Here is a 57,671-nt window from a genome sequence, read left to right as displayed (position 1 = left end):
ATACCCCGCAGTCGCTGAGCGCGCTGACGGTCGGTGGCGGTGCCAACTGGCAGAACGGCATCTACTATCCGGTGCCGGCCTATGGCCGTATCGAGCAGGGTGGCTATGCGCTGGTCAGCGCGTTCGTGCGCTACCGCATCTCGCCGGAGTTCAGCGTGCAAGCCAACCTCAACAACCTGCTGGACAAGACGTACTTCTCGCAGATCAACGGCTACGGCGCGTACGGTGACGGCCGCAATGGCTCGATCACCTTCAACTGGTCGTTCTGACCGGTCTTTGATCGTATCGCTTCAACAAGGGAGAGCCGGGCATTGCCCGGCTCTCTGCGTTCTGCACGATGGGCAACGGCCGCGCGGCGCCGCATGGCCGGGCCCCGGTAGTGCCGGCCGCTGGCCGGCAGCCTCATGAACGATGACGGTCCTGCCTGGTTGCCGGCCAGCGGCCGGCACTACCTCAACGCCGCGCGCGCAGCGCCAGATCATCACGGCCTGGCGCGCAGCAGCGCCAGTCCAAATCCGATGAAGATCGTGCCGACCACGCGGTCGAACACCTTGCGCAGCCCCGGCTTGGCCAGATGACCAGCCAGCCCGCGGCCACCGGCGGCATACACCGTGTACCAGAACATCTCCATCACCGCGAAGGTCGCCACCAGGATCACGAACTGCGGCAGCTGCGGCTGACTCAGATCGACGAACTGCGGCAGGAACGCCGAGGCGAACAGCAGCAGCTTGGGGTTGCTGATCCCGATGATGAAGCCGTCGCGGAACAATACGGTACGCGAGCTCGGGACCAGCGCCATGGAACTGCCGACGTCGATCGGCGCATCGCCACCGCGCCATGCCTTGATCCCCAGGTACACCAGATACGCCACACCGGCGTAGCGCAGCACATCGAACACCATCGGCGACGCCTTGAGCACCGCACCCAGCCCGGCGGCGGAGATCGCCAGGGCCAGCACCAGCGCGGTGAGGCAGCCGGCCATCGCCGCGATGCTGCGGCGGAAGCCGACGCGCACGCTGCGGGTCATCACGTGCAGCATGTTCGGGCCGGGCGTGCCGCACAGGACGAACACGGTGACGGCGAAAATCCACCAGGTATGCAGGTTCATGGCAACGCAGTTCAAGAGAGGTAGTGCCGGCCGCTGGCCGGCTCCCCATGATGCCTGACGCAGACAGCACCGGCATGCCAGGCACGCGCGATGGCCGGTGTGCGCAACGCATCTGTCCGTCCCCGCACGCAGCGGGGCCTGACCGGCGCGGCTGCACGCCGCCACCGGGGCGCCTCACAGCGCCCCGGTGTGTCACCTCCTCATCAGCCTGCGATCAGAACCGCAGGTCCGCGCGCAGGTACCAGTAGCGCCCGCGCGGGATGTCGTAGGTCGAGGCGTCATACCCGTTGAGCGAGCACGACAGGCAGATCGGCGGATCCTTGTCGAACACGTTGTTCAGGCCGGCGCTGAGCTGCAGCCCCTTCATCCAGTCGAACCGGTAGCCCACCTGCATGTCGTGGAAGGTGGTCGCGGCCAGCTCGTTGGTGCCCTCGGCCTGGTTGCCGCAGATCGGGAAGGCGGCCACGTCGCCGCACTCTTCGGTGAGCTTGGAGATGTGGCGCACTGTCCAGGAGGCATTCCAGTTGGACAGGTTCCAGCTGAGCGTGTCATTGCTGGTCCACTCCGGAATCGAGCTGTCGGCCACCTCCACGCCGGGCCCCTGCGGCTGCTTCTGGCCCGCTGCACCAAGGGCCTCATAGCGGCCGACGAAGGTGTTCTGCCAACCCAGCTTGAACTGGCCGATCTCCGTCTGCGGCAGGGTCCAGAACAGGTCCACGTCCCAGCCATCGGTCTTGATCGACCCCAGGTTGGTCAGCCGGTTGTTGAAGCCGCTGACCGCACCGGTGCCGGCACGGGTGATGCCGTCGCAATACAGCGGGTCCAGCGTATCCACGCACAGGTCGAGCTGGGTCTGCGCGTTGATGGCCTGGATCGCACCTTCGATGTGGTGGCGGTAGAACGTCACCTCCACGTCGAATCGCTCCGACCAGGACGCATTGCTGCCGAACCACGGGCTCCACACGAAGCCGGCGCTGAAGCTGCGCGAGCGCTCCGGATCCAGCTCCGCGTTGCCGCCGGTGGTGACCGAGATCTGCGAGTTGGCCTGCTGGAAACCGTCCGGCACGCCCAGCGCGGCGCAGTTGGCGGCGCTGCCGCGCGGCGGGGTACCGCCGAGCCCGACCGAGCAGGGATCGAACAGCTGCAGGTCGGCGCGCGCGGCCGAGCCGTACAGCTCGCCGATGGAGGGTGCGCGGAAGCCTTCGGCGTAGCTGGTGCGCAGCACGAAGTCATTGGTCACCTGCCAGCGCAGGCCGTACTTGGGGGTGAACTCGCCGCCAAAGGTGGAGTAGTCCGAGTAGCGACCGGCCAGGCTCAGGTCGAGCTTCTCGCCGAGCGCGCTCTTGGCGAAGATCGGCACGCTCAGCTCCAGGTAGGCCTCGTTGACATCGTAGGAACCGGAGGTGGGCAACGACGGCACGCCGTTGTAGTGGCCGATAACGGTCAGCGGATCCGGATCGTAGCGGCCCTCGTACTTGCGGTATTCATAGCCGGTGGCGAAGGAGACCGGGCCGGCCGGCAGGGTGAACAGTTCGCTGCTCAGGTTGGCGGTGAACAGGCTCAACTCGTTCTGGCTGCGGTCGCGCACCACCGGCTGGATCCAGCGCAGCATCTCCGGGGTGATCGAGCCGACGCCACCGAAGATGTTCAACGGTACGCAGCCGGGCGTGGCCGCACACAACGCGGGATCACCCAGCGCCATGTTGACCTTGTAGATGTCGTAGCTGCCGTAGTTGGTCTGCTCGGCCTTGTTCTTGCTGTACATGCCGTTGAGGTCCCAGAACCAGCTGCGGTCGGCGGCCTGGAACTGGCCGACCAGGCCGGTGGCGAAGTACTGGGTATTGACCTCCTGCTCGAACACGCGCGCGCCGCCTTCGACCGGGCGACGGCCGATCAGGCTCATGTTGCCCGAGGCGACCAGATCGAAGCCGAACGGGTTGTAGGGATTGAGCCCGGAGACGACGATGTTGTCCGCCAGCGGATTACCGGTGGCGCCATCGGGCCCGAAGAACAGCGGCTCCGGTGCGGCCTGGTTGGTGGACTCGCGACGGTTGCCCAGTGCCTTGATGTACCACTGGATGTCATCGGTGAGGTCGAAGCGGAACTGGCCGAAGATGCCCTTCCGCTCGGACGGCGTGAGCACCATGTTGTACTCGGCGAAGTTGAACCGGTCGGCCGAGGTGAAGCAGTGGTAGTCATCGCTGCGGGTGCAGCCGGCGCTGCCGTCGTAACGCGGGCTGCTTACGCCGGTATTGGGCACGATGTCCTGCTTCGCACCGGTGTTGGGGTCGACGAAAGAGAAGCGTCCCTGCGGAATGCCACCGCTGCCGAAGGCCAGCCCGGTGCCGGGAATCGGGAAGCGCGACTGCTCGCGATCGCGCGCATACACCGGGTCCTGCTTGGTCCAGCTCGCCCCCAGGAACAGGGTGTAGCGGTCACCGCTGGTGCCCCAGGCCAGGTCCACGCCCTTCTGGGTGCCATCGCCCTTGGTGTACTCGCCGTAATTCATCGTCACCTGCGCGCCGTCGAATTCTCGGCGGGTGATGATGTTGACCACACCGGCGATGGCGTCGGAGCCGTACAGCGACGACGCGCCGTCTTCGAGTACTTCGATGCGCTCGACGATGGCCAGCGGGATGGTGTTCAAGTCTGTCGCCGCGCCCACGCCGGAGGCGGACGATTCGTTGACCCAGCGGATGCCATCGACCAGCACCAGCACCCGCTTGGCACCCAGGTGACGCAGATCGACCTGGGCCGAGCCCGCACCCACACCGCTGCCATCGGGGGGGAAGCCGAAGTTGCCTGACGAGTTGAATTTCGCATTGAGCGCCGAACCGGAGCCGGTCAGCTGCTGCAGCACCTCGCCGATGGAGGTCAGGCCGGTGCGTTCGATCTCGGTACGGGTCAGGGTCTGGATCGGCACCTGCCCTTCCACTTCGGCCCGCTTGATGCGGCTGCCGGTCACTTCCACCCGGTCCAGATCGGTCGTACTGCGTGGCGCGTCCTGCGCGCTGGCCAGGGCGGGTGCAGCCAGCAGCAGGCACAGCGATACGGCAACCGCCAATGGGCGGTGATGCAGGTTGTTCATTCGCTCTCTCTCCAAAGGAATGGTGGGCGGGGCTGCCGCGTCCCCCTGCATGGCGGCAGTGTCTCCTTTGTAAACAACCTGTAAATGTGAAGGAGTGACGCGCGCCTCGCTTTCACACCGAATCGACAAAGCCGACTACGAAGCGGATGCCTTCCCATGAGGCCCACGCTGCGCTCCACATCGAGGAACGCGCTTGTTTTTCCAAGGCGTTGGGCGCCGGCAAGGCGTCATCACACTGCGGGTGGAGGTAGGCGATCTGCGCCACGCCGGCGTCGGTCGCGGCCGCTGGAATTCTGGCCATGACGACACGATGCGCGTCGGGATCGGCCGCCATGCGCAGCATCGGCATGGATTCGTTCATCCTCGAGTCGGATTGCCATCACCGTGTTTCACCCGCCCCCGTTATGCTTTCCGGCATGACTCGACTTCCCCTGTATTTCTTCAGCGCGACCGTCCTGCTGGCCTGCTCCGGGGTCAGCCCGGTGGCCGATGCCCAGAACCTGGACGCACAGCGCGCGCAGCTCAAAGCCGTCATCGACAACGCCGAGCGCGGCCAGTTCGACCCGGCCCAGGCGGCCGCATTGAGTCGGCACCCGCTGTATGGCTGGGTCGAATTCGCCAACCTGCGGCGCAACATCGACACCGTCAGCAATACGCAGGCCCAGGACTTCCTGAAGCGCTACAACGGCCAGGCCGTGGCCACCAGCTTCCGCAATGTGTGGCTGCCCGCGGTGGCGCGACGCCAGGATTGGCCGACGCTGCTGGCCAACTGGACCGACACCTCCAACGTCGGGCTGCGCTGCGCGCAGCTCAACGCACGGCAGGCCACCGGCAAGGCCGACGCGCAGTGGGTCACCGAAGCACAGGCGATCTGGCGCAGCACCGGCAAGTCGTTGCCTGATGCCTGCGACCCGGTGTTCGCGGTCCTGGATGCCAAGGGCGGCATGAACGCCGAACTGCGCTGGGCACGCATCGACGCCGCTGCCGACGAGCAGCAGCCGGCGGTGATGCGCAGCGCCGCGCGCGGGTTGCCGGCCGCCGACCTCGCGCTGGCCAACACCTATGCCGCCTTCGTCGACAAACCCAACGCCAGCGCCTTGAACTGGCCGCGCAACGAGCGCAGCCGCCGCATCGCCACTGACGGCCTGGCCAAGCTGGCCAAGGCCGACCCGGGTGCGACCGAGCAGCAGCTGCCGCAGTACGCCGACGCCCTGCAGTTGAGCGCCGCCCAGCGCGCGCAGGTGCTGTATCAGATCGCCCTGTGGACGGTGGCTTCCTACGGTCCCGAATCCGCCCGCCGCCTCAATGCAGTGCCCGAGTCCGCCTACGACGAACGCCTGCACGAGTGGCGCGCGCGTGAGGCGCTGTCGCGCGGCGACTGGCCGGCGGCGCTGACCGCCATCCGCAAGATGGGCCCCACCCAGCGGGCCGACTCGCGCTGGCGCTATTTCGAAGCGCGCATGCTGGACAAGACCGGCAAGCGCAGCGAGGCGCAGGCCGCCTTCCGTGAGGCAGCCCGCGCGGCCACCTTCCATGGCTTCCTGGCGGCCGACCAGCTCGGCCAGAACTACACGCTGTGCCCGTGGGTACCCAATGACAGTGCCCAGGCGCAGGCGGCAGTCGCCCGTGACCCGGCGATCGTGCGGGCCATGGAACTGTTCAAGATCGAGCGTGCCGGCTGGGCCGTGGCCGAGTGGAACGACGCGCTGAGCCGCTACGACAACACGCAGCGTCGCCTGGCCGTGGAAGTGGCGCGCGACAACGGCTGGTTCGACCGTGCGGTGTTCTCGCTCGGCAAGACCCCGGACGAGCAGCGCCTGTATTCGCTGCGCTTCCCGCTGCACCACGATGACAGCATCCGCCGCGAATCGGCGCGCAACGCGATCGACCCGGCCTGGGTGGCCGCGGAGATCCGCGCCGAAAGCATCTTCAACCCGAAGGCGCGCTCGCCCGCCAACGCGATGGGCCTGATGCAGGTGCTGCCGGCGACCGGCGCTGCCGTGGCCAAGTCGATCGGCCTGACCAACTACGTTGGTGCCGCCAGCCTCTACGATCCGGACACCAACATCGCCATCGGCACCGCCTACCTGCGCCAGCTGATGAACAAGTACGAGGGCCTGCCCTACGTCACCATCGCCGCCTACAACGCCGGCCCGACCCCGACCGCCCGCTGGCAGTCGCAGCGCCCGGGGTTCGATCCGGACATCTGGATCGAGACCATCAGCTACAAGGAAACCCGCGAGTATGTCGCGCGCATCCTGGCCTTCAGCGTGATCTACGACTGGCGCTTGAACGGCGATGCGCTGCCGGTGACCGACCGCATGAACGGCCGCCTGCAGGTCAAGCGCAAGACCTTCGCCTGCGCGGCAAATGCCGACAAGGGTGGCGACTGACCGGCACCGGTATGCCAACCGGTTGGCGTGGCCTTGGTCCACTGCGGCATCATGGGCACATGAAAATCTATCTGGTTGGCGGCGCCGTGCGCGACCGCCTCTTGCAGCGTTCCCCCGGCGACCGCGACTGGGTTGTCGTCGGGGCCACCCAGGCGCAGATGGAAGCGCAGGGCTACAAGGCCGTGGGCCGTGATTTCCCGGTGTTCCTGCATCCGGACAGCGGTGAGGAATACGCACTGGCCCGGACCGAGCGCAAATCCGGACGCGGCTACCGCGGTTTCGTGGTCGATGCGGACCCGTCGGTGACGCTGGAAGAAGACCTGCAGCGCCGCGATTTCACCATCAACGCCATCGCCTGCGATGAGGCCACCGGCACGTTGGTGGATCCCTATGGCGGCGTGCGCGATATCGAGCAACGCGTGCTGCGCCACGTCGGCCCGGCCTTCATCGAAGATCCGCTGCGCGTGCTGCGTGCGGCCCGCTTCATGGCGCGCTTCGCCCCGCTCGGCTTCACCGTGGCCGAGGAGACGATGGCCCTGATGCAGCAGATCGCCGCCAGCGGTGAGCTTGAGGCACTGGTGCCCGAACGTGTCTGGCAGGAGCTGCGACGCGCCCTCGCCTCCGCGCGGCCGTCCGCCTTCCTGCGCACGCTGCATGATGCCCATGCACTGGGCCCGATCCTGCCCGAGCTGGAAGCACTGTATGGGGTGCCGCAGCGCGCGGAGTTCCACCCCGAAGTGGATACCGGCGTGCACCAGGAAATGGTCAGCGACATGGCCGCGCAGCTGGCACCGGGCGATGACCTGATCGGCTTCGCCGCGCTGACCCACGACCTCGGCAAGGGCCTGACCCCGCCAGAGGAATGGCCGCGCCACATCATGCATGAGCAGCGCGGGGTGGCCCCGCTGCGTGCCCTGGCCGATCGACTGAAGGTGCCGGTCGATCACCGCCAGTTGGCCGAAGCGGTCTGCCGCGATCATCTCAACGTGCACCGCATCGACGAACTGCGCGATGCCACCGTGCTGGAACTGCTGGCCCGCTGCGACGGCTTCCGCCGCCCGGAGCGGATCGCGCAGATCGCGCTGTGCTGCGAGGCCGACAAGCGGGGCCGGCTGGGCTTCGAGGACAGCGACTACCCGCAGGGTGAAACGCTCCAGCGGCTGCATCGCGCTGCGCTGGCGGTGCAGGCACGCGATCTGGACCTGACTCACCTCAAGGGCCCCGCGGTGGGGGAGCAGCTGGCCAAGGCACGCACGCAGGCGATTGCCGCGCTGCGCTGAACGTGTGTGCCCGTGCCGGCCCGCACAGTGTCGGGCCGGTCCGGCACACCCGCTGTCAGCGGGTATCGGCGATCGCAGCAGCCTGGTTGCAGGCCGGCTGCGCAAGCAGCCATTCGCGCGCCATCGCTGCCGCGTCCTGCCCTGCGCCCACCATGACGTCCGGCTGCAGGCGGTGGCCGTCGCCTACGCCGTTGCGGTCGGCGATCACGCTGGTGGTCAACAACAGCAGACTGCCATCGGGCAGACGCTGGGGGATATTGGCGGTGGAATAGCCGGAAGTGGGCTGGCCGAAGCTGCGCGAGGCGGGCCGGCCGCGGAACGCCAGTACCGATGCCTCACCGGAACTGGCAGTACGCGGCCCCATCAGGACGGCCACCGGCGCGCCCGGGTTGCGCAGCGTGTACTGGGTGTGGCGCGATCCGACCACCGACTTGCTGTCCAGCCAGACCGCACCCTCGCGATACGCCCACGGCTGGCGTTTATCGGCCAGTAGGAACATGCCCACCGGATCCGCCGTCTTCGCATCGCCCAGCAATGGGCCCATCCCCAGCAGCATGGGCCACATGTTGCCGCCAGTGTTGCTGCGCAGGTCGACCACCCAGCCACAACGGTCGCCATCATCCTGCTCCCGGATGCGCGTCTGCAGCGCAAGGGCCGCCTGCTTGCGGGCTTGGTACTGCACGTCCTTGGGCTGGGAGGAATCGTCCATGTAGGCGCCCACCTTGATCCACCCCAGCCGTGCTGTCGGTCCGCCGCTGGCGTCATCTGTCTGAGTGGGCGCAGCCCCCATCGCCGCCTGCGTGGCCTGTGCGCGCCTGGACTGCGCGCTCAATTCGTTGGCGGACGTCCACCGCCCGTGCCCACCGCTGCTGCGTTGGATCACATCGTCCAGCACCCGTCGCGTCTGCGCCGGGTCGCGCGCGGCCGCCAGCTCCGCGCGGGCCTTGGGCCACTCCACGCGGTCGCGATACAGCGACTGTTGCTGCAGCAGGTCCAGGATCCGCGCCTGCGCCTCGGCGCTGGGGACGTCCTGTGCGTTTGCAGCGCCACTTGCCGCTGCCAAGCCCACCATCAACCACCCGCAACGTCCTGCGATCATCGCGCTACATCCCTGTAGTGAAGAGGCTGCAGCTTACCGCTGCACCCGCCAGCCGGAACAGTGCGCCGTTCGCATAACCAGCGATGCCTCACGCTACAACGCGGTCGGCAGCGCCGGTTGCGCCCGGCGTGCCGCCGCGGATCCCTGCTGGCTGTCGCCCTACCAGTCCAACCGCAACCCGATATTGCCTTCGATCACCTTGCGCTCCTTCTGCGCACTGCTTTCCAGGTCGCGCGTGTAATCGGCCACCGCAAACGCGCTGACGGTGCTGTTGAAGCGTGCTACGACGCCCACGCCCATTTCCAGCGCGCGTGAATCCTGCTGGTTGAGGATGCGGTTGGTATCGAAATCGATGCGGTCTTCCCCGTCCAGGGTCTGCCAGTAGTTGAGCTTGACGTAAGGCTGCCAGCCGTTGCCGGCGATGTCGTAGTCGGCAGCCAGGCGCAGGCCGACGCGTCCGGTCCAGGCGTTGTCGTTGTTGAAGCGCAGCGAGGACACCGCGTCGCCGGCGTCGTCGACCGAGGTGCGCTGCCAGATCACCTGCAGCTGTGGCTCCAGCCACCACGCACTCTGCCCGAACCGCAGCAGCGGCTTGCCTACTTCCAGCGAAGCGGTGGTGCCATCGCCGCGCACGTCGATGCCCAGCCCGCGTGAGGAGGTGGCGTCGCCGTCGTAGCGGCTCTGCATCACCACCGCGTCCAGGTAGCCGCCGGCACTGCCGGCGCGGGTCCAGTACACACCCACGTGCTTGTCATCCAGCCGGGTGCGGCCTACCGCCACGTTTTCCCAGCCAATCGCGAATCCGCTCACGTTGCCCTGTGCGCGGGTACGGCCGACGAACACGCCGAACTGGTCGCGGTGCTCCTCTGCCGCGTTGGCGTACAGGTCCAGGCCGGCCTGGATGCCCTGGATGTCGCCGTCGAAGCCCGGTTGCGCGTCGCCTTCCCAGTGCTGTTCGTGGCTCTGCCCGACCATCCGCGCCCATGCCGCGCGCACGCCGCCCTGCCCGGCCAACAGCCGCTGCTCGCCCTGGCGTTCGTGGAAGGTGCCCAGGCTGGCCAGGCTGGTTTCGCGCAGCAGCGGCGGCACCACGGAATACAGGCCGGTCTCGAAGCGGTACAGCGGAATGATGTCGCCCTGCGCCGGGCGCGCACCGGGCGTGGGCGGCACCGCCAGCGGCCCGGGCACCGCCGCCACGTCGGTGGGCACCGGCGGCGGGGTATCGATGGTGGGCGGCGCCACGTCGGCCGGATCAACCGGCTCCGGCGGTGGTGCCGGCTCCGGCGCGGCCGGGTTGGGATCATCCGGCGGATTGACGTCCGGCGGCGGTGGCGGCGCCGGTGGCAGCTCCGCCGGCGGGGTCCCGGCGCCCTCCGGCGGCGGGGGCGGCGGCGTGGTGACTCCACCCGGCGGCGGTGTGGGCGCCGGGGTCACGCTGGCCACCAGGGTCGAGCGCAGATACCAGTTTTCGCTGGTGCCGCCGCTGACGCCGCCCTTGAACAGGAAATACTCGTAGGCACCAACAGCGACCGGGTTGTACAACGCGAACGCGGTGGGCGCGGTGGTCGCACCGTTGATCGCCTGCACCACCAGGATGCCGTCAGCCACCGTGGACGCGCCGGTGCCGCCGGCGTTGAGGATGCCCACGCCGGTGGTGCCAGTGGCGCTGCCGGTGGAGATCACCAGTTTGTCCGACAGCGAACTGTCGTCGCCCAGCACCGTGTTGAGGTACAGCGCGCCACCGTTGCCGACATAGTTGCCCACCACGGTGAAGGTATCGCCGACGCCGCCCCCATTGCTGAGGTCGATGCGGCCGGCATTGGTGAGCGTGGCCAGCTGCCCGGCCACGAACGGGGCGAGGACGCCGTTGCTGCCGCCCCCGAACACCGCGCTGGTGGCATCGATGTCCAGGCTGCCCGTGCCGCTGCCGCTGTCGCCCAGCACCCACGTGCCATCGAACGTCAGCTGGGTATCGTCGCGCAGGGCCACCTGTTCCCAGTTGGTGAAGCGCGCCACGCCACTGGTCTTGACGTTGTCCAGGCCGAGCACGTCGTTGCCCAGCCCGCCATCGAAAGACGGCAGCGCGCCCAGGTGGGCGTTGTTGAGGTTGCTCAGCTGCGCGACATCATCGCCTTCGCCGAAGTCGATCGCCCCGTGCACCACGCCGCCGCCGTTCCACGTGAGGCTGTCGTTGCCGAAGCTCAGGCGGATCTCGCCGCGCACGGTGCCGCCGGTGATGGTGACCGCATCGTCGCCACCGCTGACGCTGATGTTGCCGCCGATGTACCCGTCCGACAGCACGATGGTGTCGCGGCCGAAACCGGTGACGAGGTTGCCGTCGATGGTGCCGCCGGACATCAGGAAGGTGTTGTCGTCGAGCTTCATGTTGACCCGGCCGATGCGACCGCCGGTCATCTCGGCGTAGTCGCCATCGTCGAATGCACCGACGATGCGCCCGCCGGTCATGCGGAAGCGGTCCAGGGCATCGCCCTGCAGCAGCGCGCCGATGCTGCCGCCGGTCATCAGGAAGGTATCGATGCCCGAGCCCTGCTGCACGGTGCCGGTGACGCTGCCGCCGCTGATCTCCAGGCTGTCCTGCCCATCGCCCTGGTCGACGCTGTCGATCACGCCGTCGCGGATCACCAGCGCGTCGTTGCCTGCGCCCTGCAGCACGCCGCCCTGGATGCTGCCGCCGAGCATGTCGATGCGGTCGTTGCCCGCACCGGACACGACGCCGCCGGTACTGCCGCTGATCGTGCCGCGGTTGACCAGGTAAGTGGCGCCGTTGAGCTGCAGGGCGCGGCCGGCGTTGGCGATGATGCTGCCGGTGTTGTTGATGACGTGGCCGCTGCCGGTCTGCACGGTGATCGCGTTGCCGCTGGCGACCGCGAGCTGCGCGTTGGCCAGCACGTTGATGGTGGTGTTGGACGCACCGGCAGCGGTGACGATCGCGACCGGGTCCGGATTGGGCGCTGCCGCCGAGCAGGTCACCGTCTGGTCCTGGCCGGGAGCGGGGTTGTCGCACCCCGCCCAGGCTGGCGCGGCACCGGCGAGCAGGACCGTGCCCAGTGCCCCTCCACAGCCTCGGCGCAACCACTGCGAAATACGGACGGCCAGCACAGTGCGTGACGGCGAAGCGGGCATGGAGCGCATACACCTTCCCTGTTCAACAAGAGGGGAGTAAGGCAACGGCCCCAGTGCTTCAACGCAGACCGGCGACCGTACTCTTACTGCTGCAACGTGATGGCCGGGTAAAAGGTGAGCGTCGGCGCTAGATTTTCAGGTAGATGCGGCGGCTGTCCAATGCCCACACCACGAACCACCACACCGTCACGAACAACAGCGCGCACAGCAGCGAGGCCAGCGCGGGTGTGGCCGGCAGCAGCGCCGAAATGCCCTGGTACAACCACGCCCATGCCCCGCTGGCGATCAGCAGCAGGGCCATCACCGAGGACCCGACGTAGGCGGCGATGGCGTTGACACCGAAGCGCCGGCCCAGTGCCGGCAGGCCGGCACGATCGACCAGTTGATGCGCCAGCAGCAGTGCCGCCACCGACAGCCCACCGCTCCACAGCACGAAGCTGGGGGTCCACAACTGCTTGTTCAACGGCAGCAACGGGGTGCAGAGCAGGCCCAGCACCAGGCAGGCCAGCGCCAGGCCGCCCAACGCGCGCAGCCTGCCGGCGCGCAGCCAGCCCCCCGCGATCAACCCCAGCAAGGTGGTGGCGATCGCCCCTGCGCTGCTGAGCAGGCCTTCGGGATCATGGCCCAGGCCGGTCAGCGCGTCGTACCGGTACAGGAACGGTGCGAACAGCACGGTATCCAGGCGACTGGCCGGGTTCTGCCACGGGGCCAGCGACTCGGCTCCCAGCAGGACCAGTGCATAGCCCGCCAACACGCCCAGCAGCACCATCCACTGCGTGCGTGCGCGGGTGCCGATGGCCAGCACACCGACCACGGCCACGCACAGGGCGATCCGCTGCAGCACACCCCACAGGCGATACGCCGGCAGTTCGAACAGCCACCACGCCAGCAGGTGCAGCAACGCCCCGGCGATCAGGATGCGCAGCGCGCGCTGCAGCACGCCACGCACCAGCGCCGGGCGCGCGGCCGGGTTGGTCGCGCGTGGCGCCAGGCTGAAGGCCATCGAGACGCCGGCGATGAACAGGAACAACGGGAAGATCAGGTCGGTCGGGGTGAAGCCATGCCACTGCGCATGCAGCAGCGGCGCGTAGACATGACTCCAGTCGCCCGGGTTGTTGACCAGCAGCATCGCTGCGACGGTCAGGCCGCGCAGCGCGTCGATCGAGCCCATCCGTCCCGGCGGCGCGGCACTCATGTGTCTTCGCGCTGCCCGGCGATCCAGGTGCTGCGCACCTGCAGGGCATCATCGAGCAGGACCAGATCGGCGTGATGACCTTCGGCGATGTGTCCGTAACGGTCATCCAGATTCAGGAACTGCGCCGGATAGGTCGAGGCCATGCGCGCGGCTTCCGCCAGCGACACGCCCAGCAGCTGCACGCTGTTGCGCACCGCCGTGGCCATGTCCAGCGCCGAGCCGGCCAGCGAGCCGGCCGCATTGCGCACCACGCCGTCGATGGCGGTGATGACCTCGCCATACAGTTCGTAGCTGGGGTCTTCCGCACCCACCGGCGGCATCGCATCGGTGACCAGCATGACCTTGCCGCGGGGCTTGGTCGCCAGCGCCACGCGCAGGCTGGCCGGGTGCACGTGCACGCCGTCGGCGATGATGCCGACCCAGCTGTCGCGATCTTCCAGTGCAGCACCCACCGCGCCCGGCTCGCGACCGGTCAGCGGTGACATCGCGTTGTACAGATGGGTGAACCCACGGATGCCGGCCTCCAGGCCCGCACGCGCTTCTTCGTAACTGGCCGCGGTGTGGCCGGCCGCCACGACCACGCCACGCTCGACCAGCGCGCGAATGCTCTCCAGCGGCACGCGCTCGGGTGCCAGCGTCACCAGGGTGACGCCATTGTCCAGCGAGGCGGCCAGCGCGATCTCCGCAGCATCGGGCACGCGGAACTTGTTCGCATCGTGCGTGCCCTTGCGGGCCGGCGCGATGTACGGGCCTTCCAGATGGATACCGAGCACGCCCGGTACGCCTTCGCTGATGGCCTGGCGGGTCGCAGCGATCGCCGCACGCATCACCTGCACATCGTCGCTGATCAGGGTCGGCAGCAGGCCGGTGGTGCCGAAACGGCGGTGCGCCTGGGCCAGCGTGCGCAGCGTGGCGACATCGGGGCTGTTGTTGAACAGCACGCCGCCGCCACCGTTGACCTGGGCATCGATGAAGCCTGGCAGCAGCCAGCCACCGCCCAGGTCCACCTGCTCGTCGGCCTGGCCGAGCATCGGTGCGGCATCGGATACCAGCGCGGTGATCCGGCCACTCTCGATCACCAGCGCCAGGTCGTCGCGGAAGTCGTCGCCAGCCAGGATGCGCGCGTTGCGCAGGACAGTTTTCATCAGACGGTTTCCGTCACCTTGTTCAGATGCGGCGGCAGGTCGGGGTTGTGGCCGCGGCGCAGCGCCAGCGCGTTGATCGCGCGGTAGAAGCTCTGGATGGTCAGCAGTGGCGCGCACGCCGGGTGCGGGGCGACCGGCAGCGGCAGATCGCCGCCGACATCGGCCAGCCACACCTGTGCATCGCGCGCAGCGAACTCGCTCAGCACCGCGCGGGTACCGGCGCCGGTTTCATCCGGCTGGGCAAAGGCCAGCACCGGGAAGCCCGGGCCGACCAGTGCCATCGGCCCGTGCTTGACCTCGGCCGAGCTGTAGGCCTCGGCGTGCAGGCCGCAGGTTTCCTTGAACTTCAGCGCTGCTTCCTGCGCGGCGGCCAGGCCCAGGCCACGCCCCAGCACGAACAGGTTGTGGGCCGGCACCAGGCCCTCGGTCAGCGACGACCAATCGTTGTTCCAGGCCTCGCGCAGGGCATCGGGCAGCGCACGCAGCGAAGCGATAAGGCCCACGTCCTGGGTCCAGTACGCGACCAGTTGCAGAATGGCCGACAGCGAGGCCAGGTAGCTCTTGGTCGCTGCCACGCTGCGCTCGGCACCGGCGCCCAGCGGGATCACCGTCTCGGCCAGCTGCGCCAGCGGCGAATCTTCGACATTGACCAGTGCCACCACGCGCGCGCCGGCCGCACGTGCGGCTTCGGCATTGCGCAGCAGGTCCGGGCTCTTGCCCGACTGCGAAATCACGATGTACAGCGCGCCGCGCAGCTTCAATGGCGCTTCGTAGACCGAGCCGACCGACGGCGAGGCCGAGGCGGTCACCAGCCCGAGGCGCGTTTCCAGCAGGTACTTGGCGTAGGTGGCGGCGTGGTCGGAGCTGCCACGTGCGCAGGTCACCACGAACGGCGGCGGCGCCGCGCGCAGGCTGGCGGCCAGCGTCTCCACGGCCACCTGGTTGCGTGCGAACTGCGCGGCGATCACATCGGCAGCCTCGGCGGCTTCGCGGTACATCAGGGTGTCGTGGGGAGCAGGCAGGGACATGGGGACTCAGGTCGTTTCAGGAGAGGGAAGCCGTGCACCCTGCGGGCGCATCGGCGCGGTGGAGCCGCGCACCACCAGCTGCGGCACGAAGCCCTGGTTCTGCAGCTGCAGTGGCGCGTCGTCGTAGGCATCGCTGCGCAACTGCGCGATCAGCAGGCGCGCGGCATGCCGGGCGATGTCTTCGGTGGCCTGCTTGGCGGTGGTCAGCGGCGGCCAGGACTGGCGCGAGAACGGACTGTCCTCGAAGCCGGCGATGGACAGGTCGTAGGGCACGTTCATGCCGGTGGACTTGGCGGCGGCCAGCACGCCGGCGGCGATTTCATCGTTGGAGCCGAAGATGGCGGTGGGCGGTTCGCGCAGCGCCAGCAGGCGGCGCGCCCCACGGAAGCCGTCATCGAAGGTGTAATCGCCCTGCACCACCAGGTGCTTGTCGATGGTCATGCCGTAATCGCGCAGCGCCGCTTCATAGCCGGCATAGCGCTCGCCACTGGAGCGGTGCGAAGTGCCGCCCCAGAGGAAACCGATGCGCTGGTGACCGAGCTGGATCAGGTGCTCGGTGATTTCATAGGCGGCCTCGCGGTCGTCAACGAACACGCAGGCACCATCTTCGGGATCGGCGGTGGCGGCGATGATGCGCACCAGCTTGATTCCGCGCGCGGTGAGCGCAGCCACCAGATCCTTGCGCTCGGACATCGGCGCGGTCAGCACCAGCCCGGCAAGGCGCGAGCGCTGCACCCAGTCGGCCAGCTCTTCGGCCAGCATCGGCGAGCTGGAGTCGCAGGGGTGGATCTGCAGCCCGAACCCGGTTTCACGGCACGCGGCGAGCACGCCGTTCTGCACGCCGATGATGTGGTACGGGTTGGGGTTGTCGTAGACCAGCCCGACCACCAGCGTGGTGCCGGTGCGCAGGTTGCGCGCGGCCGGATCGGGCTCGTAATCCAGCTCGGCGATCGCGCGCAGCACCCGGGCGCGGGTGGCCTGCATCACCGAGGGCTCGTTGTTGATCACCCGTGAGACCGTCTTCAGCGATACCTTGGCCCGTTCGGCGACATCCTTGATGGTCGCTCTGCGCATCGTTTTTTCCTGGCTGACCGGTTGAGCGTCCATGATCGCCGATCACTGCCCGTCGCGGGACAGCCCGACGCGGTGGCCGCGCATCGAATAGAACAGGATGTACAGGTAGCAGGGCACCATCAGGCCGGCGAATACCCACTGGAAGTCGAAGTGCTGTTTGAGCACCGCAAACAGCTGGGGAATGATCGCGCCACCGGCGATGGCCATCACCAGCAGGGCCGAGCCGGTCTCGGTGAAACGGCCCAGCCCGCGGATGGCCAGCGGGAAGATGGCCGGCCACATCATCGCGTTGGCAAAGCCCAGGGCCGCCACGAAGCCCACCGACACGTAGCCGTGGGTGAACAGCGCGCCGATGCAGAACACCACGCCGAGTACGGCGGAAATGCTCAGGTAGCGCGACTGCGAAACCAGGTGCGGGATCAAGGCCAGGCCGGCCAGATAACCGATGAGCATCGCGCCCAGGGTGATCGAGGTGAACATCTTGGTCTGGTCCAGCGGCAGGTCGAAGCCATGGCCGTAAGTGCCGATCGCATCGCCGGCCATCACTTCCACGCCGACATAGACGAACAGGCACAGCACGCCCAGCCAGAGGTGCGGGAACTGGAAGATGCTGGTGCGCTCGGCCACCCCCGGCGCGCGGGCCGGCGTGGCGTTGGCTTCGGAGGTCTTCAACTCGGGCAGCGGCGAGAACAGCACGCCCACCGCCAGCACCACCAGCAGCCCGGCCATGGCCATGTACGGCAGCTGGATCTTGGCGGCGAAGTCGTTGAGCAGGACGGTCTTGGCCGCTGCGTCGGCGACCTTCACCTGGGCATCCAGATCGCCGATGCCGTGCAGCACCAGCGTACCGATCAGCACCGGCGCGAGCATGCCGGCGATCTTGTTGCAGATACCCATCAGCGCGATGCGCCGGGCCGCGGTCTCGATCGGGCCAAGGATGCTGATGTACGGATTGACCGCCGTCTGCAGCAGGGCCAGGCCACTGCCGATGACGAACAGGCCGCTGAGTGCGCCTGGATACCAGCGCTGCTGCGCGAAGTGGGCGAACACCACCGCGCCGGCCGCCATCACCAGCAGGCTCAGGCTCAGGCCCTTCTTCATGCCGGTGCGCTTGAGGATCCACGAGGCCGGCAGCGCCAGGAAGAAGTACGACAGGTAGAAGACCATCAGCACCAGGAAGGCGCCGACCTCGTCCAGCTCGAAGGCCAGCTTGACGAAGGTGATCAAGGGCCCGTTGAGCCAGGTGAAGAAGCCGATCAGGAAGAACAGCACGCCGATGATCAGGATCGAGGTAAGCACGCTCGAACGCGCGGAGGCAGCAGGCACGGCAGACATCAAGGAGGCTCCTGCATCGACGGCACCGGAGCGGCGTCGGAAGAGTGGCTGGGAACAACGTTGTCACATTTATTCGTTGCCGCCGCCGGGTTTGTCAACAACTGGTTCACGCCGGGACCGCGCATTTTCTTTTGCTGCACCTGCGCAATCTGGCGGCAGCGCTGGCCGTGACCGGAGCCAAGGCCCTATTCACGGCAGTTTGCGAAAACATGACGGCAGCGTGATGAAAACGTTTTCCCGCGCAAACCCGCGTTGCGGCGCAGCATCGAAAGTGTGAGGTTATCGTTGACATCGTTGTCAGAACGATTACAGACTCCGCCTCAATCGCCGGGTCAGCCCTGGCCACGCCCAACCGATGGAGTCCGTGTGACCATAGCCGCCCACGCTGTTCCGGCCCATGCCCCGCCCGCCGCGATGCCACCGTTCCTGGCCGCCGACGTGGGTGGCACGCATGTGCGGGTTGGCCGGGTCCAGGCCAGTGCCGATCCGGCCCATCCGGTCCAGCTGCTGGACTACCGCAAATTCCGCAATGCCGATTACGCCGGCCTCAGCGCGATCCTGTCCGACTTCCTGGCCGATGGCCCGCGTCCGTCCCATTGCGTGGTCGCCACCGCCGGCTATGCCCGCGAAGACGGCACGGTGATCACCGCCAACCTGCCCTGGCCACTGTCGGCACGTCAGATCGAACGTGATGTCGGCCTGGACCAGGTCTATATCGTCAACGACTTCGAGGCCGTGGCCTACGCCGCCGCGCAGGTCGATGCCAGCGGCGTGCTGCAGCTGACCGGCCCGGCCACCGCACCGCGCGGCCCGACCCTGGTGGTCGGCCCCGGTACCGGCCTCGGCGCGGCCGTGTGGATCCCGACCGCCCACGGCGCCGTGGTCCTGGCGACCGAAGCCGGCCAGCCGACCCTGGCCACCACCACCGAACTGGAGATGGCGATCGTGCGGCAGATGCTGCGCGATCGCTCGCACGTTTCGGTCGAGCAGGCGCTGTCCGGTCCCGGCCTGATGAACCTGTACCGCGCGCTGTGCGCATTGAACGGCCAGACCCCCGCGCTGACCACCCCGGATGCGATCACCGCTGCTGCGATGGCCGACCAGGATCCGCTCGCACGGCAGAGCCTGGATGTGTTCTGCGGCCTGCTCGGCAGCACGATCGGCGACATGGCGCTGCAGTACGGCGTCACCGGCGGTGTCTACCTGGCCGGCGGCATCCTGCCGCAGATCCGCGACTTCCTGTTGAACAGCACCTTCGTCGAGCGGTACCTCAACAAGGGGCCGATGCGCGAGGCGCTGGAACGTATTCCCGTGAAGGTGGTCGAGCACGGGCAGCTGGGCGTCATCGGCGCCGCCAGCTGGTACCTCGGCCGCTCGGAAACCTGACCTGCCACGGCGCCGGAATCGGCGCTGCGGACACCGCACCACGCAGTACGTAGCACCCAAGGCGCACCCGGACAACAGGCGCGCGGCACAGTCGTACCAGACGCAAGCAAACCGACGCCGTCGCCGGCGACCATCGAGTGATGAGGAGAGACATCATGAACACCCGCAAGACCCTGCTTTCCGCAGCCATCGTCAGCTGCCTGGCCTTCAGCGCCCACGCGCAGCAAGCCGCCCCCACCGCCACCGATCTGGACACCGTGCAGGTCACCGGCATCCGTGGCTCGATGGAAAAGTCGCTGGATACCAAGCGCGATGCCAATGCGCGCCTGGAAGTGGTCACCGCCGAAGACGTGGGCAAGCTGCCCGCACACAACGTCGCCGACACCCTGCAGCGCCTGCCCGGTGTGAACATCAGCTCGTCCAGCGCCGACGAAGGCGGCTTCGATGAAGCCGACCGTGTCAGCCTGCGTGGCACCAGCCCGAGCCTGACCCAGACCCTCATCAACGGTCACAGCGTTGGCTCGGCGGACTGGTTCGTGCTCAGCCAAGGCAACAACGTCGGCCGCAGCGTGAGCTATTCGCTGCTGCCGTCCGAGCTGGTCAGCTCGGTGGAAGTGAACAAGTCCTCGCAGGCCAAGCTGCAGGACGGCGGCACCACCGGCACCGTCAACATCATCACCCGTACCCCGCTGCAGTTCGCCAAGCAGTTCACGGCCGAGGCATCGGTGGGCGCCGTGCGTTCGGACCAGGCCGACTCGACCGATCCGCAGTACTCGGCGCTGTTCAACTACAAGAATGACGCCAACACGTTCGGTGTGCTGGTGCAGGGCTTCTACCAGGAGCGCGAACTGCGCCGTGAAGCGCAGGAAATCCCCGGCGGCTTCTTCGCACTCAAGGCCACCGATCCGGTCGTGGCCGGCATCCCCGACCCGGCCAATCCGGGCCAGTTCCTGCAGGCGCCGCGCCCGGACCTGGAAGGCCTGTCCATTCCCGGCCTGCTGGGTTCGACCCTGTTCGAGCAGACCCGCAAGCGCAAGGGTGGCATGGTCACCCTGCAGTGGAAGCCGATCGACACGCTGACCCTGGGCCTGAGCGGCTTCACCTCCGAACTGGAAGCGAACAACTACAACCGCAACTTCATGATGTTCGGCAGCGGCTTCGGCCGGAGCCAGGCCCCCGATCCGGGTTACACCGTGGTCGATGGCGTGATCACCAACGCGACGTACACCGGCGTTCCCGGTACGAACTACGGCGTGTACGACATGATCTACCGCGAGGCCACCGCCAAGAGCAGCTACGTCACCTTCGACGCGGACTGGCAGATCAACGACAACCTGAACGCAAAGTTCCAGGCCGGCACCACCAAGGGCACCGGCGAAACCCCGCGCCAGTTCATCGCCGAAGTCACCGTCGGCCAGGGTGGCGGCGCGTCCTACGCCAGCCACGGCGCCGGCTCCCCGGTCGACTGGAACATCGGCGGCGACCTGAGCGAAGCAGGCGTTACCAGCTTCGGCACCTGGGGCAACCAGCTGGTCAAGGCCGAAGACAAGGAAGACTGGGCGTCGGTGGATTTCAATCAGTACTTCAGCGACGGTGGCGCGCTGAGCTCGATCGACTTCGGCCTGCGTTTCGCCGACCACGAACGTGAGGCCCTGTCGCCGGAAGGCGCCTCCCCGGGCGACATCTGGTCGGCGCTGCGCGGCAGCGCCACCGGGCAGTACCCGGGCAACTTCGCCAGCGGCGTGGGCGGCACCTTCCCGCGCAACATCTGGTACTACACCCCGGATGCGCTGAAGAACGCCATCATCAACAACTCGACCTGGCTGGCCGGCAATGACGGTCCCGACGGCCGCCACAACTACGGCGCCGAGTGGAAGGTGAAGGAAAAGAACTTCGCCGGTTACGTGCAGGCCAACTTCGCCGGTGACTGGTGGAGCGGCAACCTCGGCCTGCGCTACGTCAACATCAAGCAGGACATCGATACCTACCTGGCCGTCAGCGACCCGGCCCGCGCCGACGTGCGCAGCCTGTTCGGCATGTGGCAGCGCCAGGCCTTCGAGAACAAGCACGACCGCGTGCTGCCGAGCGCCAACATCAAGTTCGACCTGGACGACGACCTCGTGCTGCGCGTGGCCGCATCGCAGACCCAGACGCTGCCGGACTACTCGGCACTGGGTGCGTCCTCGTGGGGTTCGGATCTGAACAAGACCGGCGGTGGCGGCAACCCCGACCTGAAGCCGACCCTGTCCAGCAACCTGGACGCCAACCTGGAGTGGTACTTCATGCCGCGCGGCCTGGTGTCGGTGGGCGCGTACCATATGCGCCTGAAGGACTACATCGCCTTCGACGTGGTCCAGCGCCAGCTGTTCAGCGAACTGACCAACCAGCTTGAAACCTACGACATCTCCACCCCGATCAATGCCGACGGGCAGGTCACCGGCGTGGAAGTAGCTTACGAGCAGCCGATCGGCGAGTACTTCGGCGTCAATGCCAACTACACCTACGCCAACGGCAAGACCGACCACACCTGGGCCGATGGCACCAACAACCTGCTGGGCACGTCGAAGAACACCTACAACGTGGGTGCCTACTTCGAGAACGAGCGCTTCGGCGCCCGCGTCAGCTACACCCGCCGCTCTTCGTTCCTGATCAGCCTGTCCGGTACCAACCCGTACTACCAGGATGACTTCGGCACGCTGTCGGCGTCGCTCAGCTACAAGGCGACGGACTGGCTGAGCATCAGCCTGGATGGCCTGAACCTCAACAACCCGACCTACAAGTACTACCAGAGCGCGTTGATTCCGACCTCGTTCTACTCCAACGGCCGCCAGTACTATCTGAACTTCCGCTTCAAGTACTGATCGCCGCGGTAACACGCTGCACACCTGAACGGGCCCGGATTTCCGGGCCCGTTTCGCAGGTGGAACCCGATTCGCTACAAAGGAATGACCCGATGCACACCCGCACCCGTCGTACCTCGCTGTCGCTGCTGTCCTTCGCACTGGCACTTTCCCTCGCCCCGCTGGCCCAGGCCACCGACGCACAGGCACCGAACGGCCCGCAGGCCCTGCCCGGCTCGCTGATGCTGATTCCCGCACCGGCCAGGGTCGACCGCCTCGACGGCGCCGGCTACACGGTGAGCGCGGCCACCCCGGTGCATGCGCAGGGCCAGGCCGCCGGCCGCGTTGCCGCCCAGTTCGCCACCCTGCTGCGCAACAGCGGTGGCCCGGCGGTGACGGTCAGCGAAGGACGCGGCAAGGACGGCATCCGCTTCGTACTCGACGCCACGCTCAAGACCGGCGCCGAAGGCTATCAGCTGCGTTCGGACGCGCGCGGCGCAACGGTGCAGGCCGCAACCGAAGCCGGGCTGTTCTACGGTGCGGCCACGCTCTCGCAGCTGCTCACCGGTGGCAGCCAGGGGCAACTCCCGGCGCTGCGCATCGACGATGCCCCCCGTTTCAGCTGGCGCGGCCTGATGCTCGATTCGGCCCGCCACTTCCAGAGCCTGGATGAGATCAAGCAGGTCCTCGATGCGATGGCCGAGCAGAAGCTCAACACCTTCCATTGGCATCTCACCGATGACCAGGGCTGGCGCATGGAGATCAAGCGCTACCCGAAACTGACCGGCGTCGGCAGCTGCCGCATTCCGGCCGGCGATGGCGGCCGCGATCCGGTCACCGGCGCCGAGCGCCCGTACTGCGGCTTCTATACGCAGGAACAGATCCGCGAGGTGATCGCGTATGCGGCTGAGCGCCACATCCAGGTCATTCCGGAGATCGACGTCCCGGGCCACGCGACCGCGGCGATCGCGGCCTATCCCGAGCTTGGCACCCTCGACACGCCGCTCAAGCCGTTGAGCGAATGGGGCGTGTTCCCGAACCTGTTCAACACCGAAGACAGCACCTTCGCGTTTCTCGAGAACGTGCTGGAAGAGGTCATCGCGCTGTTCCCGGCCAAGTACGTACACGTGGGCGGCGACGAAGCGGTCAAGGACCAGTGGGAAGCCTCCGCGCGGGTGCAGGCGCGCATGCGCGAGCTGGGCGCCGGTGATGAGATGGAAATGCAGAGCCACATCATCAAACGCCTGGAGACCTTCCTGGAAAAGCACGACAGGCGGCTGATCGGCTGGGACGAGATCCTCGAGGGCGGCCTGCCGCCGGAGGCCACGGTGATGTCCTGGCGCGGCACCGAAGGCGGCCTCAAGGCGGCCAGCGAGGGCCATGACGTGGTGATGTCGCCGGTGACGGACATGTACATGGATTACCTGCAGACCAATTCGCCGAACGAGCCGCCGGGCCGCCCGGCGACGATTCCGCTGGCGCGCGTGTACGGCTTCGAGCCGGTGCCCGATGCACTGGCCAAGGACAAGCAGCACCACATCCTCGGCCTGCAGGCCAACATGTTCACCGAGCACACCCGCAGCTACGCCCGCCTGCAGCACAACCTGTTCCCGCGCCTGGCCGCCGTGGCCGAGACCGGCTGGTCGCCGCGCGAACGACGCGACTACGCCGATTTCCTGGCGCGCCTGCCGGCGCAGCTGCAGCGATACCAGGCCATGGGCATTGCGTACGCACAGACCCCGTTCCAGGTGGAGCTGGACAGCCGCGATGACCGTAGCGCCGGCACCGCGACGCTGGCCCTGCGCAGCCCCCTCGGCTACGACATCCACTACAGCGTGGACGGCAGCGCGGTCACCGCCCGCTCACCGCGCTACACCGCCCCGCTGCAGCAGCCGCTGCCGGTGGCGCTGCAGGCGGCCACGTTCTTCAATGGCCAGGCACTGGCCAAGGCGGCCAGCCGTTTCGACATCACCGCTACCTCGCTGCTGTCGCGCACCGACGAGCAGCTCGCGCAGTGCCCGGGCGAAGGCCAGCTGCTGCTGCGCCTGGAAGACGACGGCCCGGCCGAGGGCGAGCGGGCGATCTTCAACGTGGACATCTTCAACCCGTGCTGGCTGTGGAAGGATGCGGACGTGGACGGCATCGCCAAGCTGCGCGTGCGTGCCGGACGGATTCCGTACTACTTCCAGCTGGCCCACGATGAGCCGAACCGCCGCTTCGCGCCCAAGCGCAGCGCACACGGGGAGATGGACATCCTCGGCGGGCAGTGCGATGGCAAGCCGCTGGCCAGCGTGACGCTGCCGGCCGCCCCGGGCGCCGATGGCTTCATCACCCTGGAGGCTGCATTGCCGCGTTCGCTGAAGGGCACGCAGAACCTGTGCGTGCGCTTCACCGGCGATACCCGGCCGACGATGTGGGTGCTGGATGAGATGACCTTGCTGCCGCGGTGACGCCGCAGCCGCAGGCGGTCGTGCCGGCCGCTGGCCGGCACTTCATGAATCCGGCATTCGCCAGGTTGCCGGCCAGCGGCCGGCACTACCGTCATGCGTCGTACGGGCAGCAGTACCCGTCCTGCGTCGTACGGGCGGCAGTACCGGTGCCGCATTACCCGCGCAGGCGTACCAGCAGGTCGCGCAACGGGGTGAACACGATCGCCATGCCGGCCAGCACGCCAACGCTGTTGGCGAGCGCATCCATCGGGTCGGCCATGCGGTTGACGGTCAAGGCGCCCTGCGCGAATTCGATGCCAATACCCAGCGCGACCAGGCCGACCGCGGCCCAGATCAGGGCCGCGCGTCGCTGGTAGATCTGCACTGCCGACGAGGCCAGCAGGAAGTACGCGAGGAAGTGTTCGATCTTGTCGCTGTTCTCCGGCAACGTGAGCGGCGGCGGCGGGATCAGGCAGACCACGATCGTGCCCAACACCGCCCCCCACCACAGCGCCAGCCAGAACCGCGGCCAGCGCAGCGGCTTCAACAGGTTCGTGGCGGCCACGTTACAGGCGCCAGGTCAGATCGCCGAGCGCGAACGCCGGTTCGAAATCGACATCGCGCTGGAAGCCCATGACCTGGAAGCGCTCGCCCATCCCGGTCGGCAACGTCAGCTTTTTCACCTGGTCGCGCAGCCGCACACGGCCGATCTCGTCGGTGCGCGCATCGGCTTTTTCCAACAGCGCATCCAGCCCGTTGCCGAGCAGGAAACTGGCCTGGGTGCAGTAACCGGCCAGCTCGAAACCGGCGCCCGTGCCGGCTTCGGCCAGCGCGGTGAAGTCCACCGAGGCGGTGAGGTCCTGAAGGCCCGGCCAGCGATACAGGTCGTTGTGCACGTGGTGGCGGTAGAACGCGCGCACGGTGCCGTCGTCGCGGTCGTCCTGGTAATACTCGTTGCGCGGGTAGCCGTAATCGACGAACAGCATCGCGCCGCGCTTCAAGCCGCCGGCAATGGCCTGGATCCAGTACGGCAGTTGCGGCAGCAGTTCGGAACGGTAGCCGTCGGCGAAGGGCTTTTCGCGGTAATGCTCGACGTGGCGGACCGCGGCACTGAGCATCGCATCGGCCGGCTGCGCGCCACGCACGAAGGCGCCGTCGGCATCCAGTTCGACGGTCTCTTCATAGACCATGCCGTCGCGCGCCAGGAAGCGCGGCGTCGGCAGCGCGTCGATCACTTCGTTGGCGAAGACCATGCCGTCCCAGTCGTCATCGAACGGGCCGTTCAGCCATTCCACCAAGGCGAACACCGGTGGAATCAGCGCCTTTTCCAGGCGCTCGCGCTGGCGCTGCCGCAGGTCCGCGCTGGGTTCCAGGATCGCGTAGCGCTCGGGCAGCGCGTCCAGTTCCAGCATGCGCTTGAGCATCACTTCGGCAAACGCGCCGCTGCCGCCACCGACCTCCATGAAGCGCGCCTGCGGCCCGAGCTGCTGCATCACCGGGGCGATCGCGTTGGCCAGCGTGGCGGCGAACAGCGCGCCGATTTCCGGCGAGGTGGTGAAATCGCCGGCGGCCCCGAACTTGCTGGCACCGGCGCTGTAGTAGCCCCAACCGGGCGCGTACAGGCTCAGCTCCATGAAGCGGGAGAACGGCATCGCGCCGCCGTTGGCAAGGATTTCAGCGCGCAGCGCCGCAGCCAGCTCGTCGCTGTGGGCCAGGGCGTCGGATTCGGGGAGGGGCAGTGGGGAATGCATGGCGCGGGCGATTGCGGTGACAATGCACAGCATAGCCTGAGCAGGGAGTACCCCCGATGACCGATACCGCGCCCGTGGCGCTGATCACCGGCAGCGCGCGCCGGATCGGCGCGGCCATCGCCCGCCAGTTCCACGCCTGTGGCTGGTCGGTGGTGCTGCACGCCCACACCTCCACCACCGAGCTGCAGCAGATGGCCTTCGACATGGACATGCTGCGCCCGGGCAGCGTGCTGGCGCTGCAGGCCGACCTGCGCGATGCCGAGGCCCTGCCCGATCTGATCGACCAGACCGTGGCCCAGTTCGGCCGGCTGGACACGCTGGTCAACAATGCCTCCAACTTCTACCCCACCCTGCTTGGCCAGATCACCGCCGCCCAGTGGGATGACCTGTTCGCGGTCAATGCGCGTGCCCCGCTGCTGCTGGCCCAGGCCGCCGCGCCGCACCTGCGCCGCCAGCAGGGCAGCATCGTCAACCTGACCGATCTGCATGGTACCCAGCCGATGCGCGACCACCCGGTGTACGCGGCCGCCAAGGCGGCGCTGGAAATGGTGACCCGCTCGCTGGCGCTGGAGCTGGCGCCCAAGGTACGGGTCAACGCGGTCGCGCCCGGGGCGATCCTGTGGCCGGAACAGGGCAAGGATGATTTCGCCCAGCAGGCGCTGCTGGCGCGTACCCCGCTGGCCCGCACCGGCACCGTGGAGGAGATCGCCGAGGCGGTGTACTGGCTGGCCACGGATGCGGCGTTCGTGACCGGGCACACCCTGCGCGTGGATGGCGGGCGGACGTTGTCCTGAACACCCGTTGGACCGCCCCGGTAGTGCCGGCCGCTGGCCGGCTCCTCGTGAACCCGACGTGGCCGCATTGCCGGCCAGCGGCCGGCACTACCCGGTGCATGATTACGCGGGCAGCAGGTCCATCGTGTCGAACGGCTCGCCGAACTGCCGGTGGGCACGCCACAGCGCCTCCAGGGTCAACCCGCTGACCGGATCGCGGAACGCCGGCGCGATATCGGCCAGCGGCTTGAGCACGAAAGCATGCTTGAGTTCGGGGCGCGGAATGCGCAGATGGCCGGGGCCCTCCACGATCAGGTCGCCGTAGAACACCACATCGATGTCCAGGGTGCGGTCGCTGAAGCGCGGGCCGCTGCGGTCGCGCCCGTGGGCGTCTTCCAGCGCATGCAGCCAATCATCCAGCGTCTGCAATGGCAGGTCGGTCTCGATCGCCACCGCATTGTTGAGGAAATCCGGGCCATCGAAGCCCACCGCGGCGGTGCGGTAGGCCGGCGAGACCGCGATCGTGCCGAAGCGCGCGCGCAGGGCCTCCACCGCGGCGTGAAGGTGCTGTTGCGGCTGCAGGTTACTGCCCAGGCTCAGGAGCGCAGTGGTCATGGTATTCAGCGTACGTGGGGCGATTCCACACCGGGCCAACAGGGCCAGCGCATAGAATCGGGGTGCACATCATAGGACACCGACATGACCTATTGCGTCGGCATCGAGGTGGACGAAGGCTTGGTCTTCGCCGCCGATACCCGTACCAACGCGTCGCTGGACGACGTGCGCGTGCACCGCAAGCTGCACGAATTCGAGTTCCCCGGGGAGGCGGCCTTCGTGATCATGGCCGCCGGCAACCTGGCGACCACCCAGCTGCTGATCTCGCGGCTGCGCCGTGACGTGGAAGAGCAGCGGCCGGAAAACCTGCGCGCCTACCGCCATCTGTTCGAAGTGGCCGAGTACGTAGGCAGGGTCCTGCTCGACAGCCAGGTCAAATCCAGCACGCATGAGGCGGGCCAGGACGGCATCGTGACCCAGGCGACGCTGATCCTTGGTGGCCAGATCGGCGGCGAGCACCCCGGGCTGTACATGATCTATCCACTCGGCAATGCCATCGCGGCCTCGCCGGAAACCCCGTTCCTGCAGATCGGCGAATCCAAGTACGGCAAGCCGATCCTGGACAGGATCCTGCGCCCTCAGACCCGCCTGGAAGATGCCGCGCGCACCGCCATCGTCTCGCTGGACTCCACGATCCGGTCCAATCTCTCGGTGGGCCTGCCGGTGGATCTGGTGCTGATCCGCAAGGATGACCTGCGCATCACCCAGCGCATGCGCCTCGCCGGCGACAGCCCGCTGTATGCCGAGATCCACGGCAACTGGTCGTACAAACTCGAACAGGCCGTGGCCAGCCTCCCACGCTTTCCGTGGGAAGGCTGATCAGGCGGTTTCCAGCGCCTCGGCCACTGAACGGAATACCTGCTGCATTTCCAGCGGCTTGCGCAGTACGTGCACGTTGATGCCGGGCGGGAACACCGCCAGCGGCACGGTCACATCGGCTTCCTCCAGCACCAGCGCCGGGCCGCGATAGCCCAGCGTGGCCATCTCGCCCAGCAGGTGGCTGGCCGAGAGCAGCTTGGAGCCGGCATCGGCGATCACCAGCGCGGGCATGCTTTCCTGCTGCATCCAGCGCAGCGCGGCCGCGCCATCGGAGGCCAGCTGCAGGTGGTAACCCTGGCTGGAGAGCGCGTTGCCCAGCAGCGACAGGCGCGTCGCCTCACCATCCACGACCAGGATCGACTGGCCGGCACCGGCGGCGATCGGCCCATCCAGGGCGTCGGCGGTGTCGGTGATCTCGCGCATCGGCAGCAGCAGATCGAAGCGCGTGCCCACACCGGGCTGGCTGTCGACGTGGATGCTGCCGTGCGCGCCCTCGATGATGCGCTTGCACGAGATCAGGCCCAGGCCGGTGCCGGTCGCCTTGGTGGTGAAGAAGGGATTGAACAGGTGCGAGAGCGTGTCCGCGTCCATGCCGATGCCCTCGTCGGTCACCGAGATGCGCAGCCAGTCGTCGCCATGGGTATCGGCCGCAGGGGCGGCACGCAGGGTCAGACGGCCGCCATTGGGCATGGCCTGGATGGCATTCAGGGACAGGTTGAGCAGTACCTGCTGCAACTCGGTGTAGTTGGCATCCACCGCCAGGCCGTCGGCCACCTCCAGGTGCAGGGTGACCTTGGCCGGCAGGTTGCTGCGCAGGAGCAGCTCCACGCCTTCGAACAGGTGGACCAGGCAGATATGTTCGCTGGGCTTGCGCGACCCGCGCACGAAGGACAGCATCGACTCGGCCATCTCATGACCACGCCGGCCGCACTCGGCGATGATGTCGGCCAGGTGGTGCAGCTGCGGGTCTTCGGTCCGCGCCTTCATCAGGTCGGGCATGATCAGCAGCGGCTGCAGGATGTTGCGCAGGTCGTGGCTGAGCCCGGCCGCCAGCAGCGACAGGCTTTCCAGCCGCTGGGCACGCATCAGCTCGGCTTCCACGCGCTGGCGGTCGATCGCGCTGCGCGCTTCGCGCACCGCACGGGCCACCGCCGAGGGCAGGCGCGCCGGCTGGTGCTTGATGATGTAGTCGTTGGCGCCCTGGTGCAGGGCCGCCACGGCGTTTTCCTCACCCATCGTGCCGGACACGAAGATGAAGGGCACCTCGGGCAAGGCAGCGCGCACGATCTGCAGCGCCTCGTTGCCGGAGAAGCCGGGCATGCTCAGGTCGGAGAGCACGATGTCCGGCGCGGCGCGCTCGAGCGCCTCACGCAGTTCCTGCGCGCTCTCCACCCGCTCGAAGCTGGCTTCCAGGCCAGCGTCGAGCATCTGTTCGCACATCAGTTCGGCGTCTTCCGGCGAATCCTCGATCAGCAGGATCCGCAGGGCACCCAACGCAGGGCCGGTCAGCGGCATGGGCTTACTCGATCTCCGGTGCCTGGTTGATCAGGCCCCAGAACTTGCCCAGGGTCTGCACGGCGCCGAAGAACTGGTCCACGTCCACCGGCTTGACCACGTACGCGTTCACGCCCATGTCCCAGCTGCGCGCCAGATCGCTTTCTTCGCGCGAGGAGGACAGGATCACCACCGGCAGCCGCTTGAGCTCCTCGGTGTTGCGGATTTCCTTGAGCACTTCCAGGCCGTCCATGCGCGGCATCTTGATGTCCAGCAGCAGCACCGCCGGCAGGCCTTCGTCGCGGTTGGCGAAGGCGCCACGGCGCAGCAGGTAGTCCATCGCTTCCACGCCGTCTTCGACGTGCACGATCGGGTTGGCCAGGCGGGCCTCCTTCAAGGCGTCGATGGCCATCTCGGCGTCGGCGGGGCTGTCCTCGGCAAGGAGGATGGTACGGAGAGCGGTCATGCGGCGGAGCCCTTGTTGATTGCGTCGAGCGCGGGTGGAAGAACGAAGTGGAACGTGGCGCCTTGATCGACCGCCGATTCGGCCCAGATGCGGCCGCCGTGGCGGGTCAGCACCCGGCGGACACTGGCCAGGCCGATGCCCGTACCCGGGTAGTCGCTGGCCTTGTGCAGCCGCTGGAACACCCCGAACAGCTTGCCGGCATAGGCCATGTCGAACCCGGCGCCGTTGTCGCGCACCGTGAACAGATGGCTGCCGTCAGGCTGCAGCTTGTAGTCGACCTCGATCCGGGCCGGCTCGCGGTTGGAAGAATACTTGATCGCGTTGCCGAGCAGATTCAGCCAGACCTGGCGCATCATGTTTTCATCGGAAACGATGATCGGCAGCGGCGCGATCTTCCAGTCGACATGGTGCGGCACGCCGGTGCTCTCGGCCTCGCTCTGCTGGTTGGCATCGAGCATGGCGCGGGTATCGGCGACCAGCGACTGCATGTCCACCGCCTGCAGCCGCATCGCCGCCCGGCCCAGGCGCGAATAGACCAGCAGATCGTCGATCAGCGCGGCCATTCGCCGGGCGGAATTGGAAATCACGCCCAGGTAATGCAGGGACTTCTCGTCGGCCTCTTCGCCCAGGTGGCGGGTGAGCTTGTCGGAGAAACCGGCCACGTGGCGCAACGGCGCGCGCAGATCGTGCGAGACCGAGTAGCTGAACGCCTCCAGTTCGCGATTCACCTCCGAGACCTGCTCGACCTTGCCTTCCAGCTGGCGGTTCAGTTCCTCCACCCGCAGCTGTACGGCGCGCTGCACGGTGACATCGCTGACCGTCATCAGCACCACTTCATCATCCTTGTCCGGCAGCGGCATGCGCCGCGCGTTGATCAGCATGATCCGCACCACGTCATCGGCGGTGCGCTGTTCGTGTTCGTAATCCCACAGCTCGCGGCCGCGCAGCAGCACGTCGGTCAGCCGCTGGCGGACCACTGCATCGGCCCAGGCCCCGTCGCCGATGCTGTCCAGCGGCAGCCCTTCGGCCGAGGTTTCCTCGTCCAGCCCGTACAGTTCGGCGAACGCGGGATTGTGCATCTGCACGCGCAAGCTGCGGTCCAGCAGCACGATCGGCTCGCGCACCGTGTGCAGCACCGACGCGGCACGTCCGGCCGCGCGCAGCGAGGCGCGTTCGGCGCTGAGACGATGGCGGATCTGGCGTTGCAGCAGCCACAGCACCAGGCCGAGCAGCAGCAGCTGCACCACCAGCGCCGACCATGAAATGAACTCGCCCTGGCGCTGCTGGGCCGCGAACAGCGCCGAGCGCTTGGCGAGCAGCTGCTCTTCGGTGGCCTGCAGTTCTTCGACCAGGTTGCGGATGGGGTAGCGGGTGGTCAGGTCGGCCACCAACTGCCGCTGGTCGGCATCGGGCGCCGAGCGGGCCAACTGCTTGGCCAGCTCCATGCGGCGTTCGAGCATGGACTGGATGCGACCGATGCGGATCAGCTGATCGGGATTGTCACGGGTCAGCTCGGCCAGCCGGGCCAGCCGCCCGGGGATATCGTCGGCCTGGGCCAGGCGTTCGCGCAGGCCAGGCGCATCGATGCCCTTGGACATGGTCAACGCGGCCGATTCGACATCGCGCACGTCGGCCTGCAGTTGGTATACGGCCACGCCGACATCCTGGGTGTGGGTGACCCAGTTCATCGCATCGATGTTGTCATCGGCCAGCTTGCGCAGGGTGAGCCACGGCACCACGATGATGGCTACCGCCGCCAGGGCCAGTGCCGGCAATCGCCAGCGGTCCCAGATTTGATCACTGAACACCAGCGCCATAGTCCCTCTTCAGCTCGGTGCCACACCCGGTCCTGCCCATGCGCGTACAGCCGGCATGCGCACCGCACGGCGATGGCGAAGCGCTGAATATACTCCACCCCTTTGTGAATACGCGGTCCCTCACCTGACTGAACAGTGCGCGGGCCCGGCAAGCGCGCACAAAAAAGCGCGCCCGAAGGCGCGCTCTGTTCAACGGCGCAGCAGGACTCAGCGCTTGGCGGCGGTCGCGGCGACCTTCAGGCCAGCGGCGTCGACACGCTTGACGCCCTTGATCTGCTGGGTCACACGGACGGCCTTGTCATGCTCGGCCTGGCTGGCTACGGTGCCGGTGAGGGTGACCACGCCATTGACGGTCTCCACCTTCACTTCGGTACCCGGGACGTTTTTGCTGGTCAGCAGGTCGGTCTTGACCTTGGTGGTGATCCAGCTGTCGGTGACCGGCTCAGCCGAATCGTGGGTATCGGCGTGGGTCATCGCGGCATGATCGGTGGTCTTCGGCGGATCCTTGGCCATGGCGGACGAGGTGCCCAGCACCATGCCCAGGGCCAGCGAAGCAGCAAGCAGATTACGGGTCGTGTTGGTCATGTTCGAATTCCTTTGCGGATGTGCAGCCAGTGTCCGTGCCGGGCCGTGGACGGGACGTGGGCGCCGCATAACGCTGCCGTGAACCACTCAGCTTGCGGCCAAACCGTTCAGATTTCCGCCGCGCGCGCCCAGCCGTTACGCTGTCCTGCCCCGTTATGTTGGAGCGCACCATGGCCGCCGTACTGCAGGTGGGATTGATCGGTTATGGCTTGGCCGGCAGCGTCTTCCATGCGCCGTTGATCCTGCACACGCCCGGCCTGGCGTTGCACAGCATCGTCAGCTCGCAGCGCGACCGGTTGCTGCGCAGCTTCACCGATGTGCGCATCTGCGCGGACCCGCAGCAGCTGTTCGACGACCCGGCGGTGGATGCGGTGGTGATCGCCACGCCGAACGATGCGCATGCCCCTCTGGCGCGCGCTGCACTCGCGGCGGGTAAGCATGTACTGGTCGACAAGCCGTTCGCGCTGTCCGTTGCGGAGGCCGAATCGGTGGTGCAGGCCGCGCAGGCGGCCGAACGCGTGGTCACCGTCTTCCAGAACCGCCGCCATGACGCCGACTTCCTCACCCTCAAGCAGGTGATCGACGAGGGCCGGATCGGTCGCGTCGCCGAATGCCATTCCCACTTCGACCGCTTCCGCCCGCAGGTGCGCGAGCGCTGGCGCGAAAGCGATGCGCCCGGCAGCGGCCTGTGGATGGATCTGGGCCCCCATCTGCTGGATCAGATGCTGCAGTTGTTTGGCTGGCCCGGCGCGATCAGCGTGGACCTGATGGCGCAGCGTGAGCACGCGCTGGGCAACGACTATTTCCACGCGGTGCTGCACTACCCGCGGCACCGCGCGATCCTGCACGCCGGCTCGCTGGTGGCCGCCTCCGGCCCGCGCTTCATCGTGCATGGCGATGCCGGCAGCTATCTCAAAGACGGGCTGGACGTGCAGGAAGACCAGCTGCGCCGCGGTATCGCACCGGGTGCGCCGGGCTGGGGCCTGGACCCGCAGCACGGGCACCTGGTGCGGATCGACGCCGAGGGTCACACCCAGCGCAGCACCGTGGACAACGTGCCCGGTGATTACCGTGCGTTCTATGCGCAGTTCCGCGATGCGATGCTGGGCGTGGCTGAGGCACCGGTCAGCACCGCGCAGGCGCTGCAGCTGATGCGCCTGCTGGAGGCCGGTGCGGAAAGTGCGCGCAGCGGGCGGCGGATCACGCTCTGAGGCAACGCCCTGGCTCACTCACTCTGGCCGGGGGATCCACGCGCTGGCGGCCACGGGCCGGACGATCACCTTCGCCGGCCCGCATGGGTCCGGCTTACGTGGTCTTGATCGCGTGACCACCGAACTCATTGCGCATCGCCGCCAGCAGGCGGTCGCTGAAGGAGTTCTTCTCGCGCGAGCGCAGGCGTTCGAGCAGGGACAGCGTGATCACCGGCGCCGGCACGTCCAGATCGATCGCCTCGGCCACGGTCCAGCGGCCCTCGCCGGAGTCTTCGACATACGGCGCGATGCCCTCCAGCTGCGGGTTGCGGCCCAGTGCATCGGCACTGAGGTCGAGCAGCCACGAGCGCACCACGCTGCCGTGCTGCCAGGCCTTGGCCACCTGCGCCAGATCGAGATTGAAGTCGGCCTTGTGCTGCATCAGCGCGAAGCCTTCGGCGTAGGCCTGCATCATCCCGTACTCGATGCCGTTGTGGACCATCTTGCAGAAGTGCCCTGCCCCGCTCGGGCCGACGTGCGCCCAGCCACGGTCCTCGCCCGGTGCCAGCGTGCGGAAGATCGCCCCGATCCGCTCGACTGCGGCCTTGTCGCCGCCGATCATCAGGCTGTAGCCCTCCTGCAGGCCCCACACCCCGCCACTGGTGCCGCAGTCGATGTAGGTCACGTCCTCGCCCTGCAGCTGCTCGCTGCGGCGCATGGAATCCTTGTAATACGAGTTGCCGCCGTCGATCACCACATCGCCTTCGGACAGATGCGGCGAGAGCGACGCCAGGGTCTGGTCAACCACGCCGGCCGGCACCATCAGCCACACCACGCGCGGCACCGGCAGCGCCGCAAGCGTCTCGGCGATCGAGGCACTGACCTCGAAACCGCGCTCGGCGGCCGCGGTACGCGCGGCCTCACCGGGATCGACACCGATCACGTGGTGCCCGCCGCGATGCAGGCGCTCGGCCATGTTGGCGCCCATGCGGCCCAGCCCAATCATTGCAATATCCATGACTCACCTTTGCTCAGCTTGCGAATGCGGTTGTGTAACAGGAGGTACCGGCGCTGCCGCGCATTGCCACAGCTGCGCCTGGATCCAGCGCCGGTACAACGTGGTGTGCAGATTGTGCAGCCCCAGCTCGATCGCGAACGGCGTGCGCGGATTGCGATCGAGCAGGCGCGCGATGTGATATCCGATAGGACGTATACCGCGAGGATGCACGTAAATCAGGAACCCCTGGTAGAACGGATCGTCCAGCAACGCATCCAGTTCCTTCAGCAGCGGTTGCTGTTCGGCCGGCACCTCGCGCCGCCAGATCGGATCGCGCTCGATCAGCAGCCGCTCGAAGCGGCGCGGACCCGGGCCCGGCATGCGCTGGGCCAGTGACCAGATGCGCCGGTTGACCTGGTCGTAATGGGCAAAGCCGTCGTGCTCGCGCAGCGCGCGCGCCGCGGCATCGCTGACATCGACCACCACGAAGTTCTCGGCCTGGTTGTTGATGTCATCCAGGTACTTGCGCTCGAACACGTGCTCGATGAAACCGGGCGTACCCACGAACGCCTGCCGACCGCGTTGCGCGGTCTTGCTCGCTTTGCCGTCGGCCAGGAACTCCCCGGCATGCCGGCCCAGCAGGATGCTGTCGGTCTCGTGCAGGGTCAGGAACGTGCCGATGGAGAGTTCATCGGCGGAGAATTCGCGGTCGAAGGCGGCATCGCCATACAGTTCGCGCTGGGTCGCCAGCTGCGCCACCTGGCGGCCGACCCCGCACTCGGCGCGCACGCGGCCATCGTAGAACGTCTGCAGCGCCGCGCTGTTGGCTTCGGCCGGCTGATAGCCGCGGCCGAAGCTGCGGAAGCGCTCCCAACCCTTGGCCTGCGCGCCGCCGGCGCCGAAGCCGATCCAGCCCAGCTGCAAGGCCGAGAAGCGGAAGCCGTCGTTGTCCTGCAGGGCGGTGGTGGCCCGGCGCGTGGCCGCGCCCAGCTTGAATGCATAGGCACAGACCGTGCCCGGGTCATCGAACAGGGTCGGCAGCCAGGCCTGGCGCTGCTGCGCCGACCACTGCCGCGGCAGCTGTACGCGCAGGTCGCCTGCGGCCTGCGCCTGGCGCAGGTCGGCGCGCTCGCACACCGGTCCGGCATGGACCACCGGCGCAGCGACGTCCGCCTTACTGAACTGCCAGCCCAGCGCTTCCAGCACGCCCTGCGCGCACGACGCCGCGCTCCACGCACTGGCCGCCGGGATCAGACCCAGCAGCACCGCGAGCGCACAGCGGCGCCAGCGCCGCGATCCTGCTGCCATGGCGCGCCGCACCCCCGCCCGCTCAGCGCAGGGAGGCCGGGGTATCGCTCACCACCATGGCTGGCGTCGGCTCCACCGCCGCAGCGGGGGCGGTCGCCGGCGCGGCAGCCGGGCTGGGCTCGGGCACGGCCGCTGCCGGCAGGTACTGCTGCAGGCGCTCGAAGAAGCGGCGATAGAAGGTGGCGTCCTGCACGGTGCTGCTGGCCACTTTCACCAGCGAGTCGTCATTGCTGCCGAACGGCAGCGAGACCGAGCCCAGCGCGCCGACGCCGACGCTGGCCGAGGTCGGGCTTTTCTTCAACGCGTAGCGGTCCTGCACCGCGCTGACGAACACCAGCGCCTGGTCACCGCGCGGCGCGCACGAAATACGCAGCACCAGCTGCTCGTGCTCTTCATCCCTGGGCTGGAAGTTCTTGTTGCCTTCCACGGCATCATCACCGGCGCGGGCGATCGCATAGCCCTGGCTGAGCAGGGTGCGGCGGGCGGCCTCGCAGGCCTGGGCAGGCGGGCCGGGCACCGTGCGCGAATAGGTATCGCCGGAGTCGAACGACTCACGGATCAGGGTGCTGTCGGCGGCGCGGCCGCCACAGGCGGTCAAGGCGGCGAACACCGCCAGCAGCGGGATCGAACGTACACGACGAAAGCGCATGGCCGCTCCTGCGGAAATCCAGCCTCCAAGGATAGACCCGTGCGCGTTGGCAGGAGGTGGATACGCACAGGCCGCCCCGAAGGGCGGCCTGTGGAGTTGTCACCTGTTCAGCTGGTGGCGGCCGGCGGTCAGTCCGCCCAGCGGCCCGCGGCAGTCGACTGCGGCAGGACCTGGGCCGACAGCGGCCGGTCGGCCTCGAGCAGGTTCACCGCATCGGCCAGGATCGCCGCCGACTCGCGCAGCAGCGGATCCGGGCGCTTTTCGGCGGCCTTCTCGCGGGCGGCATCCTTGACGATGTCGCGTTCGTTGCCGGTCAGGCCGTCGTCATTGCTGTCGTCGGCCAGCGGGTCCAGATCCAGGCCCAGCTGCTTGCGGATCGCCTGGCGATCGGTGCGCTGCTTGTCCTGCTTCTCGCGCTCGGCGCGGCGCTCGGCCTCGTTGAGCGAGATGTACTTCTTGGCCTTCTCCGCACGGAACTGCTCGACATCCTCGTTCCACCACTGGAACTCCTTGTCGGCGGCGATACGCGTGTCATGGCGGCTTTCCAGCTTGGGCAGCAGCGGGCCGAAGTTGCCGTACTGGGTGTGCGGCACCGCGGCGATACGGGTCCACGGCAGCGCGTTGTCGTAGGTGCTTTCGCCGTACTCGCTGGCGTCCACGCTGGCCGGGAAGGCCAGATCGGGCACCACGCCCTTGTGCTGGGTGCTGCTGCCGCTGACGCGGAAGAACTGGGCGATGGTCAGCTTGACCTGGCCGAAGCGCTGGGTCTCGCCGCTCGGCCACCGGTCCAGATCGACGATGTTCTGCACGGTGCCCTTGCCGAAGGTGGTCTCACCGATCACCAGGCCACGGCCGTAATCCTGGATGGCGCCGGCGAAGATCTCCGAGGCCGAGGCCGAACCACGGTTGATCAGCACGGCCAGCGGGCCATCCCACGCGACCACTTCGCTGCGGTCGCTGTTGACGGTGACGCGACCACCGGATTCACGCACCTGGACCACCGGGCCCTGCTCAATGAACAGACCGGTCAGTTCGATCGCTTCATCCAGCGAACCACCGCCGTTGTTGCGCAGGTCCAGCACCACGCCGTCGAGCTTGTCGGCCTTGAAGCCGGCCAGCAGCTTGGCCACGTCGCGCGTCGCCGAGGCGTAATCGGCAGCGTTGCGGCGGCGCCCTTCGAAGTCCTGGTAGAAGGTGGGTAGCTTGATCACGCCCACCTTGCGCTCGGGCTCTCCATCCTTGGCCGGAATGGTCAGGGTCTCGCCCTTGGCGGCCTGTTCGGCCAGGCGCACCTTCTGGCGGGTCAGCACCAGGGTGTGGTGCTTGCCGTCCACGCCTTCTTCGGCCGGGATGAACTCCAGGCGGACCTGGGTATCGCTCTTGCCGCGGATCTTGGCCACCACGTCATCGATGCGCCAGCCGATCACGTCTTCCAGCGGACCGGACTTGCCCTGGCCGACGCCGACGATGCGGTCGCCCGGCTTGAGCGTGCCATTGACCGCGGCCGGACCGCCGGCGATGACCTCGCGGATCACCACCATGTCGTCCTGGCGCTGCAGCTGCGCGCCGATGCCTTCCAGCGACAGCGACATCGCCTGGTTGAAGTTCTCGGCGGTGCGCGGGGTGAAGTAATCGGTGTGCGGGTCCACGGCGCTGGTGTAGGCGTTGAGGAAAAACTGGAACACGTCCTCGCCCTTCAACTCATTGACCGACTTCTCCAGCGTCGCGTAACGCTTGTCCAGCGTCTTGCGGATCTCGGCCGGCTGCTTGCCGGCCAGCTTCAGGCGCAGCCAGTCATTCTTGACCGACTTGCGCCACAGATCGTCCAGTTCGGCGCTGCTCGCGGCCCATGGCACGTCCTTGCGGTCGTACTCGAACTTCTCATCGGTGCTGAAATCGAAATCCTGCTTGAGCAGCTTGCGTGCATAGCCGACACGCTCACCCACGCGCTGCTTGTACACCGCGAACACCTGGAACGCCGGCTCCAGCTCGCCGCCGCGGATGGCGGTGGCGATGTTGGCCTCGAACGGGGCGAAGCGGGTGATGTCGGCTTGGGTGAAGAACTGCTTGCTGCTATCGAGCGATTCCAGATAGCGCTTGAAGACGTCCTTGGAGGTCGCGGCATCCAGTGCGCGCGGCCGGTAGGCGTAGCGGCTGTCCGACAGCAGCCCGTAGACCAGCTTGGAGGTGGTCACCTGGTCGGGTGTTGCCGCCGAAGGCAGCGCGGGCGAATCGGCGTAGGCGGCCAGTGCCATCGGCGCGGTGAGCGCCAGGGCCATCAGGAATGCGGGGGCTTTGAATTTCATGGACTAGCTCGTGGCACCTTGCCAAGGGAGAGACTGCGTGCATTACAGACACCACGACAGTGCCGAAAGTTGCCGCGTTTGTCACCGGGGCCTTCAGCCTACCGAGGCCGTTGGAGAAATTTGTGAATACCGGCGGGATCGGCAGGCAGGCACAGGCCTGCGGCCATCCGCGGTTCAGGGCCGCGGCCGGGGAAAGACGGAGTGGATTGGCAGAACGGGCCCCGAAGGGCCCGCTGGATCAACCGGCGACGCCGGCGTCGGCCGCCTGGCGGTCGGCATGGTAGGACGAGCGCACCATCGGACCGGAGGCGACGTGGCTGAAGCCCAGCGCATTGCCGTACTCCTCCAGCGCCTTGTACTCCTCGGGGGTCCAGTAACGCAGCACCGGGTGGTGATGCGCGGTCGGCTGCAGGTACTGGCCGATCGTGATCATGTCCACATCGTGCTCGCGCAGGTCGCGCAGCGTGGCCTGGACCTGCTCCAGGGTCTCGCCGAGGCCGAGCATGATGCCGGACTTGGTGGCGATCTCCGGGTGCTGGGCCTTGAACTTCTTGAGCAGGGTGAGCGACCACTGGTAGTCCGCGCCCGGGCGCACATTGCGGTACAGGTCCGGCACGGTTTCGATGTTGTGGTTGAACACGTCCGGCGGGTTGGTCGCCAGGATCTCCAGCGCGCGCTCCATGCGGCCCTTGCCACGGAAGTCCGGGGTCAGCACTTCGATCTTGGTGTTGGGCGACTTGGCACGGATGGCACCGATGCAGTCGGCGAAGTGCTGGGCACCGCCGTCGCGCAGGTCATCGCGGTCCACGCTGGTCACCACGACATACTTCAGGCCCATGTCGGCCACCGTCTGGGACAGGCTGGCCGGCTCGTTGGCATCCGGCGGCTTGGGCCGGCCGTGGGCGACGTCGCAGAACGAGCAGCGGCGGGTGCAGACCTCGCCGAGGATCATGAAGGTCGCGGTGCCGTGGCTGAAGCACTCGTGGATGTTGGGGCAGCTGGCTTCCTCGCAGACCGTGACCAGGCGGTTTTCGCGCAGCTTGGCCTTGAGGTTCTGCACGGCGTTGCCGGAGGGAATCCGCACGCGGATCCACGACGGCTTGCGCAGCACCGGCACGTCCGCGAACTGCACCGGGGAGCGGCCGATCTTGTCACCGCCGATCTGTTTGACGCCCGTCTGCAACGGGGCGGCGGACGGCGTGTCGCCCTGCACGACCTGCAGGGGAATGATGCGAGCGGTGGTTTCAGTCATGGCCTTGGTCGGCGGCGTTCACGCCGCGTCAGTCAAATCGGGTAATTCAGCGGCCGGCTCGAGGGCCAGGCCGAACTGGCGGGCCAGATGGCCCAGCAGCACCGGCGTGACGGCCGCCATGCCGGACGGTCCCCCCAAGTCTACCACCGAGGTCACCTGCAGCCCTTGATAGCCACAGGGGTTGATCCGGCGGAACGGTTCCAGGTCCATGGCCACATTGAAGGACAGGCCATGGAAGGTACAGCCGCGGCGGACGCGGATGCCCAGGGCGGCGACCTTGGCCCCGCCCACGTAGACCCCGGGCGCGCCCTCCAGGCGCTCGGCGCCGATGTTCCACTCGCCGAGGGTGTCGATGATGGCCTGCTCGATGCGGCAGACGTAGTCGCGCACGCCGATCCCGAGCCGCCGCAGCTGCAGCAGCGGGTAGATCACCAGCTGGCCGGGGCCGTGGTAGGTCACCTGACCGCCACGGTCGACATGCAGAACGGGAATATCGCCGGGGGCGAGCACGTGCTCGTCCTTGCCGGCCTGGCCCAGGGTGAACACCGGGTCGTGCTCGACCACCCACAGCTCGTCGGGGGTGTCCTCGGTGCGGGCATCGGTGAAGCGCTGCATCGCGTGCCAGACCGGGGCATAGGGCTGGCGGCCGAGGTCGCGCACAATGGCCGGTTGCGGCGCCCGGTTACCCGGGGCCGCAGCGGCGGCGCAGCTGGTTACAGCGTCCACTTCACTTCCGGGTGGTCGCGCAGGGCGTTGTGGGCGGCGTCGTACTGGTCGCGGTTATCCGCCTTGAACACCAGCCGCACCGACACATACTTGCCGTTGGACGAGTGTTTCCAGCTGATGCGCTCGCTCAGCACATCCACGCCGGCCAGCTCGAGCAGGCGCGGCAGTTCGCGTTCCAGGTCCTTGCCGGCCGCGCCCATGGCGCTGAGTTCGAACTGGCCGGGAAACTGGAAGCCGTGGTCGGGGTTGTCAGACTTGATCTCCATGACCGGGATTATGGGGATGCCTGCGCCCGAACCCAAGCGCTGCTTGATCGTGCGCACAGCGGCGCCGAACGGCCCGTGAAAACGTCTGTATCGCCACTGATACGCAGCAGTGCGTGCGCAGTGCTGTTCACGACATCACGCTCTGATTACGCTGTGCCGGCTTAAGAAAGAATAAATCCCCGTCTGGTATCCCATGTCTCTGAAGCCCTTTGCGCTGCCGGCCGCACTCGCCGGCGTCCTGGCCCTGGCCGCGCCTGCCGCCCACGCCGCCACTCAATGCGGGCCCGATGCGATGCGCGAGCACCCGCCGCAGGTCAATTTCCGCGTCGACAACGACCTCTTCGGTGGCAAGGACCAGGACCAGGGCTATACCAACGGCGCCCAGATCACCTTCGTCTCGCCGAATCTGGTCGATTACACCGATGACCCGTGCCTGCCGCGCCTGGCGCGCTGGGTCAACAGCCACCTGGAGCGGCTGCATCCGGGCGAGTACGAACAGCAGAACATGATCTTCAGCCTGGCCCAGGGCATCTTCACCCCCACCGATTTCACCCGGAAGGACCTGATCGAGGACGACCGGCCGTATGCGGGCGTGCTGATCGGCAGCTTCGGTTACAACGCGCGTCGCGGCGACCGGTTGCAGACCACGCAGCTGGCGTTGGGCGTGGTGGGGCCGTGGGCCCAGGGCAAGGAAGTCCAGAACGCGGTGCACGAGCTGCTGGGCGATGAGAAGTTCCAGGGTTGGGACAACCAGCTGCACAACGAGCCGGTGATCATGCTCACGCACGAGCGGATGCGGCGGTGGCCGGCCGACGCCAGTGAGAACCTGGGCGGCTGGGGCTGGGATGCGATCAGCCACTACGGTGGCGCGGTGGGCAATCTGGCCACGCACCTCAATGCCGGTGGCGAGGTGCGCTTTGGTTGGAAGTTGCCGGACGATTTCGGCAGCACGCCGCTGCGCCCGGCCGGTGAGAACACTGCGCCGACGCGCGGCGGCAAGCCGAGCGGCTGGTCGTGGCATCTGTTCGCCACCACGGATGCGGCGTGGGTGATCCGCGATATCACGCTGGACGGCAATACCTTCCGCAACAGCCACAGCGTGGACAAGCGCCACGTGGTGGGGACGGCCGGTTACGGGCTGGCGGTGATGCGCGGTCGCTGGAAGTTCGCGCTGGCCCGTTACCACAGCACGCGCGAGTTCGATGGGCAGCGTGAGGCGCCGGTGTTCGGCAGCTTCACGATCAGCCGCTCGCTGTAAGCGAGCGACTGATCGTGAAGCGGGTAGCTGCCGACCGTTGGTCGGCACCCCGTGACCCCAGCCCGGTGTGCCAGGAGCCGGCCAGCGGCCGGCACTACCCGGATCCGCACCGGTTCACCTGGTAGGTGCCGACCGTTGGTCGGCTCATCGCCCACCCCAAAAAAAGACCGGCTTTCGCCGGTCTTTTTTCAGTGCGGTCGAACCGGATTACTCCGATTCCCACCACATCCAGAAGCTGTCCCACAGGCGCTTGAAGAAGCCGGCTTCTTCCACGGCGGCCACGGCCACCAGCGGGGCCTGGGCGACGACCTGGTTGTCCAGCATCACCTTCAGGGTGCCAACCTGCTGGCCGGCGGTGAACGGCGCTTCGAGGGTCTTGGGCACATCGATGCTCGGCTTGAGATCGTTGTAGCGGCCGCGCGGGACGCTGACCAGCATCGGCTGGGCCACGCCCAGCTGCAGCTTGTCGGTCTTGCCCTTCCACACCTTGTGCTCGGCCACGACCTTGCCCGGCTCGTACATGCGGTGGGTTTCGAAGAAGCGGAAGCCCCAGTTGAGCAGCGCCAGGCTGTCATCGGCGCGCTGCTTTTCCGAGCCGCCACCGAGCACCACGGCGACCAGGCGCTGGTCACCCCGCTGGGCCGAGCTCATCAGGCAGTAGCCGGCTTCGGAGGTATGGCCGGTCTTGATGCCGTCCACGCTCTGGTCGCGCCACAGCAGCAGGTTGCGGTTGGGCTGGGTGATGTTGCCGACGGTGAATTCCTTCACCTTGTTGTAGGCGTAGGTTTCCGGATAGTCACGCACCATCGCGCGGCCCAGCAGGGCCAGGTCGTACGCGGTGGTGTGGTGGCCCGGGGCGCTCAGGCCGTGGGCGTTGACGAAGTGGGAATCCTTCATGCCGATCTTGGCGGCGTAGCTGTTCATCAGCGAGGCGAAGGCCTCTTCGCTGCCGGCCACGTGTTCGGCCAGGGCGATCGCGGCATCGTTGCCGGACTGGATCGCCATGCCCTTTTCCATGTCTTCCAGGCGTGCGGTCTGGTTGACCGGGAAGCCGCTGTAGCTGCCGTCGGTGCCGGCGCCGCCCTCGCGCCAGGCGCGCTCGCTCATCATCACCTGGTCGTCGGTGCGGACCTTGCCGTTCTTGACCTCGGCGGCCACGACATACGACGTCATCACCTTGGTGATGCTGGCCGGGGCCAGTTGTTCGTGCACGTTTTCACCGGCCAGGACCTGCCCGGTGGCGTAATCCATCAGGATCCAGGCCTTGGAGACGCTGGGCTTGGGGGCCGGCGGGGTCGCCACGGTGGCCGGAGCGGCGGCGGCGGGAGCAGGCGCCGGTGCCGGGGTCGGCGCAGGGGTCTGGGCGGAAACCATGCCCACGAACAGGGTCGTGGCCATGGCAGCGGCGGCAAAGCGGAATTTCATCGGACAGCAAGCTCCTGGAGGGCGCCAAGGGGTGGATGAGGGATAACGGGCATTGTAGGCCCAAGGAGCGGCGGCACGCGCTGGCGTGCCGCGGGCAGTGGAAGGCTCAGTCCTTCACGATCTGCGGCGCCCCGAAGCCCAGACCGGCAATCCGGCCGGCAAGTTCCGAGGCGCTGGCATGGTCGGGGGCCGGCACGCGCAGGCGCCACAGGGTGCGCCCGCCACTGACGATGTCGCTGATGCTGGCCCCGGCGATGCCCGCCGAGGACAGCTGGCCGAGCGCGCGGGTGGCGTTGTCACGGCTGGCGAAGCTGGCGACCTGCAGCAGCACGCTGCCGAGCACCTGCTGGGAAAGCGTTGCACCGGGGGCCGGTGCCGGACGCGCCGCGGGTGCGGCGGCGGGCAATGCGGCCACCGCCACCGGCGCACTGTTGACGCTGGCAGCCTGGGTGGTGGCGGGCTTGCCGGTGGCAACGCGCACACCGTTGTCGCGCATCCAGTGATCAAAGTTGTCGGCGTTGCCCGGCTTGGCCGAATCGGCCACGCGGTAGCGGTACTTCTCGCCGGCCGGTTTGGCGGCGGCGGTCGCCGTGGCGGCCGGCAGCTTGCCGACCAGCGCATCCATCTCGCTGGCACTGCGCACGGCAGCGGCGGGCGCGGAGGCGGCGGCAGCCGCAGCGGCGGCGACCTCGCGGCGCTCGCGGCGGCTGGGCTTGTCGACCATCAGGTTGTCATCCCCCGGTGCCAGCGCACGCACCTCCACGTTGCCGGTGCCGCGCTGGGTGATGCCCAGGCGCACGGCGGCCGCATAACTGAGATCGACTACGCGCCCATCGTGGAACGGGCCGCGATCGTTGACGCGCACGATCACCGATTCGCCGTTGTCCAGGTTGGTCACCCGGGCAAAGCTCGGCAGCGGCAGTGTCTTGTGCGCGGCGGTGAAGGCGTACATGTCGTACACCTCGCGGTTGGAAGTCAGGCGGCCGTGGAACTTGGCGCCATAGTAGGAAGCAGTGCCCTTCTCGGCGTAGCCGCGGGTCTTGTCCATCACCTGGTACTGCTTGCCCAGCACGACGTACGGCGATTTGTTGCCAATCGGCGAGCGCGGCAGATCGACCACTTCCGGCTCGGGGATGCAGGCCACGTTCGGGATGTAGGTGGGGGTGCTGTCATTCACGCCCGGCTTGTACAGACCGCCGGCGCGGTAATCGCCGCGCGTGCTGGGATCTTCAGCAGCCGCCTTGTAGGGAGAGCCTTCCGGGCAATGCGCCGGACGCCCGCCCTTGCCCTGCACCACCGCGGCGGACGGCTTGCTGCTGCCGGCGCTGCTGGCACCGGGTTTCTTCGGCGCACTGCTGCAGGCGGCCAGTGCCAGTATCAACAGACCCGGGATCAGCCATCTGGAGCGTGCGATCGTGTTCATGCCGGCGGCAACTCCTGTCCAGCAATGGCCTGGGACAGCTGGTACACGGCCATCGCATACATTTTCGAGAGGTTGTAGCGGGTAATGGCGTAGTAGTTCTGGAAGCCCAGCCAGTACTGCTTGCCGGTGCTGCCTTCCAGGGTGATCGGGGTGGCGGTCAGGCCCGCGGCGACCGGCACGCTGGGCTGGTACCCCCGCTGGGCCAGCTGCGACAGCGTCCAGGTCGGCGCCCATTCGGTCGGATTGAATTCCTCGCGACCGGCCTGCAGTGTGGCCGGCACGGCCACCGGGCCACCACGGACCCAACCGCCCTTCTTGACGAAGTAATTGGCGATCGACGAGAACACGTCGTCGTAGCTGTTGAACAGATCGCGGCGGCCATCGCCGTTGCCGTCCACCGCATAGTCCAGATAGCTGGAGGGCATGAACTGGCCCATGCCCATCGCGCCGGCGTAGCTGCCCTTGATCGCGGTGATGTCCAGCTTTTCATCGCGGGTCAGCGCGAACAGGCGCGAGAGCTCGTCGCGGAAGAACAGCTCGCGGCGCACTTCACGTTCAAGCTTGGCCGGGTCGCCGCTGCGCGGGTACTTGAAGGCCAGTGTGTACAGCGCATCGAGCACGCGGTAGTTGCCGGTATTGCCGCCGTAGCTGGTTTCCACGCCGATGATCGCCACGATCACCTCTGCCGGGACGCCGGTGCGCTGCTGCACGCGCATCAACTCATCGCGGTGCTGGGCGAGGAATTTCTTTCCGCCCTCGATCCGCGCCTGGCTGATGAACATCGGCCGGTACTCGTTCCACGGTTTGACCCGCTCGGCCGGGCGCGACATCGCGGCGATGATCGGATCACGGATCTGCGCCTGGGCCAGTGTCGCCTCGATCTGCGCGGCCGGAATGCCGTAACGGGCGGCGGTATCGCGCACGAAGTTGGCGCGGGCCACCTCGAAGGGCACCGGGGTCAGATCCACCGGGGCGGCGTTGGCTCCGGCTGCCTCCGGGGCAGCTTCGGCCGGACCCTTGCTGCCCGGGGCCGGCGTGACGGGAACACCCGAGGCCTGCGGCGTCGGTGAAGGAGTCTGCGGCTGGGTCGCACAAGCGACCAAACCGAGCGTGAGCATGCAGGCCAGGGAGCGTCGAATCATCGCGGCAGGTTAGCAGGTCATGGATGAATTAAAACCCCTAAGACCATGAATCTCAACGGATTGCCCGAGTTTCTCCACGGCCGTTAAGGCCGTGTGTAGACAGGCGCATGACCTGCGCCCATTCATGTATTGCTGCAGGGGGCGCCACGATCGCGGCGGTACCGGTGTGCGGCACGGCCCGCCACCAAACGGCCGGGGCAGCCCAGCAAGGGCTGCCTCGCAACGCACGTCTCACTTTTGGAGGTTGGTAGGGACGCCACAAGAGGTTCGCCGGTTGCGTCCCCATCCCCGCAGACGCAACCGGCCAAACCGGACCTGATCGGCAGCGGCGCGGCGCGCATCTCCCCAGCGCGCGCTTCGCCCCTCTGCCTGTGAGGTCAACTACTCCCCGCCAGACTCCCCCTCCGCGATGCTTGGCTCAGCGCGTCGTTGTTGGCGGGCCGCCATTGTGCAGGCCGTTTACGACAAGTCCATTGATCGAGATCAAGTCACTTCATATCTGTGCGCCACTTCTCACTTTTGCCCGCGCGCGTTGACAACGTGTGCACCTGAAACCGTTTCCCCATGGGTGCCCGCGCAGCGGCTGCGCAAACTCGCTCATGTGGCGTGCACCGGCTGGTGCTGTCGTGCGGCCATGACCAGCCCGAAACTGGCCAGCAGCGAGACCGCCGAGGTGCCGCCATAGCTGATCAGCGGCATCGGCACGCCCACCACCGGCAGCAGGCCGGAGATCATGCCGCCGTTGACCAGCACATAGACGAAGAACACCAGGCCGGTGGTGCCCACCAACAGGCGCGAGTAGCCACAGCGCGATTGGCTGGCGATCCACAGGCAGCGCGCGGTGACGAACAGGAACAGGCTGAGCACCACCGCCACGCCGACCCAGCCGAACTCCTCGGCCAGCACCGAGAAGGCGAAGTCGGTGGTGTACTCGGGCAGGAAATCCAGCGTGGCCTGGGTCCCCTGCCCCCAGCCTTTGCCGTGCATGCCGCCCGAGCCGATCGCGATCTTGGACTGGATGATGTTCCAGCCGGTGCCCAGCGGATCGTTCTCCGGGTACAGGAAGGTCAGCACGCGATCCTTCTGGTACTGGCGCAGCAGCCCGAACCAGGCCAGCGGCGCAGCAACCGACAGCCCGCCCAGGGCCACGGCCATCCACCACCAGCGCAGACCCGCCAACAGCAGCGCGAACACCCCGCTGGCGGTCACCAGCGTGGCCGTGCCGAGGTTGGGCTGCAGCAGGATCAGCACGGCGGGGCCACCGATCAGCACCGCGGCGGTGAGCACCGCACGCGGCCGCGGCGGCAACGGCTGTTTGTGCAGATACCAGGCCATCATCATCGGCAGGCTCAGCTTGAGCAGCTCGGAGGGCTGCAGGTAGAACACGCCCAGGTTCAACCAGCGCTGGCCGTATTTGCCGGTGCCCACCACATACACCGCCAGCAGCGGCAGCAGGGACAGGGTGTAGATCCACGGCGACCACGCGCGCAGTTCCACCACCGGCAGCCGCGACAGCCCCCACAGGGCGGCAAGCCCGGCGCCGTAGCGCATCGCCTGCGCATGCACGGGCCCGTCCACGCTGTGCAGCACGGCCAGGCCGGCCACCATCAGCAGGCACAAGGCGCCCAGCAGCGGCAGGTCCAGCGTGCGGAAGAAGAAATGGAACACGGCGCGTGCGCGCTGCAGTAGTTCGACCATGCGGACGACTCCTGTGGATGACGCGACGCACAGCAGGAGGCGACACGGCGAACAGAAAGCGGACCCGCGATGCGGGCCGGCGCGAGCGCAGGACCGTAACACGCGTGGGCACCCCAATCCTTAGCCGACACGTACCGCCGGTGCGCGGCGTACGCATCGCGCGCACTCAGCCGTAGCCGCCGTGCACCGGATTGTGGCGACGCACGGCCATCACCAGGCCGAAGCCGGCCAGCAGCGATACCGCCGAGGTGCCGCCGTAACTAATCAAGGGCATCGGCACGCCCACCACCGGCAACAAACCGGAAATCATGCCGCCGTTGACCAGCACGTAGACGAAGAACGCCAGCCCGGTCGCGCCGGCCAGCAGCCGTGAATAGGTATCGCGCGACTGCGAGGCGATCCACAGGCAGCGCCCGATCACCACCAGGTACAGGGCGAGCACGATGGCCACGCCGATCCAGCCGAACTCTTCACTGAGCACGGAGAAGGCGAAGTCGGTGGTCTGTTCGGGAATGAAGTTCAGGTGCGACTGCGAGCCCTGGCCCCAGCCCTTGCCATCGAAGCCGCCCGAGCCGATCGCGATCTTGGACTGGATGATGTTCCAGCCCGCACCGAGCGCATCGCTCTCCGGGTCCATGAACATCATGATGCGGTCCTTCTGGTACGGGCGCAGCAGCCAGAACCAGGCCACCGGCGCGGCCGCGGCGACCCCGCCGACCGCCACGCCCACCCACCACCACGGCAGCCCGGCCAGCAGCAGCACGAACGCGCCACTGGCGGCGATCAGCACGCCGGTGCCGAAATCCGGCTGAAGCATCACCAGTCCGGTCGGCACGCCGATGATCACCGCACTGGTCAGCACCGTGGAGAAACGTGGCGGCAGCGGCATGCGATGCAGGTACCAGGCCACCATCATCGGCAGGCTGACCTTGAGCAGCTCGGCCGGCTGCAGGTAGAACAGCTTCAGATCCAGCCACTGCCGGCCGTACTTGCCGGTGCCCAGCACGAACACGGCCAGCAGCGGAATCATCGACACCGCGTAGATCAGGGGCGTGGCCGAGCGGATGCGCAGGATCGAGACCCGCGAAATCGCCCACATCGCGGCCAGGCCGACCGCGAAACGCGCGCCCTGCGCGAACACCAGGCCGTCGCCACCGGCGCTCTTGAGCACCGCCAGGCCGATCAGCATCAGCGCGCCCAATGCCAGGCAAAGCACCCAGTCCAGCGAGCTGCTGAAGCGGACGGCCATATCGACCGCCCAGCGCAGGAAGACCTTCATCGTGGCCGCTCCGGTGCGGTCGGGGGCGCGGTGGCACTGGGCACGGGCGCGCCGGGTTCCGGCGCAGGCGCAGGCACGCCCACCACGACCGGCAGCAGCTCCAGCGCAGCGACGGCGGCATCGCCGGCCTCGCGGGCCGCGCCATCACCACCATCGAAGGCGGTGATGCCGATCGCGGTCGTGCCGCGCTCGCTGTCCAGCGGTTCCAGGCCGTCGGGCATCTTGCCGAGCAGCCAGGCATCGAAAATCTTGCGTGCGATCGGTGCCGCCGCCGAGCCGCCGTAACCACCGCCCTCGACCGCGATCGCCACCGCTATGACCGGGTTGTCGGCCGGCGCGAAGCCCACGAACAGTGCGCGGTGGCGCAGGTGCAGTGGCAGGCTGCGCGGGTTGACCGCGGCCGTGCCACGGCGGCTGATCACCTGCGCGGTACCGGTCTTGCCGGCCATCACATACGGCGCGCCTGCGGCCGCACGCGCGCCACTGCCGCCCGGCTGCATGGTGCCCATCATGCCCTCGCGCACCGCCTGCAGATTGCTCGGCGTGGGGCTGATCGGCTTGCTTTCGCCCGGCGGCGTTGCGGTCCAGTCCGCGTCGAAGCCGGCCCGCTGCTGCATCACCAGGTGCGGCTGGCGCAGCTGGCCATCAGCGATCCCGGCCACGCCATGCACCAGCTGCAGCGGAGTGACCTTCCAGTCGCCCTGGCCGATGCTGACGTTGACCGTGTCGCCGGGATACCAGCGTTCTTTTCTCGATTTGTACTTGGCCGCCGGCGAAGGCAGGATGCCGCCGATCTCGCCGGTCAGGTCGATGCCGGTCGGCGCACCGAACCCGTAATAGCCCATGTAGTGGTCGAAGCGTTCGATGCCCAGATCCAGCGCGAGCTTGTAGTAGTACGTGTTGACCGACTGGGTGATCGACTTGCGCAGATCGGTCCAGCCATGGCCGCCACGGTTGGCATCGCCCCAGCCGCGCGAGGTGCCCGGCAGATAGAACATGCCGGTGGAGAGGATCTTGTCCTCCGGCCGGCGCACGCCACTGTCCAGCCCGGCCAGGCCGATCAACGGTTTGATCGTGGAGCCCGGCGCGACGCCGCCCAGCACCAGGCGGTTGAACTGCGGCCGCGACGGGTTGTCGTTGAGCGCCTTGAAATCGGCGTGCGAGATGCCATTGACGAACAGGTTGGGGTCGTACGAGGGCAGGCTGACCATCGCCAGCACCTCGCCGGTGCGCGGGTCCATCGCCACCGCTGCGCCTTCGAACTCGCCGAAGGCGGCGACCATCGCGCGCTGCAGATCGGCGTCGATGGACAGCCGCAGATCGCTGCCGGACTGCGCCGCGACCCGGCCGATGGTGCGGATCGCGCGGCCCTGCACATTGGTCTCGACCTGCTCGTAACCGACCTTGCCGCGCAGCTGCTGCTCGTAATAGCGCTCCAGCCCGGACTTGCCGATGTGGGTCAGTGCGGCATTGCCCTCGCCCAGCATCTCCAGGTCTTTGTCATCCACCCGGCCGACGTAGCCAATGATGTGCGCGAACAGATCGCCATACGGATAGCGACGGGTCAGGTACGGCTCCAGCTCCACGCCGGGGAAGCGCCAGCGGTCCACCGCGAAGCGCGCCATCTCCTCATCGGTGACACGCAGCTTGAGCGTGACCGGCAGGAAACTACGGCGCGCCTTGCGCGACTTGTTGAAGGTCTCGATGTCTTCCGGGCTGAGCGCGAGGATCCTGGACAGGCCGGCCAGGGTGGCGTCCATGTCCTTGACCTTGTCCGGGGTGATGTCCAGGCGGAACGCCGGCACGTTCTCGGCCAGCAGCCGACCGTTGCGGTCGTAGATCATCCCGCGCCCGGGCACCACCGGCCGCGGCTTGATCCGGTTGGCCTCCGAGCGCGTGGCGTAGATGTCGTGGTCCATCACCTGCAGCTTGAAGTACCAGCCGCCCAGCCCGATCAGGCACACCAGTACGCCGAGGAAGCCCAGCGCGGCGCGGCGCCGGAACTGTTCTGCCTCGGCATGCGGATTCTTGGCCTGGCGGCGCATGTACATGTCAGCGCCCGCGTCGCCCGAAGCGCAGCGCGTCCAGCAGCACGAACACCAGCGGCCACAGCGCCATGCCCAGCAGCGGCGCCCACCAGTACGACCACGGCAGGGTCGGCTCGCCCACCACGATGTGCACCACCGCGCTGACGATGCGGTCGTTGAACAGCAGCCCGCCGATCGCCAGGATCTGCTGGGACATCGGGAAGAAGCGGATCCGCGCGCGGAAGCGCTGCAGGATGAAGGTCAGGATCACCAGCCGCAGCGCCTGCTCGCCCAGCACGCCGCCGTACAGCAGATCGGCGATCACGCCGCTGGCGAAGGCGATGCCCAGCCCGACCCGGTCCGGCGTTTCAATCACCCAGTAGGCCAGCACCAGCGCCAGCCAGTACGGCCGCAGCGGCTGCAGCAGGGCCGGCAACGGCAGCAGGCCGAGCAGCAGCGCTACCACCAGACTGACCGGCAGCACCAGGGTTTGTCGCGCAGGCGGCTCATGGCCGGTTCTCCACGGGTTCGGCCTGCCGAGCATGGCTCGGCACTACCGTGGATTCGGCTGCGGCACGGCGCGGAACGGTCACCGGTACCGGTGCGGCCGGACCGGGCCGGTTGGCCTGTGGTGCATTGGCGGGCGCCGCCGCAGGTGCCGTCGTGGCCGGGGATGACCCCGCCGGGGTGGTACTGGCCGGCGCGGCGGTGCCGGCCGGCGTGCCCTCCTGCAGCGGCGCAGCGGCCGGTCCACCGGCTTCGCTGGCATCACGGCGCAGGTTCGGCGGCAGGTGGATTGCTTCACCCGGGCGCAGCAGCAGCACGTCGCGGCCACGGTCCAGCTGGGCGGCCGGCTTCAGTTCGCCGACCAGGAAGGCATGGGTGTCATCCGGACGCAGGGCGGTGATGCTGCCGACCGGGAAGCCGGCCGGGAAACGACCGCCCAGTCCGGAGGTGACGATCTCATCGCCGACTTCCACCCCGGCACTGAGCGGGATGTCACGCAGTTCCAGCTTGTCGCCGCGGCCGTAGACGATCAGCCGCACGCCGTTGCGGGCAACGGTCACCGGCACGGCATGGTCGGGGTCGGTGAGCAGCAGCACGGTCGCGCTGTTGCCGGTGGTGGCGATCACCTGGCCCATCAGGCCGCCGGCGTCGATCACCGCCTGGCCGACATGCACGCCATCGCGGGTGCCGGCCGCCAACACCAGGCGCTGGCGCACCGGGTCCAGGTCGATATCCAGGATCGGCGCGAGCTGCACATCCAGGCCACTGCGCTCGGCCACGTTGAGCAGTTCGCGCAGCTGGGCGTTGTCCAGCGCGGCGGTCTGCAGCCGGGTCAGGCGCGCATTGGCGATGAGCAGCTGGTTGCGCAGCTCGCGGTTCTCGCTGACCAGCTGGCCGTGGCTGGCCGCATTGTCCTTGACCTGGGTACCGAGCCGGCCCGGCAGGCCGGCCAGCGCCCACACCGGCTGCACCAGCACGTTGGCCTGCGCGCGCAGGCGCGACAGCCAGCCGGCCTGGTCATCGAGCACGATCAGGGTGATGGCCAGGGCCAGGTAAGCGAGCAGGCGCAGCGGACTGGCGGCATCGCCCTGGCGGGAGGCTACGGGAGGACCGGCGTAAGGCGGCACAGGCGTCGACTGGGAAAAGTGTGGGTGAAGCGCGTTGCAGCACAGCGCAGCGGGAACAGCATGCGAGAACGCCCCGGCGAGGCGATGCCGGTGAGCGGGGCTCACCGGCATCACGCCGCAGAGGCGCGTCCACGATACACGGCCGGTACGGCTTACTCCGGCGCAAAGAACTCGTTGCCGTGCATGTCCACCAGCTCCAGCGCACGACCGCCACCGCGGGCCACGCAGGTGAGCGGGTCATCGGCCACCTGCACGTGCAGGCCGGTCTCTTCGGAGATCAGGCGGTCCATGTCGCGCAGCAGGGCGCCACCACCGGTCAGCACGATGCCGCGCTCGGCGACGTCGGCACACAGTTCCGGCGGGGTCTGCTCCAGCGCCAGCTTGACCGCGCTGACGATGCCCGACAGCGGCTCGTGCAGGGCTTCCAGCACCTCGTTGGAGTTGATCTTGATCATCTTCGGCACGCCCTCGGCGAGGTTGCGGCCGGAGATTTCCATCTCGATCACTTCCGCCTGCGGGTAGGCGCAGCCCAGCTCGACCTTGATCCGTTCGGCGGTGGCTTCACCGATCAGCATGCCGTGGTTGCGGCGCACGTAGTTGGTGATCGACTCGTCGAAGCGGTCGCCACCGATGCGCACGGAGGCCGAGTAGACGATGCCGTTGAGCGAGATGACCGCCACTTCGGTGGTGCCGCCGCCGATGTCGATGACCATCGAGCCACGCGCCTCGGTGACCGGCATGCCGGCGCCGATCGCGGCAGCCATGGGCTCTTCGATCAGGAACACATCACGCGCACCGGCCTCCTCGGCCGATTCCTGATGGCGCGGCGCTCGACCTGGGTCGAGCCGGCCGGCACGCAGACCAGCACGCGCGGGCTCGGGCGCAGGAAGCGCGACTTGTGGACCTTCTTGATGAAGTGCTTGAGCATCGCCTCGGTGTAGGTGAAGTCGGCGATGACGCCGTCCTTCATCGGGCGGATGGTGGTGATATGGCCCGGGGTACGGCCCAGCATCTGCTTGGCTTCGGCGCCTACGGCAGCCACGGAACGGGTACCACCGATGGCCCGGTCCTGGCGCACGGCCACGACCGACGGCTCGTTCAGCACGATCCCCTGCCCACGCACGTAGATGAGGGTGTTGGCCGTGCCCAGGTCGATGGACAGGTCATTGGAGAACATGCCACGCAGTTTCTTGAACATCTGGGAGTTGATCCTGAGGGGTGTCGCGCCCAACGCGGGATGGCGAAAAAATGGGCAGAATTCGAGGCCGACAAGCCTAGCAATCCCCCTGTGCGCGAGCAAGGACAAATCTGGCCGAAAGCCAGCCTTCACGGCCATTCAGGCCAATCCGGACAGCCCGGGTTCTGGCCCAAAGCCGCCTCACCCGTTAACCTTTGCGCCGCAGGGCGCCGCAGGGCGCCGTTTCGTTGCCCGCCCGACGGGCCTCAAACCCCCTTCCGCATAGGCCTTACTCGATGTCCGCTTTGATCTGTGGTTCTCTTGCCTTCGACACCATCATGGTGTTTCCGGACCAGTTCAAGAATCACATCCTGCCGGACAAGGTGCACATCCTGAATGTGTCGTTCCTGGTGCCGCGCATGCGTCGTGAATTCGGCGGGTGCGCCGGCAACATCGCCTACAACCTGTACCTGCTGGGCGGCGAACCGATCCCGATGGGCACCGTGGCTCGGACTTCGGCCCGTACCGGGAGTACTTCCAGGGCCTGGGCATCGACCTGAGCCGGGTCAAGGTGATCGATGAGCTGTTCACCCCGCAGGCGTTCATCACCACCGACCACGACAACAACCAGATCACCGCCTTCCACCCGGGCGCGATGATGCGCTCCTACGAGAACCACGTGAAGGATGTGCCGGGCGTGACCCTGGGCCTGGTCGGCCCGGACGGGCGCGAGGGCATGATCCAGAATTCGCAGGAGTTCTTCGACGGCGGCGTGCCGTTCATCTTCGACCCGGGCCAGGCCATGCCGCTGTTCAACGGCCCGGAGCTGCGCACCTTCATCGAGCAGGCGACTATGTCGTGGTCAACGACTACGAGTCCAACCTGCTGCAGGAGCGCACCGGCTGGGATGAAAAGGAGATCGTGAGCCGGGTCAAGGCCTACATCACCACCCGCGGGCCGAAGGGCGCGGTCATCCACACCCCGGAAAAGACCTATGACATCCCGCCGGCGCACGAGCGCCGCGTGGTGGACCCGACCGGCTGTGGCGATGCGTTCCGGGCCGGGCTGATCTACGGCATCGAGAAGGGCTATGACTGGCTGACCATCGGCCGCATGGGCAACCTGATGGGCGCGCTGAAGGTCGAGCATCCGGGTACCCAGAAACCAGCGCTTCACCTTCGATGAGTTCAATGAGCAGTTCAAGCAGCAGTTCGGCTACGCGTTGAACGTTGATCAAGGGTAGAGCCAGGCCATGCCTGGCTGCTCTAGAGGTCCACCGCCTGCCGATCATGCGGCAGGCACTTGTCCGGCGCGATCAGGCCGAAACCCGCTTTCCTTCCCACGCCGCCAGCACCTGCCCGCAGTCGGCCAGGTGCCAGCAGGCCATGCCCGGCCAGGGGTTGTCCGGGATGTTGACCAGCAACGTTCGGGTGCCTGCGGCGCGGCCACATTCCAGGTCGAAGCGATGGTCGCCGACATCACCACCTGGGCGGGGTCGACCTGCCAACGCGCAACGAAACCGCGCAGGCCCGCCGGCGACGGCTTGGGCTCGGCTTCGTCGCGGCCGATGATGTCGTCGCGGGCAAAGACGTCGCCGATACCGATCGCCTGCAGGGTCACGTCGGCGAGTTCGCGCGCGTTGCGGGTCAGGATGCCCAGCCGGCAGCCCGCAGCATGCAGCGCGCGGACCAGCGCGACGGCGCCGGGGGCGGCCTGCGCCTCCCCGGCCAGTGCGCGTTCGTGTGCGAGCAGCCAGGCATGCTTGGCCGCAGCCTCCTGCGGCGGCAACGCGGCGAGGTGGGTCAGGATGTCGTCATCCGGCGGTATCGCGAGCTCGCGTTTGATGCGCTGGAAATCATGCACCGCGATGGTCAGCGTGCCGTCCATGTCGAACACCCAGTGACGGATCGCCGCAAGCCCGCTCACTTCCACCACTGCGGCATCCTGCTCGTATCCACGCCACCGGTTTCGAACACGGCCGTGCGCGTGCCACCGGCCTTGACCGGGAACTCGATGCTGATCACCTTGGCCTTGCGCGCCAGGTTCCACAGCGCTTTCTGGTCGGTGATGAACATCGCGATCGCCTCATCGGTGTCCGGCCGCCAGGCGGCCATCGAGACCGGCTTGCCGTCATCGACGGTCACCTTGACCTGGCATTTCGGGCAGCGGAAATCGCCGGCCTGCAGCACCAGGTAGGCATGCCGCTTCCACTCGGGATGATCGCGGAACACCAGCTGCACCGGCTTGGCGCCGCTGCCATCCACGTCCACGCGTTCCTTGCTGTAGATCTGTGCAGAGGACTGGATGCCCTTGGTGCCGATCGGGATCTGGTTTGTACTGCCACAGGGCTGCAGCCGGCGCGTTTCGCGCGCGGCCTCGGCCTTGGCCTTGACCTCGGCGTAGCCCGGTTCGATCCGCGCGGCGACATCGGTGTCCTTGTACTGGTCCAGCAGCGAGCCACCGTGGATACGGGCACGCTCCCAATCCTGCGCGGCGACGGCCATGTCGTACTGCTTGGCCACGCCTTCGGCCTTTTCTTCCTGCTGCGCCTTGGCGGCGGCCGCGGCGGCCTGCTGCGCCTGGCGTTCGGCTTCGGGGTTGCTGCAGGCGGCCAGCGCGAAGGCGCAGGCTGCTACCAGGATCAGTCGTTTCATCGCGTGCTCCGTGTTGGTCGATGGCGCACAAGGCGCCTGCGCCTACTTTATCGCCAAGCGGTGCATGCCGGCGTCGCCGCGATGGCGGCCTGCCTTACTTTGCGGTCGGCTGTCCTTCGCGCCACCAATGGGTGGACGGTGCCGGTGCACGGATATCCAGGCGTTCTCCCATGTGTGGCGCGGTCAACGGCACGCCCTGCCTGCGCCTGCGCCAGCGCGGTGATGCGCTCGAAGGGTTCGGTCCACGGGTGCAGCGCGAGGTCGAAGGTGCCGTTGTGGTCGGCATCAGCACCTTGCCGCGTACATCCAGATGGCGCCTGCAGGCTATGCTCGGGCTGCATGTGCACGTCCGGCCAATCCGCGCCGTAGGCACCGGTTTCAATCATGGTCAGGTCG

The 57,671-nt window shown here is 67.7% G+C and carries 43 protein-coding genes and 4 pseudogenes (1 of these 47 running past the window's edge); 11 read left to right on the top strand and 36 right to left on the bottom strand.

Annotation, left to right across the window (positions count from 1 at the left end; translation table 11 throughout):
- Window positions 1-269, top strand: partial view of a ferric-rhodotorulic acid/ferric-coprogen receptor FhuE gene (gene fhuE / locus POS15_RS00235; RefSeq protein ID WP_046274408.1) — the final stretch only. Its footprint begins 1,897 nt before the window's first position; 269 of the gene's 2,166 nt are visible here — the last part of the coding sequence; its start codon lies off the left edge, out of view; it ends in the stop codon at window positions 267-269.
- Between the two features lie 212 nt (window positions 270-481).
- Here the strand turns inward: fhuE and POS15_RS00230 are convergent, their stop codons facing one another.
- From POS15_RS00230 to POS15_RS00220, 3 genes are all read right to left on the bottom strand, one after another.
- Window positions 482-1,108, bottom strand: a complete 627-nt coding sequence (locus POS15_RS00230; RefSeq protein WP_284128777.1) for a LysE family translocator — start codon at window positions 1,106-1,108, stop codon at window positions 482-484.
- A 214-nt stretch (window positions 1,109-1,322) separates the two neighbouring features.
- Window positions 1,323-4,196, bottom strand: a complete 2,874-nt coding sequence (locus tag POS15_RS00225) for a TonB-dependent receptor (protein WP_284128776.1) — start codon at window positions 4,194-4,196, stop codon at window positions 1,323-1,325.
- A gap of 112 nt (window positions 4,197-4,308) precedes the next feature.
- Window positions 4,309-4,557, bottom strand: a complete 249-nt coding sequence (locus POS15_RS00220) for a hypothetical protein (RefSeq protein WP_019186229.1) — start codon at window positions 4,555-4,557, stop codon at window positions 4,309-4,311.
- A 55-nt stretch (window positions 4,558-4,612) separates the two neighbouring features.
- Between POS15_RS00220 and POS15_RS00215 the strand changes: the two genes are divergently transcribed.
- Together POS15_RS00215 and POS15_RS00210 are read left to right on the top strand one after the other, a co-directional pair.
- Window positions 4,613-6,589 carry a transglycosylase SLT domain-containing protein gene (locus tag POS15_RS00215; protein ID WP_284128775.1) on the top strand — a complete coding sequence of 659 codons (1,977 nt, stop codon included), beginning with the start codon at window positions 4,613-4,615 and terminating at the stop codon, window positions 6,587-6,589.
- A gap of 59 nt (window positions 6,590-6,648) precedes the next feature.
- Window positions 6,649-7,869, top strand: a complete 1,221-nt coding sequence (locus tag POS15_RS00210) for a multifunctional CCA addition/repair protein (protein WP_019186231.1) — start codon at window positions 6,649-6,651, stop codon at window positions 7,867-7,869.
- A gap of 55 nt (window positions 7,870-7,924) precedes the next feature.
- Here POS15_RS00210 and POS15_RS00205 read toward each other — a convergent pair whose 3' ends face one another.
- The 7 genes from POS15_RS00205 to POS15_RS00175 all read right to left on the bottom strand — a co-directional run bounded on the left by POS15_RS00205 (window position 7,925) and on the right by POS15_RS00175 (window position 17,889).
- Window positions 7,925-8,968 carry a S41 family peptidase gene (locus tag POS15_RS00205; RefSeq protein ID WP_284128774.1) on the bottom strand — a complete coding sequence of 348 codons (1,044 nt, stop codon included), beginning with the start codon at window positions 8,966-8,968 and terminating at the stop codon, window positions 7,925-7,927.
- 159 nt (window positions 8,969-9,127) lie between these two features.
- Complete coding sequence (locus POS15_RS00200) at window positions 9,128-12,112, bottom strand: autotransporter domain-containing protein (protein WP_284128773.1); 2,985 nt, start codon at window positions 12,110-12,112, stop codon at window positions 9,128-9,130.
- A gap of 127 nt (window positions 12,113-12,239) precedes the next feature.
- Window positions 12,240-13,307, bottom strand: coding sequence for a heparan-alpha-glucosaminide N-acetyltransferase domain-containing protein (locus POS15_RS00195; protein ID WP_284128772.1), 1,068 nt, complete (start codon window positions 13,305-13,307; stop codon window positions 12,240-12,242).
- Entirely contained in the window at window positions 13,304-14,452 is a 1,149-nt protein-coding gene (nagA, locus tag POS15_RS00190) for an N-acetylglucosamine-6-phosphate deacetylase (RefSeq protein WP_284128771.1), read from the bottom strand. Before nagA ends, POS15_RS00195 begins: the two co-directional genes overlap by 4 nt.
- Window positions 14,452-15,480, bottom strand: a complete 1,029-nt coding sequence (locus POS15_RS00185; RefSeq protein WP_046274268.1) for an SIS domain-containing protein — start codon at window positions 15,478-15,480, stop codon at window positions 14,452-14,454. Before POS15_RS00185 ends, nagA begins: the two co-directional genes overlap by 1 nt.
- A gap of 6 nt (window positions 15,481-15,486) precedes the next feature.
- Window positions 15,487-16,554, bottom strand: a complete 1,068-nt coding sequence (locus POS15_RS00180) for a LacI family DNA-binding transcriptional regulator (RefSeq protein ID WP_019186013.1) — start codon at window positions 16,552-16,554, stop codon at window positions 15,487-15,489.
- Window positions 16,555-16,596: 42 nt separating this feature from the next.
- On the bottom strand, window positions 16,597-17,889 hold the full coding sequence (locus tag POS15_RS00175) for a sugar MFS transporter (protein ID WP_019186014.1): 1,293 nt from the start codon (window positions 17,887-17,889) through the stop codon (window positions 16,597-16,599).
- 414 nt (window positions 17,890-18,303) lie between these two features.
- Between POS15_RS00175 and POS15_RS00170 the strand changes: the two genes are divergently transcribed.
- The 3 genes from POS15_RS00170 to POS15_RS00160 all read left to right on the top strand — a co-directional run bounded on the left by POS15_RS00170 (window position 18,304) and on the right by POS15_RS00160 (window position 24,565).
- Window positions 18,304-19,275, top strand: a complete 972-nt coding sequence (locus POS15_RS00170) for a glucokinase family protein (RefSeq protein WP_019186015.1) — start codon at window positions 18,304-18,306, stop codon at window positions 19,273-19,275.
- A 155-nt stretch (window positions 19,276-19,430) separates the two neighbouring features.
- On the top strand, window positions 19,431-22,136 hold the full coding sequence (locus tag POS15_RS00165) for a TonB-dependent receptor (protein WP_019186016.1): 2,706 nt from the start codon (window positions 19,431-19,433) through the stop codon (window positions 22,134-22,136).
- A gap of 92 nt (window positions 22,137-22,228) precedes the next feature.
- Entirely contained in the window at window positions 22,229-24,565 is a 2,337-nt protein-coding gene (locus POS15_RS00160) for a family 20 glycosylhydrolase (RefSeq protein WP_284128770.1), read from the top strand.
- Window positions 24,566-24,719: 154 nt separating this feature from the next.
- On the opposite strand, the gene POS15_RS00155 is transcribed toward POS15_RS00160, so the two are convergent.
- Both POS15_RS00155 and POS15_RS00150 read right to left on the bottom strand, forming a co-directional pair.
- Window positions 24,720-25,109 (bottom strand): VanZ family protein, encoded by a 390-nt coding sequence (locus tag POS15_RS00155; RefSeq protein WP_284128769.1) that lies wholly within the window; start codon window positions 25,107-25,109, stop codon window positions 24,720-24,722.
- A gap of 1 nt (window position 25,110) precedes the next feature.
- A complete protein-coding gene (locus POS15_RS00150) occupies window positions 25,111-26,295 on the bottom strand; it encodes a class I SAM-dependent methyltransferase (protein WP_046274279.1) in 1,185 nt (394 codons plus the stop codon).
- A gap of 56 nt (window positions 26,296-26,351) precedes the next feature.
- On the opposite strand from POS15_RS00150, the gene POS15_RS00145 reads away from it, so the two are divergent.
- Window positions 26,352-27,089, top strand: a complete 738-nt coding sequence (locus POS15_RS00145; protein WP_019186020.1) for a pteridine reductase — start codon at window positions 26,352-26,354, stop codon at window positions 27,087-27,089.
- Between the two features lie 102 nt (window positions 27,090-27,191).
- On the opposite strand, the gene folK is transcribed toward POS15_RS00145, so the two are convergent.
- On the bottom strand, window positions 27,192-27,683 hold the full coding sequence (gene folK / locus POS15_RS00140) for a 2-amino-4-hydroxy-6-hydroxymethyldihydropteridine diphosphokinase (RefSeq protein WP_046274262.1): 492 nt from the start codon (window positions 27,681-27,683) through the stop codon (window positions 27,192-27,194).
- Between the two features lie 84 nt (window positions 27,684-27,767).
- On the opposite strand from folK, the gene POS15_RS00135 reads away from it, so the two are divergent.
- Window positions 27,768-28,502, top strand: a complete 735-nt coding sequence (locus POS15_RS00135) for a 20S proteasome subunits A/B (protein ID WP_046274261.1) — start codon at window positions 27,768-27,770, stop codon at window positions 28,500-28,502.
- Here POS15_RS00135 and POS15_RS00130 read toward each other — a convergent pair whose 3' ends face one another.
- The 4 genes from POS15_RS00130 to POS15_RS00115 form a co-directional block, all read right to left on the bottom strand.
- A complete protein-coding gene (locus POS15_RS00130; protein WP_284128768.1) occupies window positions 28,503-30,017 on the bottom strand; it encodes an ATP-binding protein in 1,515 nt (504 codons plus the stop codon). It lies immediately after the preceding gene.
- 4 nt (window positions 30,018-30,021) lie between these two features.
- Entirely contained in the window at window positions 30,022-30,462 is a 441-nt protein-coding gene (locus POS15_RS00125; RefSeq protein WP_019186024.1) for a response regulator, read from the bottom strand.
- Entirely contained in the window at window positions 30,459-32,279 is a 1,821-nt protein-coding gene (locus POS15_RS00120; protein ID WP_046274260.1) for an ATP-binding protein, read from the bottom strand. Before POS15_RS00120 ends, POS15_RS00125 begins: the two co-directional genes overlap by 4 nt.
- 207 nt (window positions 32,280-32,486) lie before the next feature.
- Window positions 32,487-32,864, bottom strand: a complete 378-nt coding sequence (locus POS15_RS00115; RefSeq protein ID WP_019186026.1) for a BON domain-containing protein — start codon at window positions 32,862-32,864, stop codon at window positions 32,487-32,489.
- 170 nt (window positions 32,865-33,034) lie between these two features.
- Here POS15_RS00115 and POS15_RS00110 point away from each other — a divergent pair, with 170 nt between their 5' ends.
- The gene (locus tag POS15_RS00110) at window positions 33,035-34,075 is read left to right on the top strand and encodes an oxidoreductase (RefSeq protein ID WP_284128767.1); all 1,041 of its coding nucleotides are present in this window, start codon (window positions 33,035-33,037) and stop codon (window positions 34,073-34,075) included.
- Window positions 34,076-34,169: 94 nt separating this feature from the next.
- Here the strand turns inward: POS15_RS00110 and gnd are convergent, their stop codons facing one another.
- The 7 genes from gnd to POS15_RS00075 form a co-directional block, all read right to left on the bottom strand.
- Entirely contained in the window at window positions 34,170-35,072 is a 903-nt protein-coding gene (gene gnd, locus POS15_RS00105; protein WP_284128766.1) for a phosphogluconate dehydrogenase (NAD(+)-dependent, decarboxylating), read from the bottom strand.
- A 3-nt stretch (window positions 35,073-35,075) separates the two neighbouring features.
- On the bottom strand, window positions 35,076-36,359 hold the full coding sequence (locus POS15_RS00100; RefSeq protein ID WP_284128765.1) for a hypothetical protein: 1,284 nt from the start codon (window positions 36,357-36,359) through the stop codon (window positions 35,076-35,078).
- A gap of 22 nt (window positions 36,360-36,381) precedes the next feature.
- On the bottom strand, window positions 36,382-37,008 hold the full coding sequence (locus tag POS15_RS00095; protein WP_284128764.1) for a DUF2242 domain-containing protein: 627 nt from the start codon (window positions 37,006-37,008) through the stop codon (window positions 36,382-36,384).
- A 128-nt stretch (window positions 37,009-37,136) separates the two neighbouring features.
- The gene (locus tag POS15_RS00090; protein WP_019186031.1) at window positions 37,137-39,314 is read right to left on the bottom strand and encodes a carboxy terminal-processing peptidase; all 2,178 of its coding nucleotides are present in this window, start codon (window positions 39,312-39,314) and stop codon (window positions 37,137-37,139) included.
- A gap of 238 nt (window positions 39,315-39,552) precedes the next feature.
- Window positions 39,553-40,566, bottom strand: coding sequence for a lipoyl synthase (gene lipA, locus POS15_RS00085; protein ID WP_019186032.1), 1,014 nt, complete (start codon window positions 40,564-40,566; stop codon window positions 39,553-39,555).
- Window positions 40,567-40,584: 18 nt separating this feature from the next.
- Complete coding sequence (lipB, locus tag POS15_RS00080; protein WP_284128763.1) at window positions 40,585-41,292, bottom strand: lipoyl(octanoyl) transferase LipB; 708 nt, start codon at window positions 41,290-41,292, stop codon at window positions 40,585-40,587.
- Window positions 41,280-41,558: a DUF493 family protein gene (locus POS15_RS00075; protein WP_019186034.1), complete on the bottom strand. Its 279-nt coding sequence runs from the start codon at window positions 41,556-41,558 to the stop codon at window positions 41,280-41,282. Before POS15_RS00075 ends, lipB begins: the two co-directional genes overlap by 13 nt.
- Before the next feature lie 193 nt (window positions 41,559-41,751).
- Here POS15_RS00075 and POS15_RS00070 point away from each other — a divergent pair, with 193 nt between their 5' ends.
- A complete protein-coding gene (locus POS15_RS00070) occupies window positions 41,752-42,816 on the top strand; it encodes a lipid A deacylase LpxR family protein (protein ID WP_284128760.1) in 1,065 nt (354 codons plus the stop codon).
- A gap of 207 nt (window positions 42,817-43,023) precedes the next feature.
- Here POS15_RS00070 and POS15_RS00065 read toward each other — a convergent pair whose 3' ends face one another.
- The 9 genes and pseudogenes from POS15_RS00065 to POS15_RS00025 form a co-directional block, all read right to left on the bottom strand.
- Window positions 43,024-44,241: a D-alanyl-D-alanine carboxypeptidase family protein gene (locus POS15_RS00065; RefSeq protein ID WP_070471949.1), complete on the bottom strand. Its 1,218-nt coding sequence runs from the start codon at window positions 44,239-44,241 to the stop codon at window positions 43,024-43,026.
- Window positions 44,242-44,347: 106 nt separating this feature from the next.
- Entirely contained in the window at window positions 44,348-45,664 is a 1,317-nt protein-coding gene (locus POS15_RS00060; RefSeq protein WP_019186037.1) for a septal ring lytic transglycosylase RlpA family protein, read from the bottom strand.
- Entirely contained in the window at window positions 45,661-46,806 is a 1,146-nt protein-coding gene (mltB, locus tag POS15_RS00055; protein ID WP_261997309.1) for a lytic murein transglycosylase B, read from the bottom strand. The genes POS15_RS00060 and mltB overlap by 4 nt, the downstream gene beginning before the upstream one ends.
- Window positions 46,807-47,403: 597 nt before the next feature.
- Window positions 47,404-48,504 carry a rod shape-determining protein RodA gene (gene rodA / locus POS15_RS00050; RefSeq protein ID WP_070425955.1) on the bottom strand — a complete coding sequence of 367 codons (1,101 nt, stop codon included), beginning with the start codon at window positions 48,502-48,504 and terminating at the stop codon, window positions 47,404-47,406.
- A gap of 166 nt (window positions 48,505-48,670) precedes the next feature.
- Entirely contained in the window at window positions 48,671-49,783 is a 1,113-nt protein-coding gene (gene rodA, locus POS15_RS00045) for a rod shape-determining protein RodA (RefSeq protein ID WP_019186040.1), read from the bottom strand.
- Window positions 49,780-51,834 (bottom strand): penicillin-binding protein 2, encoded by a 2,055-nt coding sequence (gene mrdA, locus POS15_RS00040; RefSeq protein WP_284128759.1) that lies wholly within the window; start codon window positions 51,832-51,834, stop codon window positions 49,780-49,782. The genes rodA (POS15_RS00045) and mrdA overlap by 4 nt, the downstream gene beginning before the upstream one ends.
- A 1-nt stretch (window position 51,835) precedes the next feature.
- Window positions 51,836-52,354, bottom strand: a complete 519-nt coding sequence (gene mreD / locus POS15_RS00035; protein ID WP_284128762.1) for a rod shape-determining protein MreD — start codon at window positions 52,352-52,354, stop codon at window positions 51,836-51,838.
- The gene (gene mreC / locus POS15_RS00030; RefSeq protein ID WP_261997312.1) at window positions 52,317-53,444 is read right to left on the bottom strand and encodes a rod shape-determining protein MreC; all 1,128 of its coding nucleotides are present in this window, start codon (window positions 53,442-53,444) and stop codon (window positions 52,317-52,319) included. The genes mreD and mreC overlap by 38 nt, the downstream gene beginning before the upstream one ends.
- Before the next feature lie 152 nt (window positions 53,445-53,596).
- A pseudogene (locus POS15_RS00025) lies at window positions 53,597-54,642 on the bottom strand (rod shape-determining protein).
- Window positions 54,643-54,917: 275 nt separating this feature from the next.
- On the opposite strand from POS15_RS00025, the pseudogene POS15_RS00020 reads away from it, so the two are divergent.
- Window positions 54,918-55,864: pseudogene (locus tag POS15_RS00020) on the top strand (carbohydrate kinase family protein).
- 72 nt (window positions 55,865-55,936) lie between these two features.
- Here the strand turns inward: POS15_RS00020 and POS15_RS00015 are convergent.
- From POS15_RS00015 to POS15_RS00005, 3 genes and pseudogenes are all read right to left on the bottom strand, one after another.
- Window positions 55,937-56,508 (bottom strand): annotated as a pseudogene (locus POS15_RS00015) (HAD family hydrolase).
- Window positions 56,509-56,543: 35 nt separating this feature from the next.
- Complete coding sequence (locus POS15_RS00010; protein ID WP_284128761.1) at window positions 56,544-57,275, bottom strand: hypothetical protein; 732 nt, start codon at window positions 57,273-57,275, stop codon at window positions 56,544-56,546.
- A 94-nt stretch (window positions 57,276-57,369) separates the two neighbouring features.
- Window positions 57,370-57,671: pseudogene (locus POS15_RS00005) on the bottom strand (hydrolase); the annotation flags it as partial.

This window comes from Stenotrophomonas sp. BIO128-Bstrain, assembly GCF_030128875.1.
GTDB lineage: Bacteria > Pseudomonadota > Gammaproteobacteria > Xanthomonadales > Xanthomonadaceae > Stenotrophomonas > Stenotrophomonas bentonitica_A.
This window is presented reverse-complemented; position numbering and strand designations above follow the sequence as displayed.

What these genes read in the sequence shown, in the direction of transcription:
- POS15_RS00230 (WP_284128777.1), bottom strand. Translation starts at nt 1,108, where the DNA reads ATGAACCTGCATACCTGGTGGATTTTCGCCGTCACCGTGTTCGTCCTG.
- POS15_RS00225 (WP_284128776.1), bottom strand. Translation starts at nt 4,196, where the DNA reads ATGAACAACCTGCATCACCGCCCATTGGCGGTTGCCGTATCGCTGTGC.
- POS15_RS00220 (WP_019186229.1), bottom strand. Translation starts at nt 4,557, where the DNA reads ATGAACGAATCCATGCCGATGCTGCGCATGGCGGCCGATCCCGACGCG.
- POS15_RS00215 (WP_284128775.1), top strand. Translation starts at nt 4,613, where the DNA reads ATGACTCGACTTCCCCTGTATTTCTTCAGCGCGACCGTCCTGCTGGCC.
- POS15_RS00210 (WP_019186231.1), top strand. Translation starts at nt 6,649, where the DNA reads ATGAAAATCTATCTGGTTGGCGGCGCCGTGCGCGACCGCCTCTTGCAG.
- POS15_RS00205 (WP_284128774.1), bottom strand. Translation starts at nt 8,968, where the DNA reads ATGATCGCAGGACGTTGCGGGTGGTTGATGGTGGGCTTGGCAGCGGCA.
- POS15_RS00200 (WP_284128773.1), bottom strand. Translation starts at nt 12,112, where the DNA reads ATGCCCGCTTCGCCGTCACGCACTGTGCTGGCCGTCCGTATTTCGCAG.
- POS15_RS00195 (WP_284128772.1), bottom strand. Translation starts at nt 13,307, where the DNA reads ATGAGTGCCGCGCCGCCGGGACGGATGGGCTCGATCGACGCGCTGCGC.
- nagA (WP_284128771.1), bottom strand. Translation starts at nt 14,452, where the DNA reads ATGAAAACTGTCCTGCGCAACGCGCGCATCCTGGCTGGCGACGACTTC.
- POS15_RS00185 (WP_046274268.1), bottom strand. Translation starts at nt 15,480, where the DNA reads ATGTCCCTGCCTGCTCCCCACGACACCCTGATGTACCGCGAAGCCGCC.
- POS15_RS00180 (WP_019186013.1), bottom strand. Translation starts at nt 16,554, where the DNA reads ATGCGCAGAGCGACCATCAAGGATGTCGCCGAACGGGCCAAGGTATCG.
- POS15_RS00175 (WP_019186014.1), bottom strand. Translation starts at nt 17,889, where the DNA reads ATGTCTGCCGTGCCTGCTGCCTCCGCGCGTTCGAGCGTGCTTACCTCG.
- POS15_RS00170 (WP_019186015.1), top strand. Translation starts at nt 18,304, where the DNA reads ATGCCACCGTTCCTGGCCGCCGACGTGGGTGGCACGCATGTGCGGGTT.
- POS15_RS00165 (WP_019186016.1), top strand. Translation starts at nt 19,431, where the DNA reads ATGAACACCCGCAAGACCCTGCTTTCCGCAGCCATCGTCAGCTGCCTG.
- POS15_RS00160 (WP_284128770.1), top strand. Translation starts at nt 22,229, where the DNA reads ATGCACACCCGCACCCGTCGTACCTCGCTGTCGCTGCTGTCCTTCGCA.
- POS15_RS00150 (WP_046274279.1), bottom strand. Translation starts at nt 26,295, where the DNA reads ATGCATTCCCCACTGCCCCTCCCCGAATCCGACGCCCTGGCCCACAGC.
- POS15_RS00145 (WP_019186020.1), top strand. Translation starts at nt 26,352, where the DNA reads ATGACCGATACCGCGCCCGTGGCGCTGATCACCGGCAGCGCGCGCCGG.
- folK (WP_046274262.1), bottom strand. Translation starts at nt 27,683, where the DNA reads ATGACCACTGCGCTCCTGAGCCTGGGCAGTAACCTGCAGCCGCAACAG.
- POS15_RS00135 (WP_046274261.1), top strand. Translation starts at nt 27,768, where the DNA reads ATGACCTATTGCGTCGGCATCGAGGTGGACGAAGGCTTGGTCTTCGCC.
- POS15_RS00130 (WP_284128768.1), bottom strand. Translation starts at nt 30,017, where the DNA reads ATGCCGCTGACCGGCCCTGCGTTGGGTGCCCTGCGGATCCTGCTGATC.
- POS15_RS00125 (WP_019186024.1), bottom strand. Translation starts at nt 30,462, where the DNA reads ATGACCGCTCTCCGTACCATCCTCCTTGCCGAGGACAGCCCCGCCGAC.
- POS15_RS00120 (WP_046274260.1), bottom strand. Translation starts at nt 32,279, where the DNA reads ATGGCGCTGGTGTTCAGTGATCAAATCTGGGACCGCTGGCGATTGCCG.
- POS15_RS00115 (WP_019186026.1), bottom strand. Translation starts at nt 32,864, where the DNA reads ATGACCAACACGACCCGTAATCTGCTTGCTGCTTCGCTGGCCCTGGGC.
- POS15_RS00110 (WP_284128767.1), top strand. Translation starts at nt 33,035, where the DNA reads ATGGCCGCCGTACTGCAGGTGGGATTGATCGGTTATGGCTTGGCCGGC.
- gnd (WP_284128766.1), bottom strand. Translation starts at nt 35,072, where the DNA reads ATGGATATTGCAATGATTGGGCTGGGCCGCATGGGCGCCAACATGGCC.
- POS15_RS00100 (WP_284128765.1), bottom strand. Translation starts at nt 36,359, where the DNA reads ATGGCAGCAGGATCGCGGCGCTGGCGCCGCTGTGCGCTCGCGGTGCTG.
- POS15_RS00095 (WP_284128764.1), bottom strand. Translation starts at nt 37,008, where the DNA reads ATGCGCTTTCGTCGTGTACGTTCGATCCCGCTGCTGGCGGTGTTCGCC.
- POS15_RS00090 (WP_019186031.1), bottom strand. Translation starts at nt 39,314, where the DNA reads ATGAAATTCAAAGCCCCCGCATTCCTGATGGCCCTGGCGCTCACCGCG.
- lipA (WP_019186032.1), bottom strand. Translation starts at nt 40,566, where the DNA reads ATGACTGAAACCACCGCTCGCATCATTCCCCTGCAGGTCGTGCAGGGC.
- POS15_RS00075 (WP_019186034.1), bottom strand. Translation starts at nt 41,558, where the DNA reads ATGGAGATCAAGTCTGACAACCCCGACCACGGCTTCCAGTTTCCCGGC.
- POS15_RS00070 (WP_284128760.1), top strand. Translation starts at nt 41,752, where the DNA reads ATGTCTCTGAAGCCCTTTGCGCTGCCGGCCGCACTCGCCGGCGTCCTG.
- POS15_RS00065 (WP_070471949.1), bottom strand. Translation starts at nt 44,241, where the DNA reads ATGAAATTCCGCTTTGCCGCCGCTGCCATGGCCACGACCCTGTTCGTG.
- POS15_RS00060 (WP_019186037.1), bottom strand. Translation starts at nt 45,664, where the DNA reads ATGAACACGATCGCACGCTCCAGATGGCTGATCCCGGGTCTGTTGATA.
- mltB (WP_261997309.1), bottom strand. Translation starts at nt 46,806, where the DNA reads ATGATTCGACGCTCCCTGGCCTGCATGCTCACGCTCGGTTTGGTCGCT.
- rodA (WP_070425955.1), bottom strand. Translation starts at nt 48,504, where the DNA reads ATGGTCGAACTACTGCAGCGCGCACGCGCCGTGTTCCATTTCTTCTTC.
- rodA (WP_019186040.1), bottom strand. Translation starts at nt 49,783, where the DNA reads ATGAAGGTCTTCCTGCGCTGGGCGGTCGATATGGCCGTCCGCTTCAGC.
- mrdA (WP_284128759.1), bottom strand. Translation starts at nt 51,834, where the DNA reads ATGTACATGCGCCGCCAGGCCAAGAATCCGCATGCCGAGGCAGAACAG.
- mreD (WP_284128762.1), bottom strand. Translation starts at nt 52,354, where the DNA reads ATGCTCGGCAGGCCGAACCCGTGGAGAACCGGCCATGAGCCGCCTGCG.
- POS15_RS00010 (WP_284128761.1), bottom strand. Translation starts at nt 57,275, where the DNA reads ATGAAACGACTGATCCTGGTAGCAGCCTGCGCCTTCGCGCTGGCCGCC.